The sequence below is a fragment of the Paenibacillus sp. AK002 genome, from assembly GCF_053903045.1.
In genome coordinates this window covers 2,263,874-2,321,544 of sequence record NZ_CP096377.1, presented here as the reverse complement: position 1 = coordinate 2,321,544, position 57,671 = coordinate 2,263,874, and the positions used below count along the sequence as shown (strand labels likewise).

Annotated in this window: 56 protein-coding genes (2 of these 56 running past the window's edge); 14 read left to right on the top strand and 42 right to left on the bottom strand. The window is 53.6% G+C overall.

Going from position 1 to position 57,671, the window contains the following annotated elements; translation table 11 throughout:
• The 3 genes from M1D70_RS10165 to M1D70_RS10155 all read right to left on the bottom strand — a co-directional run.
• Positions 1–322, bottom strand: partial view of an ArsR/SmtB family transcription factor gene (locus tag M1D70_RS10165; RefSeq protein ID WP_009592629.1) — the 5' portion only. The gene continues 2 nt to the left of window position 1, outside the view; 322 of the gene's 324 nt are visible here — the first part of the coding sequence; it begins with the start codon at positions 320–322; the stop codon is cut by the window's left edge — 1 of its three bases falls inside, at position 1.
• Between the two features lie 107 nt (positions 323–429).
• Complete coding sequence (locus M1D70_RS10160) at positions 430–1,833, bottom strand: NAD(P)-binding domain-containing protein (protein WP_456289791.1); 1,404 nt, start codon at positions 1,831–1,833, stop codon at positions 430–432.
• 58 nt (positions 1,834–1,891) lie between these two features.
• Positions 1,892–2,206, bottom strand: coding sequence for an ArsR/SmtB family transcription factor (locus M1D70_RS10155; protein ID WP_009592642.1), 315 nt, complete (start codon positions 2,204–2,206; stop codon positions 1,892–1,894).
• Positions 2,207–2,415: 209 nt separating this feature from the next.
• Here M1D70_RS10155 and M1D70_RS10150 point away from each other — a divergent pair, with 209 nt between their 5' ends.
• Complete coding sequence (locus tag M1D70_RS10150; protein ID WP_009592625.1) at positions 2,416–2,865, top strand: MarR family winged helix-turn-helix transcriptional regulator; 450 nt, start codon at positions 2,416–2,418, stop codon at positions 2,863–2,865.
• 69 nt (positions 2,866–2,934) lie between these two features.
• The gene (locus M1D70_RS10145; RefSeq protein WP_009592557.1) at positions 2,935–3,456 is read left to right on the top strand and encodes an arsinothricin resistance N-acetyltransferase ArsN1 family A; all 522 of its coding nucleotides are present in this window, start codon (positions 2,935–2,937) and stop codon (positions 3,454–3,456) included.
• Here M1D70_RS10145 and M1D70_RS10140 read toward each other — a convergent pair.
• Positions 3,445–5,034, bottom strand: a complete 1,590-nt coding sequence (locus tag M1D70_RS10140) for a sensor domain-containing diguanylate cyclase (RefSeq protein ID WP_456289790.1) — start codon at positions 5,032–5,034, stop codon at positions 3,445–3,447. The two genes, M1D70_RS10145 and M1D70_RS10140, sit on opposite strands and share 12 nt — an antisense overlap.
• A gap of 192 nt (positions 5,035–5,226) precedes the next feature.
• On the opposite strand from M1D70_RS10140, the gene M1D70_RS10135 reads away from it, so the two are divergent.
• From M1D70_RS10135 to M1D70_RS10115, 5 genes are read left to right on the top strand one after another with little or no spacing between them, the layout of a single operon-like run.
• Complete coding sequence (locus M1D70_RS10135) at positions 5,227–5,589, top strand: hypothetical protein (protein WP_090912899.1); 363 nt, start codon at positions 5,227–5,229, stop codon at positions 5,587–5,589.
• Between the two features lie 11 nt (positions 5,590–5,600).
• Entirely contained in the window at positions 5,601–6,866 is a 1,266-nt protein-coding gene (locus M1D70_RS10130; RefSeq protein WP_009592615.1) for a DNA polymerase IV, read from the top strand.
• A complete protein-coding gene (locus M1D70_RS10125) occupies positions 6,863–7,195 on the top strand; it encodes a YolD-like family protein (RefSeq protein ID WP_433939136.1) in 333 nt (110 codons plus the stop codon). The genes M1D70_RS10130 and M1D70_RS10125 overlap by 4 nt, the downstream gene beginning before the upstream one ends.
• Positions 7,192–7,356 carry a hypothetical protein gene (locus tag M1D70_RS10120; RefSeq protein ID WP_456289789.1) on the top strand — a complete coding sequence of 55 codons (165 nt, stop codon included), beginning with the start codon at positions 7,192–7,194 and terminating at the stop codon, positions 7,354–7,356. Before M1D70_RS10125 ends, M1D70_RS10120 begins: the two co-directional genes overlap by 4 nt.
• Entirely contained in the window at positions 7,334–7,963 is a 630-nt protein-coding gene (locus tag M1D70_RS10115) for a putative glycolipid-binding domain-containing protein (protein WP_456289788.1), read from the top strand. Before M1D70_RS10120 ends, M1D70_RS10115 begins: the two co-directional genes overlap by 23 nt.
• A gap of 178 nt (positions 7,964–8,141) precedes the next feature.
• Here M1D70_RS10115 and M1D70_RS10110 read toward each other — a convergent pair whose 3' ends face one another.
• Positions 8,142–9,443, bottom strand: coding sequence for an NCS2 family permease (locus M1D70_RS10110; RefSeq protein ID WP_009592553.1), 1,302 nt, complete (start codon positions 9,441–9,443; stop codon positions 8,142–8,144).
• Between the two features lie 183 nt (positions 9,444–9,626).
• On the opposite strand from M1D70_RS10110, the gene M1D70_RS10105 reads away from it, so the two are divergent.
• The gene (locus tag M1D70_RS10105) at positions 9,627–10,334 is read left to right on the top strand and encodes an SOS response-associated peptidase (RefSeq protein ID WP_456289787.1); all 708 of its coding nucleotides are present in this window, start codon (positions 9,627–9,629) and stop codon (positions 10,332–10,334) included.
• Between the two features lie 225 nt (positions 10,335–10,559).
• Here M1D70_RS10105 and M1D70_RS10100 read toward each other — a convergent pair whose 3' ends face one another.
• The 4 genes from M1D70_RS10100 to M1D70_RS10085 form a co-directional block, all read right to left on the bottom strand.
• Positions 10,560–10,847 (bottom strand): stage VI sporulation protein F, encoded by a 288-nt coding sequence (locus M1D70_RS10100; RefSeq protein WP_009592565.1) that lies wholly within the window; start codon positions 10,845–10,847, stop codon positions 10,560–10,562.
• 86 nt (positions 10,848–10,933) lie between these two features.
• The gene (gene recG, locus M1D70_RS10095; RefSeq protein ID WP_009592585.1) at positions 10,934–12,985 is read right to left on the bottom strand and encodes an ATP-dependent DNA helicase RecG; all 2,052 of its coding nucleotides are present in this window, start codon (positions 12,983–12,985) and stop codon (positions 10,934–10,936) included.
• 14 nt (positions 12,986–12,999) lie between these two features.
• Positions 13,000–13,857 (bottom strand): DegV family protein, encoded by an 858-nt coding sequence (locus M1D70_RS10090; protein WP_009592607.1) that lies wholly within the window; start codon positions 13,855–13,857, stop codon positions 13,000–13,002.
• A 160-nt stretch (positions 13,858–14,017) separates the two neighbouring features.
• The gene (locus tag M1D70_RS10085) at positions 14,018–15,796 is read right to left on the bottom strand and encodes a DAK2 domain-containing protein (RefSeq protein WP_036672418.1); all 1,779 of its coding nucleotides are present in this window, start codon (positions 15,794–15,796) and stop codon (positions 14,018–14,020) included.
• Between the two features lie 366 nt (positions 15,797–16,162).
• Between M1D70_RS10085 and rpmB the strand changes: the two genes are divergently transcribed.
• Positions 16,163–16,351: a 50S ribosomal protein L28 gene (gene rpmB / locus M1D70_RS10080; RefSeq protein ID WP_006209230.1), complete on the top strand. Its 189-nt coding sequence runs from the start codon at positions 16,163–16,165 to the stop codon at positions 16,349–16,351.
• Positions 16,352–16,795: 444 nt separating this feature from the next.
• On the opposite strand, the gene spoVM is transcribed toward rpmB, so the two are convergent.
• The 18 genes from spoVM to M1D70_RS09990 all read right to left on the bottom strand — a co-directional run bounded on the left by spoVM (position 16,796) and on the right by M1D70_RS09990 (position 37,411).
• Positions 16,796–16,876 carry a stage V sporulation protein SpoVM gene (gene spoVM / locus M1D70_RS10075; protein WP_034273235.1) on the bottom strand — a complete coding sequence of 27 codons (81 nt, stop codon included), beginning with the start codon at positions 16,874–16,876 and terminating at the stop codon, positions 16,796–16,798.
• A 161-nt stretch (positions 16,877–17,037) separates the two neighbouring features.
• Positions 17,038–17,697 carry a ribulose-phosphate 3-epimerase gene (gene rpe, locus M1D70_RS10070; protein ID WP_456289786.1) on the bottom strand — a complete coding sequence of 220 codons (660 nt, stop codon included), beginning with the start codon at positions 17,695–17,697 and terminating at the stop codon, positions 17,038–17,040.
• Positions 17,698–17,700: 3 nt separating this feature from the next.
• Positions 17,701–18,609: a ribosome small subunit-dependent GTPase A gene (rsgA, locus tag M1D70_RS10065; protein ID WP_009592567.1), complete on the bottom strand. Its 909-nt coding sequence runs from the start codon at positions 18,607–18,609 to the stop codon at positions 17,701–17,703.
• Between the two features lie 50 nt (positions 18,610–18,659).
• Positions 18,660–20,798: a Stk1 family PASTA domain-containing Ser/Thr kinase gene (pknB, locus tag M1D70_RS10060; protein WP_456289785.1), complete on the bottom strand. Its 2,139-nt coding sequence runs from the start codon at positions 20,796–20,798 to the stop codon at positions 18,660–18,662.
• Positions 20,795–21,571 carry a Stp1/IreP family PP2C-type Ser/Thr phosphatase gene (locus M1D70_RS10055; protein ID WP_009592617.1) on the bottom strand — a complete coding sequence of 259 codons (777 nt, stop codon included), beginning with the start codon at positions 21,569–21,571 and terminating at the stop codon, positions 20,795–20,797. The genes pknB and M1D70_RS10055 overlap by 4 nt, the downstream gene beginning before the upstream one ends.
• 6 nt (positions 21,572–21,577) lie before the next feature.
• Positions 21,578–22,618 carry a 23S rRNA (adenine(2503)-C(2))-methyltransferase RlmN gene (gene rlmN, locus M1D70_RS10050; protein ID WP_009592630.1) on the bottom strand — a complete coding sequence of 347 codons (1,041 nt, stop codon included), beginning with the start codon at positions 22,616–22,618 and terminating at the stop codon, positions 21,578–21,580.
• Positions 22,619–22,800: 182 nt separating this feature from the next.
• Positions 22,801–24,129 (bottom strand): 16S rRNA (cytosine(967)-C(5))-methyltransferase RsmB, encoded by a 1,329-nt coding sequence (rsmB, locus tag M1D70_RS10045; protein ID WP_456290411.1) that lies wholly within the window; start codon positions 24,127–24,129, stop codon positions 22,801–22,803.
• Positions 24,130–24,179: 50 nt separating this feature from the next.
• Positions 24,180–25,121, bottom strand: a complete 942-nt coding sequence (fmt, locus tag M1D70_RS10040) for a methionyl-tRNA formyltransferase (RefSeq protein ID WP_456289784.1) — start codon at positions 25,119–25,121, stop codon at positions 24,180–24,182.
• Complete coding sequence (gene def / locus M1D70_RS10035; RefSeq protein WP_009592578.1) at positions 25,118–25,612, bottom strand: peptide deformylase; 495 nt, start codon at positions 25,610–25,612, stop codon at positions 25,118–25,120. The genes fmt and def overlap by 4 nt, the downstream gene beginning before the upstream one ends.
• A gap of 43 nt (positions 25,613–25,655) precedes the next feature.
• Positions 25,656–28,184, bottom strand: coding sequence for a primosomal protein N' (priA, locus tag M1D70_RS10030; protein WP_456289783.1), 2,529 nt, complete (start codon positions 28,182–28,184; stop codon positions 25,656–25,658).
• Entirely contained in the window at positions 28,184–29,437 is a 1,254-nt protein-coding gene (gene coaBC, locus M1D70_RS10025) for a bifunctional phosphopantothenoylcysteine decarboxylase/phosphopantothenate--cysteine ligase CoaBC (protein WP_009592634.1), read from the bottom strand. The genes priA and coaBC overlap by 1 nt, the downstream gene beginning before the upstream one ends.
• 124 nt (positions 29,438–29,561) lie before the next feature.
• Positions 29,562–29,762, bottom strand: a complete 201-nt coding sequence (rpoZ, locus tag M1D70_RS10020) for a DNA-directed RNA polymerase subunit omega (RefSeq protein WP_009592612.1) — start codon at positions 29,760–29,762, stop codon at positions 29,562–29,564.
• 59 nt (positions 29,763–29,821) lie between these two features.
• Positions 29,822–30,394 carry a guanylate kinase gene (gene gmk, locus M1D70_RS10015; RefSeq protein ID WP_009592584.1) on the bottom strand — a complete coding sequence of 191 codons (573 nt, stop codon included), beginning with the start codon at positions 30,392–30,394 and terminating at the stop codon, positions 29,822–29,824.
• A 13-nt stretch (positions 30,395–30,407) separates the two neighbouring features.
• Complete coding sequence (gene remA, locus M1D70_RS10010; RefSeq protein WP_006209218.1) at positions 30,408–30,668, bottom strand: extracellular matrix/biofilm regulator RemA; 261 nt, start codon at positions 30,666–30,668, stop codon at positions 30,408–30,410.
• 53 nt (positions 30,669–30,721) lie between these two features.
• Complete coding sequence (locus M1D70_RS10005; RefSeq protein ID WP_456289782.1) at positions 30,722–31,609, bottom strand: YicC/YloC family endoribonuclease; 888 nt, start codon at positions 31,607–31,609, stop codon at positions 30,722–30,724.
• Positions 31,610–31,647: 38 nt separating this feature from the next.
• The gene (locus tag M1D70_RS10000) at positions 31,648–33,519 is read right to left on the bottom strand and encodes a bifunctional homocysteine S-methyltransferase/methylenetetrahydrofolate reductase (protein ID WP_456289781.1); all 1,872 of its coding nucleotides are present in this window, start codon (positions 33,517–33,519) and stop codon (positions 31,648–31,650) included.
• A gap of 183 nt (positions 33,520–33,702) precedes the next feature.
• Positions 33,703–34,539 carry a diaminopimelate epimerase gene (dapF, locus tag M1D70_RS09995; RefSeq protein WP_036672433.1) on the bottom strand — a complete coding sequence of 279 codons (837 nt, stop codon included), beginning with the start codon at positions 34,537–34,539 and terminating at the stop codon, positions 33,703–33,705.
• A gap of 76 nt (positions 34,540–34,615) precedes the next feature.
• Positions 34,616–37,411 carry a calcium-translocating P-type ATPase, SERCA-type gene (locus tag M1D70_RS09990; protein WP_456289780.1) on the bottom strand — a complete coding sequence of 932 codons (2,796 nt, stop codon included), beginning with the start codon at positions 37,409–37,411 and terminating at the stop codon, positions 34,616–34,618.
• A 184-nt stretch (positions 37,412–37,595) separates the two neighbouring features.
• Here M1D70_RS09990 and M1D70_RS09985 point away from each other — a divergent pair, with 184 nt between their 5' ends.
• On the top strand, positions 37,596–39,353 hold the full coding sequence (locus M1D70_RS09985) for an Rqc2 family fibronectin-binding protein (protein ID WP_456289779.1): 1,758 nt from the start codon (positions 37,596–37,598) through the stop codon (positions 39,351–39,353).
• 108 nt (positions 39,354–39,461) lie between these two features.
• Here M1D70_RS09985 and M1D70_RS09980 read toward each other — a convergent pair whose 3' ends face one another.
• From M1D70_RS09980 to M1D70_RS09940, 9 genes are all read right to left on the bottom strand, one after another.
• Entirely contained in the window at positions 39,462–40,328 is an 867-nt protein-coding gene (locus M1D70_RS09980) for a PHP domain-containing protein (protein WP_456289778.1), read from the bottom strand.
• Between the two features lie 42 nt (positions 40,329–40,370).
• Entirely contained in the window at positions 40,371–41,267 is an 897-nt protein-coding gene (locus M1D70_RS09975) for a selenium metabolism-associated LysR family transcriptional regulator (RefSeq protein ID WP_009589578.1), read from the bottom strand.
• Between the two features lie 116 nt (positions 41,268–41,383).
• Positions 41,384–41,821, bottom strand: a complete 438-nt coding sequence (locus tag M1D70_RS09970; RefSeq protein ID WP_009589660.1) for a hypothetical protein — start codon at positions 41,819–41,821, stop codon at positions 41,384–41,386.
• A 419-nt stretch (positions 41,822–42,240) separates the two neighbouring features.
• Positions 42,241–42,504 carry a YlbG family protein gene (locus tag M1D70_RS09965; protein ID WP_006209210.1) on the bottom strand — a complete coding sequence of 88 codons (264 nt, stop codon included), beginning with the start codon at positions 42,502–42,504 and terminating at the stop codon, positions 42,241–42,243.
• A gap of 47 nt (positions 42,505–42,551) precedes the next feature.
• Positions 42,552–42,989 carry a YlbF family regulator gene (locus M1D70_RS09960; protein ID WP_009589694.1) on the bottom strand — a complete coding sequence of 146 codons (438 nt, stop codon included), beginning with the start codon at positions 42,987–42,989 and terminating at the stop codon, positions 42,552–42,554.
• A 103-nt stretch (positions 42,990–43,092) separates the two neighbouring features.
• Positions 43,093–44,811, bottom strand: coding sequence for a helicase-associated domain-containing protein (locus M1D70_RS09955; RefSeq protein ID WP_456289777.1), 1,719 nt, complete (start codon positions 44,809–44,811; stop codon positions 43,093–43,095).
• Positions 44,808–46,616, bottom strand: coding sequence for a DNA repair helicase XPB (locus M1D70_RS09950; protein WP_456289776.1), 1,809 nt, complete (start codon positions 46,614–46,616; stop codon positions 44,808–44,810). Before M1D70_RS09950 ends, M1D70_RS09955 begins: the two co-directional genes overlap by 4 nt.
• A gap of 118 nt (positions 46,617–46,734) precedes the next feature.
• A complete protein-coding gene (locus M1D70_RS09945) occupies positions 46,735–47,913 on the bottom strand; it encodes a M20 family metallopeptidase (protein ID WP_036671032.1) in 1,179 nt (392 codons plus the stop codon).
• 24 nt (positions 47,914–47,937) lie between these two features.
• A complete protein-coding gene (locus tag M1D70_RS09940; RefSeq protein ID WP_456289775.1) occupies positions 47,938–48,447 on the bottom strand; it encodes an NUDIX hydrolase in 510 nt (169 codons plus the stop codon).
• A gap of 252 nt (positions 48,448–48,699) precedes the next feature.
• Here M1D70_RS09940 and M1D70_RS09935 point away from each other — a divergent pair, with 252 nt between their 5' ends.
• Both M1D70_RS09935 and ftsW read left to right on the top strand, forming a co-directional pair.
• The gene (locus M1D70_RS09935; protein ID WP_009589628.1) at positions 48,700–49,047 is read left to right on the top strand and encodes a YugN family protein; all 348 of its coding nucleotides are present in this window, start codon (positions 48,700–48,702) and stop codon (positions 49,045–49,047) included.
• 11 nt (positions 49,048–49,058) lie between these two features.
• Positions 49,059–50,276, top strand: coding sequence for a putative lipid II flippase FtsW (gene ftsW / locus M1D70_RS09930; RefSeq protein ID WP_009589615.1), 1,218 nt, complete (start codon positions 49,059–49,061; stop codon positions 50,274–50,276).
• Between the two features lie 54 nt (positions 50,277–50,330).
• On the opposite strand, the gene M1D70_RS09925 is transcribed toward ftsW, so the two are convergent.
• Positions 50,331–50,717 carry an Asp23/Gls24 family envelope stress response protein gene (locus M1D70_RS09925; RefSeq protein WP_009589611.1) on the bottom strand — a complete coding sequence of 129 codons (387 nt, stop codon included), beginning with the start codon at positions 50,715–50,717 and terminating at the stop codon, positions 50,331–50,333.
• 187 nt (positions 50,718–50,904) lie between these two features.
• On the opposite strand from M1D70_RS09925, the gene cax reads away from it, so the two are divergent.
• Positions 50,905–51,978 (top strand): calcium/proton exchanger, encoded by a 1,074-nt coding sequence (cax, locus tag M1D70_RS09920; protein ID WP_015734317.1) that lies wholly within the window; start codon positions 50,905–50,907, stop codon positions 51,976–51,978.
• Between the two features lie 114 nt (positions 51,979–52,092).
• Here the strand turns inward: cax and M1D70_RS09915 are convergent, their stop codons facing one another.
• From M1D70_RS09915 to M1D70_RS09895, 5 genes are all read right to left on the bottom strand, one after another.
• Positions 52,093–52,380 (bottom strand): YlaN family protein, encoded by a 288-nt coding sequence (locus tag M1D70_RS09915; RefSeq protein ID WP_009589686.1) that lies wholly within the window; start codon positions 52,378–52,380, stop codon positions 52,093–52,095.
• 150 nt (positions 52,381–52,530) lie between these two features.
• Positions 52,531–52,776 (bottom strand): HPr family phosphocarrier protein, encoded by a 246-nt coding sequence (locus M1D70_RS09910; protein WP_009589671.1) that lies wholly within the window; start codon positions 52,774–52,776, stop codon positions 52,531–52,533.
• A gap of 94 nt (positions 52,777–52,870) precedes the next feature.
• Positions 52,871–53,986, bottom strand: a complete 1,116-nt coding sequence (locus M1D70_RS09905; RefSeq protein WP_009589582.1) for an aminopeptidase — start codon at positions 53,984–53,986, stop codon at positions 52,871–52,873.
• Between the two features lie 123 nt (positions 53,987–54,109).
• Positions 54,110–54,904: a hypothetical protein gene (locus M1D70_RS09900; RefSeq protein ID WP_456289774.1), complete on the bottom strand. Its 795-nt coding sequence runs from the start codon at positions 54,902–54,904 to the stop codon at positions 54,110–54,112.
• A 135-nt stretch (positions 54,905–55,039) separates the two neighbouring features.
• On the bottom strand, positions 55,040–57,031 hold the full coding sequence (locus M1D70_RS09895) for a sensor domain-containing diguanylate cyclase (protein WP_456289773.1): 1,992 nt from the start codon (positions 57,029–57,031) through the stop codon (positions 55,040–55,042).
• A gap of 524 nt (positions 57,032–57,555) precedes the next feature.
• Here M1D70_RS09895 and rpsD point away from each other — a divergent pair.
• A protein-coding gene (gene rpsD / locus M1D70_RS09890) for a 30S ribosomal protein S4 (RefSeq protein ID WP_009589567.1) crosses the window boundary here: on the top strand, positions 57,556–57,671 show its beginning. Its footprint extends 487 nt past the window's final position; 116 of the gene's 603 nt are visible here — the first part of the coding sequence; its start codon is at positions 57,556–57,558; its stop codon lies beyond the right edge, outside the window.

The window sequence follows — 57,671 nt, the reverse complement described above, 5'->3', positions numbered from 1 at the left end:
AGCTGCAAGTACAGTTAACCTCCTTATTCATGGATGACAATACTTCTTGCGAACCTGGCATCTCATTTAATACGGCTTGGATATAGGGCTTGTCGTCCACGTTCAATGAATAATAAACCCACTGTCCTCGCCTGGCTTCATTAACGATTCCCTGAGACTTCAGCTTTCTCAGATGCTGGCTGATCGCGGGCTGCGACATATCGAATATATCCACGAACTCGCAAACGCACCATTCTCTTTCCTTAAGGAGCGTCAACATCGTAAGCCTTGTTTTATCCCCAAGCAATTTGAGTTTTTCGGCTATTTCGTTCATGGGCTCCATTAAGATTCATCCCTTTCTTCCGGCAAATAAAATTACGATTCCACTCCATATAAGTTAATGCTTATATATTAATAGAAAGTGTACCTGATTTCAATCGTTCAGGCGATTTATTTGCAGCCCGAAGCAGATGAGGCCGGCAAACAGCAATCGTTGGCATTTGGTCCACTGCTGATGCCGCATACGCCGGTCTCCGGCAGCTCCAGCTCAACCTTTAACGCCGCCTCCAGATCGCCGTCCAAATAGGCTGCAATGGATCTGACCTGCTCATACCCTGTAGCCATGAGGAAAGTCGGAGCCCGGCCATAACTCTTCATCCCGACAAGATAAAAGTTCTTATCCAAATGACGAAGCTCTTTCTCGCCATGAGGTCTTACGGTGCCGCAGCTGTGTACATTCGGATCAATTAGCGGAGCCAGCGCCTCGACGCTCTCCGTGGCAGGATCCATACTAAGCCTGATCTCGCTCAGAAATGAAATATCGGGTCGGCTCCCTGTATTCACGATCACTTCATCGATTCCTTGTATTTCCTTGCCCTCGCCATTGGCAGTCCCCTTGATGCCAATCTTCCCATCTTTTTGGGAAAGCCCTTCGATCATCAATGGATTAACCACTTGGATTTGGCCTGCATCAATCAACTGGTGAATGCGGCTTCCAAGCGCCCCGCGAGCCTCGAGCTGATCATTCTCTTCCCCGCCATAGGCTTCTTCCACCGACTTCTTTCTCATCACCCAAATAATTTCCGTATTCGAATCCGTTTCTTTGAGCTGGACCAGATCCAATAAAGTGTTGATCGCCGAGTGTCCGCCTCCTACCACCGCAACGCGTTTCCCTGCGTATTTCTGCCTTTGTTCTGCTGATAAATCCGGAATCCCATAATAAATATGATCCTTCAAATCACGCTCTTCCCGTGTCCATATTCCGTCGGCATGCAGCGGATTGGGATGTCCCCAGGTTCCGGACGCATCGATCACGGCCCTAGCCTCAAAACGCTGCGTGGAGTTATTTGTATCGACATAAAGCACGAATGGTGCAGCTTCGCGATAAGCCGATTTCATTTTATCTGTATTCTTTTTCGATATGGAGACTACTCTGGAATTTAACATGATATTGGGCGCAAGTTCAGGCAGTTTAGCCAAAGGCTCCAAATATTGATGCACGATCTCATGACCGAAAGGCAGTTCCGTTAATACAGGAGGCTTCCATCCTTGTTTGCGCAAAAGACGCTCGGCGGCTTTATCGATGTTGTACTGCCATGGCGAGAATAGTCGTACATGTCCCCATTGGAGAATGTTTTGTCCGATGCTGGATCCGGCTTCAAAAAGGATGAAATTTTGTCCTCTCTCCCCCAAATGCGCTGCTGCTGCCAAACCGATCGGACCGGCTCCGATTATCGCCACCGGCAGGTTATCGTTATAGGAAGCATGCTCCTTCTTGACTGTTTCCTTGGTGCTTGACGGTACTCGGGGTGTGCAGCATGAAGATGAGGTTACCTTAAACTCAATGTTTTTCATACGGAAATCCTCCTTATTTTTAATACATCAATTTTTTTTGATGCATCGATTAAAAAAATTATGCTTTGGAATTCGGATAAAACACGCAGCACAGCTTCTCGGATAGCAGTCCCTTGACTTCTTCATCGTTAAGCTCGTAATAGTTCCATTTTCCGATGCGCTCCATCAAAATAATGTTTGCATCCAGCAGCATTTTCAGATGGTAAGACAGTTTCGATTGAGGGAGATCCAGCATGTCCGTTAGGTCACATACGCATACTTTACCTCGTTGATTCAATTCATAAATGATTCTCAACCGATTCTTATCGGACAATGCTTTGAATTTCTGTTCATACAGGCTTAATACGTCTTCATGTATGGTAGAGACCTTCATGTTATCACCTCCATTTCCCATCAAATTGTTTTGATGCGATGATTGTAGCAAGTCATCACCGACACGTCAAGCATCAATTTTTTTTGATTTGTTTAATATTATTTCCAGAATCACACTCTGATATGAGAAATCCGAATGAAACTATAGGGCGTCAAATTATTTGCATTTTGCAAGTATGTGTTATAACTTTGACAAGAGGTGATTTAGATATGGAGAATGCACGCGAACTGTTTCAAATCATGACGCGAAGATTTGGTCTTCTGCATAAAAACTGCTGCAGTATCGGAGGGAACGACGTCTCCCTAGTTCAAAGCCATATCTTGTATGAGATTGATCGGCGGCACAATCCTTCGATGCAGCAGATTGCCGAAGCACTAGGAACCGATATTACGACGTTTAGCAGACAGGTCCAATCCTTAATCAAAAAGAATTTCGTAAAAAAAGCTCAGGATCCGCAGGATCGAAGAGTATATGCACTGGCTCTTACGACGGAGGGCAAGTTTATAGCGACTACCATTGATCAGCAGATGCATGACTATCTTAACGAAGTATTTTCGTATATGACCGAGTCGGAAAAAGAAACCGTGCTTCACTCCGTTAAGATTTTCAACGAGGCAATGGCTAAATCCAATAAATGCTGTGGCCCCATGTCCGAATAATACCTCGCCTGGATGCCTGCTGTCTCTCCTGCTGCCAAGCTTATATTTCCTACAGAGGAGGAACCAATAATGAAAAGCACTTCGATCAGACTAGCGGTCACTGGCGATGTGGACCGAATACTGCACATTTATAATCAAGGTATTGAAGATCGCATCGCGACGCTGGAAGCAGATCCTAAAGATATTACATATATGACTAACTGGTTTCAACAACGCCAGGATCGTTACGCCGTCATTGTAGCTGAGAACGATAATAAAGTAATTGGCTGGGCCTCGCTCAACCCTTACTCGCAGCGATGTGCTTACGACGGCGTTGCCGACCTATCCATATACATCGATCGAGCATTCAGAGGCAAAGGAATCGGGAGCATGCTGCTTCAACATCTCGAGTCGATTGCAAAGGAACATGGATTTTATAAAATCGTGTTATTTACCTTTCCGTTTAATCAAAACGGTCAGGGTCTATATCATAAACGTGGATACCGCGACGTCGGCGTTTTTAAAAACCAGGGCATCTTGGATGGCAAGTTCGTAGATGTAAAAATTATGGAGAAGCTATTGGACGGGGCGGATCTTCGATCATGCCGATAATTCCGCCGCCACCGTGCGGTTGCGTCCTTCCCCCTTCGCCCGGTACAACGCCCTATCCGCCGCTTGAAATACATCCTCCCGGTTTCCCCCATGCTCCGGATACAGCGATACGCCGATCGATACGGTGAGCGTTCCGGAATAAGGGGTCGGGGAAACCAGGATCGCCCGGCGTATCCGTTCAGCCATACGGTACGCCGTATCCAGGCTGCGTTCGCGAAGAAGAATGACAAACTCTTCCCCGCCAAAGCGGGAGCATACCGCATCCGCGGGAGCGCAATCCACCATGACGGCCGCCACGAGCTTCAGGATCTGATCGCCGGTTTGATGGCCATACGTATCGTTTATCGCTTTGAAATGGTCGATATCCAGGAGAATAACGGCATACGGCTCCCCGAGCGCATCCCAAGACTCAAGACAGCGTTCCAGCTCCCGGCGATTGGACAGCCCCGTCAATGGATCCGTGATCGCTTCCTGCTGCAGCGACTGAGTCTGCTTGGCCATCGTTTCCGCAGCGGCTCCCATGATCCGGTTCAACTGGTCGGCTTCCCGGTTCCAATGCGGCCGGAATTCCTGGGAAGACACCGTTTGGCCGGCTGCTACCGATTTCGTTAATTTATAGAGCCGGGTAAACGGGGCGGCAATTCTTGCGGCCGTATATACGGCAATGAACAGCATGAGCGCGATGGGAAGCAGCATGCTTCTCAGCTGGTCCTGCAAATTTCGATTGACATCGGCCAGGATGGAGCTTACCGACGTCTGCATGACGATCCCCCAGCCATTCATCGCCACGCTGGCATAACCCGTCAAGTAATCGTTGCCCTGCGTATTCGTCACGCGTTGCATGCCGCTCTCGCCATCCATGAGCCGTCTCACGACCACGTTAGAGCTCACGTCCTCCCCGACCCGGCTTTCCTCCAGATGATAGAGCACCTTCCCGCCGGAATCCACGATATAGGAATAGGAGTTTTCTTCATTTCCCGCACCGGATCCGAAGATCCGATGCAATATATTGTTTTCTTCCAGATAAATCGTGCCTGCTATCATGCCGCAGTACTTGCCGGATCCGTCAAAAATCGGCTCGCTCGCAAACACGATCCAGCGGCCGGTCGGACTCCTATACGGTACCGAAAGATAGGATTTTCTCTCGTTTAATGCTTGAATGGCCCCCTCCGTTATTAATCGGGCATGGTTTACCTGATTCCCCGCAGGTGAGACGACTCGAATGCTCCCCCTTTCGTCGGCCCAAAATACGGAATTGAAATAAGGGCTGCTCTGGAGCATAAGATCAAAAATGACCTGCAGCTCCTTTTCGTCGGATGCCGCTCTTGCCTCAATGGCCGGGTTGCTTGCGGCGGCGTGCAGACTTTGGCGCATCCCCGAGAAAAGCGCTTCTATGGTAACCGCCATTTTTTGCGCGGATGATAAATTCAGCGACATGGTCGTGTCGTACAGGGATCGTTTCTCGTTTTTATACTGGATGTAGACCATGATCGACATCGTCATCAGGATGGATAATGAAACCAATGCGGGCATGACCATCGCAAGACTGATTTTGAGGCGTCGTTTGGGTATGTTCATGGAGGCTGTACCCCTACTCTTATGAAAATTTTTTCCGGATGAATACACGATCTTTTCATATTACTTCACAAACGTTTTGGAGTCCATATATGGAATGCCGCATCATGCTCTGTATTTACCAGTTGCATAACGAACGTATGTTCGTTATATAATAGTGAGGAGCATATGAAGAACGATGAGGAGGCATCAGGTATGTCCGCGTCTCCGCTGCAAACCGAGGAAGAGCTGCTGTCCGTCAAGGACTGCGTCATTCTGCCGATTTTGCTGGACGTGCTGGAACGGGATATCCGCAGCATGAAGCATACCGGCATAAGCGACTATTACGTGTTCCATCTGCAGACCATTCAGAAGATTACGTTCGCGAAGCTCGCCGAGCTCAAGAGAAGCTGCCGTGCACGCGGCATCGCCATTCTGGAAACCCGGCGCCAGAAGCACTCCGTCACCATCCGCTACCGATGTCGCGGCTACCAGCATGACATGGAGCTGATGTGGGATTTTGTGAGGGCCGATATTCAAATGCGTCTGGCTGAAACATTTCACATTCGTCTCGAATAGGAGGAATCATCATGCATAAACGCAAGCAGCGCGTCGTTTTTCTGGCGGACTGCCAGTCCTTTTATGCCTCTGTTGAAAAAGCGGCGAATCCCGCATACCAAAACAGACCCTTGGTCGTCTCCGGCGACCCTTCCCGGCGAAGCGGCATCATTCTCGCGGCATGCCCGCTTGCGAAGGATCACGGGGTCACCACGGCGGAGCCCCTGTGGCAGGCCCAGCAGAAATGCCCCGATCTGGTCGTGATGAAACCGCGCATGAGTGCCTATATCCGGATATCCCTGCAGATCATGAGCATTCTCGAATCCTATTCCGATCTCGTGGAGCCGTTCAGCATTGATGAGCAATTCATCGATGTGACGGCAAGCTTGGCGCACTTTGGCTGCACGCCGAAGGAGCTTGCCCGGCATATTCAGATGCGGGTGCGGCGCGAGACCGGCGTCTATACCCGAGTCGGCATCGGGCGCAACAAGGTTCTTGCCAAGCTGGCCTGCGACAATTTTGCCAAGAAGAATGAGGACGGCATCTTTGAGCTGAACGAGGACACCATGAACGCTCTCTGGGCCTGCCCCACCCATAAAATGTTCGGCGTGGGCTCGCGGACCACGAAGCATCTGGCACGGCTCGGCATCCAGACCATCGGTGAGCTGGCCCATACGCCGCTTCCCGATCTCAAATTCAAAATGAAGCGCTACATGAAAAAAAACTGCGACATCTGGAGCGAAGTGCTGTGGCGAACCGCCAATGGTTATGATGATTCCCCGGTGACGCCCGATGCATTCGACGGGCAAAAAGGAATCGGCCGGCAGACCACGCTTCCCGTCGATTATCACGACCAGCAGGACATCGATGTCGTGCTGAACGAGCTCTCCATGCTCATCTGCCAGCGGGCGCGGGCCAAAGGCTACATGGGCAACGTGGTCCATGCCGGTGCCCAGGGCGCCGATTTCGACCGGCCGGTGGGATTCTCCCGCCAAATGAAGATTGCCGAGCCCACGCATCTGTCCCGCGAAGTGTATGCGGCTGCCAAGGAGCTGTTCCGCAAGCACTGGGACGGCGGCCCTGTCCGCAAAATCTGGGTCTCCCTCGGAGAACTGCAGAGTGACGCCGTTTACCAGCTGTCTCTCTTCGGCGACCGGGAGCGGCTCATGTATTTGGAACATACCATGGACGATATCAACAACCAATATGGTCCCTCCTCCGTTTACTTCGGCTCATCGCTAACCAAAACCAGCCAGCTGAAATTTCTGAACGCCAAGATCGGAGGACACTACAAATGAAAAAACTAACGGGAAACGGTCTATGGGAATCCAGCCGCATGATGCTGTTTGAGCATCGCGACGCCATTTTGGAGAAGCAGGGCGAGAAGCATAAGCAGACCCACCCTCTTCTGGATGAGCAGCAGATGCAGTGGATAATAGAAAAGATCAGCACGGCTTACCGGAACAAGGAACCCTTACAGCTGCAAGTATACGGGGAGTACGGAAATTACGCGGTAAACGGAAGGATCTCCCGAATCAATACCCTGAACGAGCGGTTGCTTGTCGGGGATACATGGATTAATCTGGTAGATATACTGGAGGTTGAAACGGCGGAGACGTGTGATTGACTGCCGCGCGCATCCATATCCGCGCAGTGGCCGCGCGCCGCATTGCCCAAGCCAGGCCCCTGCCTGCTGCGCTCTCGGATCATCGGAGCCAGGGGATACGGCAATTCGTTACATTTTGGATCAAGGATGGGATCACGTTTGAACAACAATATGCACGCTGAACAAGACCTGCAGTCCATCGGACAAAAAAGCGCAAGCTCCGGCCAGTCCGGCCAGCTTCTGCAATCGCTGCTGTGGAACCGGCACGATCTTCCTTCGCTGGAGCATGGCCGGCTCTATCGGCATCACGATGGATTTACGCTCACCGGAACGGTCGTAGCCAGCCTGGAAGGCCGGACCCTCCACTGCTCCTACGAGGTCGAAACCACAAGCAGCTGGGAGACCCGGAAAGTCCGGATTACTCTCTCAAGCGGCACGGAAGAACAGTCCCTTCACCTGGAACGGGATGATGAGGGCCGCTGGTGGAACGGCGATACCGAGCTCACGGCCTTTGCCGGCATGACCGACATCGATCTCGGGATCACCCCGTCCACCAACACGCTCCCGATCCGCCGCCTGCAGCTGGAGCCCGGGGAGAGCGCAACCATGATGGCCGTATGGATTCAATTCCCGAGTCTTACCGTCGCTCCCCTCCCCCAACGATACACGCGGACGGGCGAATTCGCCTATCGTTACGAGAGCAGCCACGGAGCGTATCAAGCTGATTTGGGGGTTGACGAACACGGCCTTGTCACAACGTACGCGGACGTATGGAGCCGGACTCGCTGAGCCCGCCCATCCCCGGGCAGTGTTCCCCTTGCCGCGGCGGCAGCATCAGACGGGAAACCGTTATAGCATCGCCTGATCCGCTGCTAGGGATCCACCCGCCATACGGTCGTCCGCCATGCCAAAAAATCCCCTGCCGGGTCTGCTCTAAAGACCTTGCAGGGGATTTCCGCGCTCCTTATCAATGCGGAACAAAGACGAGCTGCAGCACGAACAGCACGGCAAAAATATACATCAGCGGATGAACCGCCTTCCACTTGCCCTTCACGATTTTCATGAGCGGGTATGAAATAAAACCGAGCGCAATCCCTGTTGCGATGCTGGAGGTAAGCGGCATGGTCAAAATCACGAGAAACGCAGGGAACGCTTCATCAAAGTCGTTCCATCGGATGTGCTGAACGTTGCTCAGCATCAGACAGCCCACCACGATCAGCGACGGTGCCGTGATGGCGGACAATCCGGCAACCGCGCCGATCAGCGGGCTAAAGAAGGCCGCAACCACGAATAGCCCGGCAACGACCACCGAGGTTAAGCCTGTGCGGCCGCCTGCGCCGACACCGGCTGCGGATTCGATATACGCCGTGGTCGGGCTTGTGCCGACCATGGAGCCGGCCACGGTTGCCACCGAATCGGAGAACATGGCACGTTCCGCGCGGGGCAGCTTGTTATCCTTCATCAGCCCCGCCTGCTCTGCCACGCCAACGACCGTGCCCGTGGTATCGAACAGCGTTACAAGCAGGAACGAGAACACCACGGCATAGAGCCCGTGCCTGATCACATCCGAGGCCGCCGTAATCGGGTTCCATACCAGAATGCCTTCCGGCAGCGTGGGAACGGACATAATCCCGCCGGTAAAGGACAGCATATCGGCAAAATAAGCGATAATTCCGGTGAAAATCATGCCGATGAACAAGGCGCCCTTCACATCGCGGGACAGCAGCACGAGCGTAACCGCCAAGCCCACCAAGGCGAGCACGACCGATGGCTGGTGCAAATCGCCGAGCGCTACCAGATTATCCGGATGCGCGGTGATAATGCCGCTCATCCGCAGACCGATAAAAGCAATGAACAGGCCGATCCCGACCGTGATCGCATGCTTCAGGTTCGCCGGGATCATCTCAATCAACCTGCGCCGCAGGGAAGTCATCGATAACAGCAGAAACAGAATACCGGCGATAAAAACGGCGGAGAAGGCTTCAATATAGCCAAGTCCGGCATGCCCTTGGACAACGGAATACGTAAAATAAGCATTCAACCCCATCCCCGGCGCCACGGCAATCGGGTAGCGGGCTACGAGTCCCATGAGCAGCGTACCGATGACGGCGGCAATAATCGTAGCCGTGAAGCTTTGCTCAAACGGCACGCCCGCTTGCGACAGTATCAGCGGATTCACCACGGTCACATAAGCCATCGTAAAAAATGTCGTGGTCCCGGCAACAACTTCGGTCTTGACCGAGGTGCCGTTAGCTTTTAAATCAAACACGAAAAATCCTCCATTCATGATGCTCGGCCCGGCTGAGCGCCGGACCCTTTTGGTAAGTTGTGCAATATTTGATATACTCAAACACAAACGAGCCGTCATCCTTATATGGCCATTCCGTCGGGAATGCCAGCATAAGTCGATGTTCAATCTAAAGCGGCTCGAATGAGAGGAGGCCTTGAAACGATGTGCGGACGTTTTACGCTCACCGTTACTTGGGAAGAGCTGATGACCAGGTATCTCATTGATCCCGAATCGGTCTCTCCCTTTCACGTTCCCAGGTATAACATCGCGCCTACGCAGATGGTCACGGCCATTATCCATGACGGGAGCACCAACCGGATCGGGCAGCTGCAGTGGGGGCTTGTCCCATCCTGGGCCAAGGATTCCTCGGGCGGAGCCAAAATGATCAATGCCCGCAGTGAAACGCTGGAAGACAAGCCTGCCTATAGGATGCCCTTTTATCGGAAAAGATGCCTGATTCCTGCAGACGGTTTTTACGAATGGCAGAAAAACGGCAATGGCAAGCAGCCCTTTCGCATTGGATTGAAGAACGGCGAAATATTCAGCATGGCCGGCCTGTACGACACCTGGATCACCCCAGGGGGCGAGAAGCTGAGCACCTGTACCGTCATTACGACCGAGCCCAACAGGCTCATGGAGCCGATCCATAACCGGATGCCGGTCATTCTAAGACCCGCTGACGAAGCGCTATGGCTTGAACGGCAGCCGTCCTCCCATACCCATGGGAACCACCCTTCCCACCTGCAATCGCTCAAGGAGCTGTTGAAACCCTATCCCGCGGAGGAAATGCAGGCAGTGCCGGTAAGCACAACCGTAAACTCCGTCAAGAACGACACGGAAGATTGCATCCGCTCCATTACGGGCAGCTAGATATTCCGAAAAGGTTGGATTTCTCTTCAACTGCCGCGCTATTTCACAGCATACCGCTTCGCCAATGCCGGTTAGACCACAATAGCGAGGGACTCCTCTAAACGGGAATCCGCCTAAGATCGCCTCATCCCTGCTCAGCCATATCAAAAGCCCCTGCTCATTAGGAGAAAACACTCCCGAGAGGGGCTTCTTCTATGCTTGTCATTCCTTGATGTCATCCAGTTGTTAACGAAACATTCCCCACAGCTTGATCAAATGGAAGGTGTTGTTCGGATCGATGCGCTGTGCAAGCACGAATTGAACCATTTGCTGCTCCTGTGCGGAGCTCAGCTTTTCATTCAAGATGCCGCTGGCCGTCCGGATCAATTGATGTACTTTTGCGCTATTTTGAAGATCCGCCTTGGTCAAGCCCTGAGTCAGTCCCTTGATTCTTTCCTTGATGGCCGGGTTTTTCATTTTTAGCTTGATACGCTCCACCAGCTGCGGACTAATGCCATACTGCTGATAACCCAATGTTGAAGCACCTCCAGTCATAAATGCTGCTACCCTTTTTGAGTATATGACGAAGGTCTGTCCATTGTGCCAACCAATTCATGCCATTAATCCATGATATCGCCCTGGAAGATCTTCTCCTGCTGCAAAAAGTCGCGCAGCGGCTCATATTCCGGCGACGTCCAGAAGGAGCTGTCGCTAACGAGAGCCGCCGCGTCGCCCCGGGCCTCTTCGACTACCTTGAAATCGGCGACCATGTCGGCCAGCCGGAACTCCGGCAGCCCGCTCTGCTTCGTACCGAAAAAATCGCCCGGTCCCCGAAGCTCCAGATCCCGCCGGGATACCTCGAAGCCGTCTTCGGTTTCCGTCATGACCTGCATCCGCTCCTGACCTACTTCCGACTTCGGATCAGCCACCAGGACACAGTAGGAAGCATGCTGTCCACGGCCTACCCGGCCCCGAAGCTGGTGCAGCTGGGACAGGCCGAAGCGATCGGCATCCATAATGATCATCAGGGTTGCGTTCGGCACGTCAACGCCAACCTCAACAACCGTCGTGGATATCAGCAGCTGAACCTCATTGCTGTAGAATTGGCGCATGACCTCATCCTTCTCGGCCGGCGTCATGCGGCCGTGCAGAAGTCCGACGGAATATGCGGGGAACGCCTGCTGCATCTGAACATGCAGGTCAATCGCATTCTGGACGTCCAGCTTGTCCGATTCCTCAATCAACGGGGCGATCAGATATGCCTGGCGTCCCTGATTTACTTCCCGGGAAATAAATCCGAGCACGCGGTCCATCAGTTCATGTTTGACCCAATAGGTCGTAATGGGAATGCGCCCTTTCGGACGCTCCGACAGCGTGGACACGTCCATGTCTCCGAAGGCGGTAATGGCCAGCGTCCGCGGGATCGGCGTCGCTGTCATCGTGAGCACGTCCGGGTTATACCCTTTACGCCTTAGAACGCTTCGCTGATTCACGCCGAAGCGGTGCTGCTCGTCCGTCACGACGAGCCCCAGTTCCCGGAAGTAGACGTCATCCTGGATAAGGGCATGGGTGCCCACAACGATGTCCGTCAGTCCCATCTGCAAGGAAGCCAGCAGGTCCTTCCGCTTCTTCCCCGTTACGCTGCCTGTCAGCAATCCGACCGTAATGCCGAAGGGTTCAAACAGCTTCTGCAGGGAACGCATATGCTGCTCGGCAAGAATTTCCGTCGGCACCATCAATGCGCCTTGGAAGCCTGAGCGGACCGTCGTAAACAACGCGATGGCGGCAACAATCGTTTTACCCGAGCCGACATCCCCTTGTAGCAAACGGTTCATGCAGTAAGGGGATCGCATATCATGCAAAATCTCCAGCTCCACCTTCTTCTGCGCATCGGTAAGCTCAAACGGGAAGCTGCGGACGAACTCCCGGATGGTTGCATTGTCGGCCGTATGTACCACCCCGTCCATCCGTCCCCGGTTCAGTGCCCGGAATGCCTGCATTTTTAACTGGAACAGGAAGAGCTCCTCGTACACCATGCGGCGTCGCCCTTCCTGACCTTCCCTGGAGTCGACAGGCTGATGGATCGTCATAATCGCCGCTTTACGGGGCATCAGATCATATTTTCGGAGCAAGGATTGCGGTAAAATCTCGGGAATCATCTCCCCGTATTGCTCCAATGCCTGTCCCATCGTTTTTCGGATCCAGGATTGCGTAATCTTTCCGCCGATGGAATACACCGGCTGCAGCGTTCCGCTCCGGAAGGCTCCTTTATCCGGGAATTCGGATTCAGACACCGTAAGCTGCATTCTGCGCTGATCCCACTTGCCCGTCAGCACGATCTCCCGGCCGGCCGTAAGCTGGTCCTTCAGAAAATGCCGGTTAAACCAGGTCGCGGTGAACATCCAGTTTTCGGCCAGCATTTTGCAGGTAAGTCGGGATTTACGCCCGTAGCGCTGCAGAACCGGCACGCTGGCTATCTTGGCTTGAATGGTGATTTTGTCCCCGTCCTTGACTTCGCTTAAGGACCGAAGCCGGTAATCCTCGTACCGGAAGGGGTAATACTCCAAAAGATCCTTGACCGTAGAGACGCCAAAGGCGTGAAGCTCCCCCTCTTTCAGGGCGCTCACGCCGTTGATCTGTCTGACGGATATTTGATCGAGTTTGAGACTCATATCATCTACCTCACTTAAGCAGGCCATATATATGCTGCAATGGTTCCCGGTCCGACGTGCGTACCGATAACCGGACCGATCTCGGAGAACACGGTTTCCTCGATCGTGAACACAGCGGACAGCTGCTGCAGAAAATCCTCAACCTGAGCAGGGTCAGCTGTATGACCCACAGCCACTTTAATATTTTTCACGCCGGATAGATCCTGTTGAAACAGCTCAATAATTTTGGCTGTCGCTTTCTTCCGACCCCGGACCTTGTCTACCGGAAAGATAATCCCTTCGCCGTCAATGGACAAAATCGGCTTAATGTTAAGCAGCGTACCGAGCACGGCCGACGCCTTGCCGATTCTTCCGCCCTTCTGCAAATATTCCAGCGTGTCTACCAAGAAGTAGAGGCGGCGCTTGGAACGAAGGTCCTCGAGCGATGAAAGAATATCCGAAACAGCGGCTCCTTCTTGCGCGAGCTTCGCTGCATGAACCACGAATAACCCGAAACCGTAGGAAGCCGATTTGGAATCCCATACGGTAATATCCGCTTCTCCTTCAATAAGAGAGGTTGCAAGCAATGCGGACTGATACGTTCCGCTCAGGCCGGATGAGATGTGAATGGACACAATGGAGCAGCCAGGGTGCTGTTCCAGAATGGACTCATACACAGCCACAAAATCTGCGGGCGAAGGCTGGGAGGTCGTCGGAAGCTGAGGCGATTGCACCAGCTTTTTGTAGAACTCTCCCGGCGTGATTTCCACTCCGTCCAAAAACGTATCTTCCCCGAACATAAGTCTCAGCGGCACAATATGAATGTTGTGTTGCTTCGCCAGGTCTGCCGGAATATCCGCTGTGCTGTCTGTCACAATAACGGTCTTATTCACCGGAACCCCTCCTAAAAATGTACCATGCATAATGTCAAAGCGTTATGAGAAAAACTCTATCGACGTTCTTTCTCCAAAGATAGACCGCGTGCAGCGTAAGTTTTTCTACCGAGATAGGGGAAGGAAAGCCTCTTGAGAGGATACCTGCCTATCTCTTATATCAAGACTCCACGGAGAACAGATAGGAATAGATCGGCTGTCCGCCGTAGTGTACCTCAACCTCCGCGTTAGGGTACTGCTCGCCCAGCCACTCCGTGAGCGCGCTGGTCGATTCCTCGGTTGCGTCAGCGCCGGTAAGCAGCGTTACGATTTCATCGCCGGATTCGAGCATTTTACCCAGCAAATCCTGGGATGTCGTGATCAGATCCTCGTTCGCTGCCACGATGTTGGAATTGCGGATACCGATGAACTGGCCAGCCTTGATCTCGAGATCATCAATTGTTGTGTCCCGAACGGCATAGGTGACCTGCCCCGATTGCACGCGAGTGATGGCATCCAGCATGTTGTCGGTATTCATATCCGCATTCTCGTCTTCCTGGAAAGCAAACGCTGCCGCGATTCCCTGCGGGATCGTCTTGCTCGGGATGACCGTTACGCTGCGCTCGCCTTCGAGAAGCTCTCTAGCCTGCTGGGCAGCAAGCACGATGTTGGAGTTGTTCGGCAGAATATAAATCTGCTGGGCCGAGATCGAAGAAATCGCATTGACGAAATCCTCGGTGCTCGGGTTCATCGTCTGTCCTCCGGAGAGAACGACGTCGACGCCGAGGCTCTTGAATATATCGGAAATGCCTTCCCCTGACGAAACCGCAATGAACCCGTACGGCGCGATCTCGTCTGCAGGAGGAACAGCCGGTGCTTCCGGCGTCACGGTCTCTGCCGGAATATCCGCAAACAGCTCGGGCATCGGCGCGATATCCATTCCCGTTGTCAGCAAGTCGCGGTGCTGCTCGCGCATATTCAAAATGTGAATCTGGGTGATCTCTCCATACATGAGGGCCAAATTCAACACTTCGCCCGGCGCCTTGGAATGGACATGCACTTTGATCGTCTCGTCATCGGCAATGACAATGATGGAATCACCGTTCACTGCAAGCGCTTTCCGGAACTTATCTTCATCAAAGTCCGCACTCGTTCCCTCTCCAAGCTGCCTATTAATAAAGAATTCCATGTCGTATAAAAATTCAATGTCCTCCGTGGACAGTCGGGATTGGGCCGAAGCCGGAGCTTGAACCGCCGAGAAATCAGGAACCGCATGATAGGCTGGTGCCGCGCTGCTCTGTTCTGCTTGTCCTTCCGCGGAAGCGAAGGATCCGGACGCGCCGTCTTTTTTCAACGCTTGCAAGAAACCTTCGTAGATGTACACCAGGCCTTGCCCGCCCGAGTCCACAACGCCAACCTGCTTCAGCACGGGAAGCATATCCGGCGTCTGGGACAGCGTTTCTTTGGCTTTGGCCAGCACCTGCTCCATCAGCTCCACGATATCGTTGCTGCGGCGCGAGAAATAAACGGCATGTTTGGCCGCTTCTTTAGCTACGGTCAGGATGGTGCCTTCCACAGGCTTTACGACAGCTTTATACGCAGCTTCCACGCCTGTCTGCAGCGCTGCGGCAAATTGATGAGAATTAAGTTCTGTATAAGGTGCCGCATACCGGCTGAAACCACGGAACAACTGGGACAGAATCACTCCCGAGTTCCCTCTGGCTCCCATCAGAAGCCCCTTGGACAGCACACCGGCACTATGCCCGACGGACTCCGAGTATTTACTCTTCAGTTCTGCTACGCCTGCCGTCATCGTCAAATTCATGTTGGTCCCCGTATCGCCGTCCGGCACCGGGAACACATTCAGGGAATTGACGTGTTCTGCATGCTGCTGCAGCTGCTCCGCTCCGGCAAGGACCATAGCGGTAAATTCTGTTCCATTCAAAGAACGCTTACTCAATGAGAATTCCCCTTCCTGGCTTGATACCCATAACACTTCTTGTCGTAAATTTCATATCTATTTCATAGCTTATAGCTGACGAAATGCCCAACCAGTAAATAATAGACTTGCATGATTAAATGGATCATACCATCTTGATGGGCTGCCCTCTCGTCCTCTACGTTATTCGGCAGCTCCAAACCTCCTCGAAACATGCCGACCAGCCCACAATATACAGATCATCGGAAATATTATGGACTAATCAACATTGTACTATAATGAGAAAGAGAAATAAATGTTTTTAGGACAGTTGACGGAGCAATTTTTACTGTGATATTATATTTAAGTATTGTTTCATGCAGGGTTAGGAACAAGGAGGTGTAATGAATGGCTCGCAAATGTTATGTAACAGGCAAGAAACCAAGCAGTGGTAACCATGTTTCTCACGCTAACAACCACAACAAGCGTTCTTGGGGTGTCAACGTTCAAAAGGTTCGCATTTTGGTGGATGGCAAGCCAAAACGTGTATACGTCAGCACTCGCGCTTTGAAATCCGGTAAAGTGACTCGCGTATAATCATCTCGTTATATGAAGAAAAACTTCTAAATCTCCAGGCACCATTTGTGGGCGATCCGGGACAAGGAAGTTTTTCTTGCGTTTAGATACATATTCTTCACCTAAACAAAAAGCACCCTGATCAGATAACAGGTGCTTTTTTTATTTAGATATAAGAAAAATGAAAGAGCCGAACTTCCGCTTTCTTATATCGCAAGAAAAACTTCCGGTCGAACGCGGCCTGTCTTCGATAAGTACGTCGCTAGACACTCTTCTTATGATACAAGAAAGCGGCAGAGGCCATGCGCGCATTGGCTTTCTTATACCGCAAGAAAAACTTCCGCATACAAGATGCGGTATGTCCTCCATGCGCTCTATCGGAGTGCTCTTCTCTTGCCTCATCCCCCGTAAACCGGCTGGCGGCGTCGGTCCCAGGCGGAGGTTTTGTTACGCCGGGACAAGCTGTCAGCTCTTGTGAAACGTATTTAAGATGGCCTTCACAAAACCTCCCAAAAACTTCGGCAGCTTGAACGTATAGAATTTCATGTCTCACCCTCCCCATCATTCTCATGCCTTCCTAGATTATGTTATGCACCAAGCCCTTAGATGTGAACACAGACAAAAAAGGCTACATGAGAACCCAGCTCATGTAACCATATTTATGCGGGAATCCCCCGCCCTATGCATCCCCTGCTCACGTTCTGAGGTCAAGATGTTACGCTGTTTCGGATTTGGGCAATGGCCGCCGCCCGATCCGGCTTCCCGAAGACCGCGCTGCCCGCAACCAGGATATCCGCTCCCGCTTCCACCACGAGCGGCGCCGTCTCCGCCGTAATGCCGCCATCCACTTCGATATGGATATTCGGATTGTCGGAGTTTGAAATCCATTCACGCAGCTGCGCAATCTTGCTTACGGTCCGCTCGATAAACGCCTGTCCGCCGAAGCCGGGATTCACGGTCATCACCAGCACCAAATCCACGTCAGGAAGCACTTCCTGAAGGACATGGGCCGGCGTGGCCGGATTAATCGCGACGCCAGCCTTCACGCCATGCTCTTTAATGAGATGGATGACGCGGTGAAGATGCGGGCAGGTCTCGGCATGAACCGTGATCAAGTCTGCTCCTGCCTTGACGAAGTCGGCAATATACAACTCCGGCTGTTCGATCATCAGATGCACGTCGAGCGTCAGGCCCGTATGCGGTCTGATCGCTTGGACGATCGGCGGCCCCAGAGTAATATTCGGCACGAAATGCCCGTCCATGACGTCCACATGAATCCAGTCGGCTCCGCTCGCTTCGGCTTCCTTAATTTCCTGCCCCAGCTTTGCAAAGTCCGCCGACAATATGGATGGCGCAATTTTTATCATGATTCAGTACCTCCGCTTCTTGTCTTTCATCTCGGTATAAAACTCCACGTAATGCTCATAACGGCTTGCCAGGATGATTCCATCTTCTTTGGCTTGAATCACCCGGCAGCCAGGCTCCTGCATGTGACTGCAGCCTCTGAATTTGCATTCAGCCGCATAAGGAGCAAACTCCTTGAAGCAGGTCGACAGCTCCTCGACACCCAGCTCCAGAAAATCCAGCTGGCTAAAGCCGGGCGTATCGGCAACGTAGCCTCCGTTATCAAGCTCAATCAGCTCAACGTGACGCGTCGTATGCCGGCCGCGGCCAAGGCGCAGGCTAATTTCGCTGGTCTCCAGCGAGAGGCCCGGCATCAACGCATTAAGCAGGGACGACTTGCCGACGCCGGATTGACCGGAGAATACGCTGATTCGACCGGCCAGGCGGTCCTTCACCTCATCGGTACCGATGCCTTGCAAGGAGCTGGTTATAAGCACTTCATACCCGATTTCTTCGTACTGGCGCTTGACCTGCTCCAATACATCGTCCGAGTCGTCTGCAAGATCCTGCTTCGTCAGGCAGATCAACGCCTCAAGTCCCGAATGCTCAATATGTACCAGGAACTTGTCCAGCAGATGCAGGCTCAAGTCCGGTTCCTTGACCGAAAACAACAGCACCGCCAAGTCGACGTTCGCGACCGGCGGGCGAATTAATTGGGAAGACCGTGGAAGTATTTCATCCACGGTCCCCTCCCCATTCTCAGTCAATGAATACATCACGTGATCTCCAACGAGCGGAGAGATGCCTTTCTTTTTGAAAATGCCGCGGGCTCTGCATTGAACCGCTGGGTCCTCCCCGGATATAATGTTGCCATCCTGCAGTGGTTTGACATAGTAATATCCGCTTAGTGCCTTCACGATCAGTCCCTCTAGCATATAATAGGCCTCACCTTTCTTGTTGAAATAAGTGTTCTCATGACTTGTTTCTAATCGTTGTCTTTGCCTTTGCCCTTACCCTTGCCGTTTCCTTCGCTGCCGTTATCCCAGTGATAAGCAGCATCATCTTCCTCATTCGAACCGTCCTCGCCATTTCCCTCATCCGGGTTGGTGTCCACCGGTACATCAGGTTGCTCAGGCGGCTGCTCAAAGGTCGGCTGCGGCACGGTTCCGTTCTTGACGTCGGTGTAGCTTACGCTGTACGTATCCACCTGGCGGCCGTCACGGAATATCATGACCGTCGCGTGTTTGTCGGGAGCAAGCAGCAGCTTAACGGGTACCATTTCGGAAGTCGTAATGGTCTTGTTTACGGCCTCCTGGTTGTCTCCCAGCGCGTCGCTGAAGACCACCCGGATTTTGCTTTCTTGTCCTTCGGCGCTCGGCGACACCGGTACGCTGTAATTATACTCAAGCGCATCCGAAGGATAACCGGAGCTGACGAACAGCGTGATTTCGGAGCCTGGTGCAACTTGTTGATTGGCCTCATGCGGCCATTGCTCTATTACGATGCCCTTTTTTACTTCAAAACTAGATCTCTCTTTGATAGCTGCAATTTTAAAGCCATTCGACTCCAAAATATTGACGGCGTTCTCCTGCTCTAAGCCAACCACGCCCGGCATAGGGATAAAATTCTTGCCCTCGCTCACCGTTACGCTGATCGCATCCGTTTCTGGATCGATTTTTGTATTGGCTTCTGGGCTTTGTTTAAAGATCTTGCCCTGAGGTACTTCATCATTTTTTTCAGACGATCGCTTGATGGAGGTTTCCTTAACTCCAATCTCTTTTAATGCAGCAACTGCCTCATCAAACGTCATCCCATTAAGGTCCGGCATTTCCGGGAGCGGCTTTGCATCCCCAACCGACAACTGAACCGGTGAGCCCTTCTTCAGCATGGTCTCTGGTTCCTTGTCCTGTGCAAACACGACGCCTTCATCCACATTCGGTTTATATTCGCGAATGACTTCCTCATTCACCGTCAAACCTTGGGCCTCTAGCTCGCGGATCGCTTCCTCCTCCGTCATGCCTACCACTGGCGGCACCTTAACCTCCGGCACCTCCAGCATATTGTTCACATACATGACGACGCCTAACATAAGGCCGAGGAACAGGAGCACTGAGCCGATAATGATGGTCGGCTTGACCCACTTTTTCTTCGGTTTGCCGGTTGGCTTTTCCTCAAACTCCTCGTCATCCGAGTCGTCATCTTGGTCATGTTGATGCTGGCTGCTGCGCTGCATCGTTTTGAGCGCCGGCATGACCAGGGTAGAATCGGCATCGTCCTCGAACTCCATCTTCGGCTCATTGAGGCGCATCGGCATCAAACACGTCTCGAGGTCGTCCATCATTTCTTCCGCGGACTGGTAACGCTCCTCCGGATTTTTGCGCATGGACTTCAGGATGATGTTCTCCACGCTTTGAGGAATGAGCGGGTTCACTTCCCTAGGCTCGTCAAATTCCTCCTGCAGGTGCTTCAGTGCAACACTGATCGGGCTCTCGCCCAGAAAAGGAAGACGGGCCGTGAGCATTTGATATAACACGATACCAAGTGAGTATAAATCCGATTTCTCGCCCGTTACGACGCCCTTGGCGTGCTCCGGCGAGAAATAATGCACAGAACCCACAACGGAGCCTGTCTGCGTAATGGTTGTCGACGTGACCGCTCTGGCAATGCCAAAGTCGGTTACTTTGACCCTCCCGTTACGGCCAATCAGAATATTATGCGGTTTAATATCGCGGTGAATAATCTGGTTATGATGGGCATGCCCCAATGCATCGCAGATCTGGGTCGCAATCCGCACGGCTTCTTCAACCTGCAGTGGCGCCCGTTCTTTAATGATTTCATTCAAATTCTGACCTTCGATATATTCCATGACGATGTAATGCACATCTTCCTCTTGGCCCACATCGTAGATGCTGACCACGTTGGAATGCGACAATGAAGCCGCCGATTGTGCCTCACGCCGGAAACGGCGAATAAATTCCTCGTCGTGCACAAACTGCTGGCGCAGCACTTTGATCGCTACGTTCCGGTTCAGCAAAATATCCTGAGCCTTGTAGACCAGCGCCATGCCGCCGCCGCCGATGCGTTCAATAATCTTATAACGACCAGCCAATTCATGTCCGATCATGAATCCCACCCCTTTATACGTTGCCCGACAACCTCTTCTTGATGTTCAAACATTGCGACTGTGATGTTGTCCTCACCGCCAGCGAGAAGTGCTAGTTGAAGCAGGCGATCCGCTCTTTCTTCCAGAGGAAGGTCAAGTGAACCGGAAATTTGTCCGATCAGCTCGCGGCTGACCCGGTTGCTGAGTCCGTCACTGCATAGCAACAGCACTTCGCCTTCCCCGAGCGTAACCGGCGTAAGCTCAACCGTCACATCCACATCCGTTCCAAGTGCCCGGCTTAATACGTTTTTCCGGGGATGGGTTTCCAGTTGATCTTCCGTAATCTGACCACTCTTAAAAAGCTCATTAACCAATGTGTGATCATCCGTGAGCCGAATGACTTGTCCGGGAACGACTTTGTAAGCCCGGCTGTCCCCGATATGACCGATATAACCTTCGGAGCCTCGCAGAAGCACCGCTACGATCGTCGTGCCCATATTGTGAAGCCGCTCATCTGCCGAGGCTTCCTGATAGATAACTGCATTGGCGTGCAATATGGCATCGCCCAGCGCAGCCCGAACGCCGTCCATGGACATGTCCTGCTCCAAAGAGGACAAATCCGCGGCCACGGTATCTACCGCAAGCCTGCTGGCAGTGTCGCCCGCAAGGTGGCCTCCCATGCCGTCGGCAACCACACCCAAGGTATAGCCATGCTCCAATGTGCTAACAAATACCGAATCCTCATTAACAGGACGAACGCGCCCCACATGGCTTACATGAACCGTCTTGATCAAATCTTCTCACCTCAACTCCATATGCTTGGCCCGCAGCTGGCCGCAAGCGGCAGCGATATCATGGCCTTGTTCACGACGGATGGTCACATTGACCCCCTTGTCTGCTAACGCACGTTGAAATTTGAAAATATCGTTACGCGATGTGCGAACATATTTCCGTTCCGGCACATGGTTAACCGGAATCAGATTGACGAAGCAGTTCATATCCTTGATGACGTCCGCAAGCTCTTCGGCATGCTCCACCTGATCATTCACTCCGCCGATCAAGGCGTATTCAAACGTAATGCGGCGTCCGGTTTTAGCCTGGTAATAACGAAGCGATTCAATCACGTCGTCAAACGGGAACCGGCGGTTCACGGGCATCAGCTTGGAGCGCAGCTTATCGTTTGGCGCATGAATGGAGATGGCCAGATTAATCTGGGTATCCTCTTCGGTGAATTTATAGATGTTAGGCACAATGCCGCTCGTCGATACGGTAATGTGGCGTTGGCCGATATTCAATCCTTTTTCATGGATCATCGTGCGCAGGAATTTCATGGTCGCCTCATAGTTCTCAAACGGTTCGCCTGAACCCATGATCACGATGCTGCTGACGCGTTCTCCCGTTTTATCGAGAATCTTCTGTGCCTGAACCACCTGGGCAACGATTTCGCCGGAGGTCAGGTTTCGCTTCAAGCCACCCAGCGTGGATGCGCAGAACGTACATCCGATACGGCAGCCGACCTGCGTCGTAACGCAGATGCTGTTGCCGTAGTTATGCCGCATGATGACGGTCTCGATGGCATGGTCATCATGAAGGCCGAACAGAAACTTGACTGTTCCGTCCTTGGATTCCAGCTTGGTGATCTCCGTCAGGGTCACGAAGCTGAACTCCTGCTCCAGCTTGGCCCGAAGCTCTTTGGACAGATTCGTCATTTCCGCGAAGTCGTTCACCCGCTTCACGTACAGCCAGTCATAAATCTGGGTTCCCCGAAACGCGGGCTCCCCGTTCTCTTGAGCCCAGGCTTGAAGCTCTTCCAGTGAATAATCATATATAAAAGGTTTCATTCTCACCACACCTGTCTAGTTTTAAAGGATGTCCGGCCAGCATTCTTCCGAACGCTCCCTATTTCATTCATATGCATCTCTTTTTTCATTCTTCCTATTCTAACATAAATAAAAGAGACGGTAAAAGAGGAAAACCCGCCGGCATAGGCGGGATACGACTATAGTCATGGCGGCAAGCGCCCTTAAGAGGAACGTCTGCCGAGTCTGGCAATGTAAAAGCCGTCGCTGTGATAGTGCTGGGGCAGGATTTGAATGCCGCCGCCTCGCGAAAGCGAATTCTCGCCCAGTCGGCTTAAGGCTCCAAGGCCGTCTTCTGCAATGGCAAATTCGGAATGGCCTTCCAGAAAAGCAGATACCACGCCTTCATTCTCCATCGGTTCAATCGTGCACGTGCTGTATACCAAGATCCCTCCGGGACGGAGCAAGGTCGAGACCGACTCCAGCAGCCTGAGCTGCAGCGCCGCAATCTCATGGATGTCCTCCTGGGACTTGCCCCACTTCAGATCCGGCTTGCGCCGGATCACGCCAAGGCCCGAGCAGGGAGCATCCAGCAAAATTCGGTCGAAAGACGCAGGCTCGAAGCGGTCTGCCAAATCCAGCGCGTCCCCCGTCACGATCGAAATGCTGTCCAGTCCCAAACGGCTGGCCTGATCCGATATCAGCTTCCCTTTATGGGCATGAATATCGTTGGCGACGATGCTGCCCTCGTCCTTCATCAGCTCGCCCATATGGGCGCTCTTTCCGCCCGGGGCCGCGCAGCAATCGAGCACGCGCATGCCCGGCTCGGGCTGAACGGCCTCGGCCACGAGCATCGAGCTTTCGTCCTGGATCGAGATCATCCCGTCACGATACCAATCGGTCAAGGCCATATTGCCCGCACCCTTAACGACAATCCCGTAGGGACTAACCGACGATGGGGAAGCATCCAGGCCATGGCTGCCCATTAATTTCAGCATGTCGTCGCGGCTGATCATCGTGGTGTTCACCCTCACGCTGACAGCCGGCGGTTCGTTGTTTGCGGCACAGATCGCCTCCGCTGCCTCCGTACCGTACTGGGAGATCCAGCGCTCCACCAGCCACTGCGGATGGGAATGCAGAAGGGAAATGTGCTGGGCGTCCGTCATATCCTCCGGAATGGCCAAGGTTTCCTTCTGACGCAGAATATTCCGAAGCACCCCGTTCACCATGCCGGAGATCCCTTGATGCCCGCGGCGCTTCGCCAGATTAACGGCCTCGCTGACAACCGCATGGTCCGGGATCCGATCCAGATACACGATCTGATAAAGGCTGATGCGAAGCAGCGCCCTTACCCAAGGCTGAAGCTTCCGCACCCCTTTGTTGACAAACTTGTTCAAAAAATAATCAAGCGTGTTCAGCCGCGAGATCGTGCCGTAGATCAGCTCCGTGGCTAGTCCCGCGTCGCTCTTGGCAAGCGAGGATTTCTGCAGAGCGGAGTTGAGCAGGAGATTGCTGTACGCCCCCTCCTGCTCAACCTGAGTCAATACATTCATCGCCAGCTCCCGGGGAGAGTCCAGGCGTCCCTTCGGGCTGCGGTTTCCGCTCACGACAGCACCGTCCCGGCCGTCAGGCTCGTCCCGCGGACGAATTGCGCCGCATCCATTGCCTTCTTGCCGCTAGGCTGAACCGTAAGCAGCGTCAGCGTACCGTCGCCTGTTTTCACGACGATCCCTTTCTCCTGCAGCTCGAGCACGGTCCCGGGTTGCGCATCGCCAGATGCCTTCTGGGCGCTGTCCGGCTTAGCCGCTGCCCATACTTTAAACACTTCGCCGTTCCACAGCGTGAACCCGCCGGAATAAGGAACCAGGCCGCGAATCTGATCGTAGATTTCCCGGGAAGTGCGGCTCCAATCGATCTTCTCGTCATCCCGGGTCAGATTCGGAGCATACGTTGCCTTCGAATCATCCTGAGGCTCGGCCTCCACCTTGCCCTTCACGAGCCGCGGCAGCTCCCGCCGAAGCAGCTCCGCGCCGGCTTGGCTCAGCTTCTCGAACATGGTTCCAGCCGTATCGTCGTCTTCAATAGGGACCTCGGCGCGGGCGATCATGTCCCCGGTGTCGAGTCCCTCCGCCATATACATCAGCGTGATGCCCGTGACGGACTCTCCATTGATGATGCTCCGCTGAATCGGCGCTCCTCCCCGATAAGCGGGGAGGAGCGAGCCGTGGACGTTCAGACAGCCAAGCGCTGGCATATCCAGCACCGATTTCGGCAGGATTTGGCCGTACGCGGCCGTGACGATCAGATCGGGTTTATATTCGGCCAATTCGGCCACGGCTTCCGGATTCCGCAGTCGCTGCGGCTGCAGGACAGGGATGCCGTGACGAAGGGCGGCTTCCTTGACCGGCGTCGGGGTCAGCACTTTTTTGCGCCCCTGCGGACGGTCAGGCTGCGTAACGACGGCGGCTATCGTGTATCCTTCGGCAATCAGCATTTCCAGACTGGGTACTGCAAAGGCGGGGGTGCCCATAAATACGATATTCATCGGTTCTCCAACTCACTTCTCGGCTGTTCCGGAACATACTCATACACCCGGTCGGCGATTTCCGTAAACAGCACCCCGTTCAAATGATCGATTTCATGCTGAAATGCTCGCGCAAGCAGCCCTGTACCCGTAATGACAAGCTCATTGCCTTCGCGGTCAAGCCCCTTAACCGTTACTTTCTCCGCACGTCGAACATCCCCGTTCCAGCCTGGAATACTCAGGCAGCCTTCCGGCCCGAATTGCTCGCCCTCGCTCTCGACGATCTCCGGGTTAATCATCTTGATCAAGCCGTGCTCATCGCCCGCATCGATAACAATCAGGCGCTTCAGTATGCCGACCTGCGGCGCGGCCAGCCCGACGCCTTCCGCATCGTACATGGTATCGGCCATATCGTCCAGGAGCTTTTGAACGTTCGGCGTAATTTTGGTAACTTCCTTTGCCTTTTTATGAAGAACCTCATCCGGTTCTTTAACGATAATACGAATCGCCATGTCTACGACACCATCCTTGTGCTTTTCATCATTATATGCGCTATTACATTAACATTTGCGGATCAACGTCAATACTGATTTGGAGCTTGCCGTCCCGCGCCGAATCCTGAAGCTTCTCGGCAACCGAACGCACCAGCGAGACGGCATCCATCGTTCCCCGCCATTTTATCATACATTGAAATCTGTATCTATTTTTTAACCGCGGAATGGGGGAAGCCACCGGACCCAGGATATCGAGCGCGCTTGCGTCGAACCGGTCCAGGCTTCCGAACCATCCCCGGCGGTCGGATTCGCTTTTGATGGAGGCGGCAAAATTCTCTGCCAGTCGTACGAGCAGCGGCAGCTGTTCATGCGACAGCGTCACCAGGATCAGCCTGCAGTACGGCGGATAATGGAGCGCTTTGCGGTGCTTCAGCTCATCCTTGACGAAGGATAAATAATCATGGCTGCTTGCATGAATAATCGAATAATGCTCGGGCGTGTAGGATTGGATGACCACTTCACCCGGCAGCTGATGGCGTCCTGCTCTTCCGGCCACCTGAGTCAGCAGCTGAAACGTCTTCTCCGCCGCCCGGAAGTCGGGCAGATTCAGCGCCGAATCGGCCGTAATGACGCCGACCAGAGTGACATCCGGGAAATCCAGGCCTTTGGCGACCATTTGAGTTCCAAGCAGCACGTCGCCCTTTTTATCCCGAAACTGCTTCAGCAGCTTCTCGTGGGAGCCCTTCTCGGTCGTCGTGTCCACGTCCATCCGAATGACGCGAATCCCGGGGAACAGCTTGGCCAATTCTTCCTCGACACGCTGCGTGCCCGTTCCGAAATAGCGTATATGCTCGCTCCCGCAATCCGGGCAAACCTCCGGCGCCTGTGCGGCGTAACCGCAATAATGGCAGCGCAGATTGTTCGATTTCTGATGGTAGGTCAGCGAAATGTCGCATTCCGGACAGCCTGCCACATATCCGCAGCTCCGGCACATCACGAAAGTGGAGTACCCCCGCCGATTCAGCAGCAGCACCGTCTGTTCTCCGCGTTCCAGCCGCGCCGAAATCGCGGCATGCAGGGAGCGGCTGAACATGGAGCGATTTCCTTCCCGGAGCTCCTCCCGCATATCCACGACCTGAACAGCCGGCAGCTGGTTGCCCAGCGCACGGCTCGGCATCTCCAGCAGATGCGGCGCAAAATCATCCTGAGCCTGCGATCTCGCCGCATGGTAGCTTTCAAGCGAAGGCGTTGCCGAGCCCAGAATGACGGCTGCACCTGTCAGCGAGGCACGGTGAATCGCCACGTCCCTGGCATGGTACTTCGGCGTTTCTTCCTGCTTATATGAACTTTCATGCTCTTCATCCATAATAATAAGGCCAAGTCGGTCAAACGGCGCAAACACCGCCGATCGTGCTCCCACGACAACCGAGGCCCGGCCTTCCCTAATTTTGCGCCACTCATCGTAGCGCTCACCATCCGAAAGCCGGCTGTGCATGACGGCCACGCGGTCGCCGAAGCGGGCTTTGAACCGCTCCACCATTTGGGGCGTGAGCGATATTTCGGGCACCAGGACAATCGCCTGACGCTCCTGATCCATACAGCGCTGAATGGTCTGCAGGTAGATTTCGGTCTTGCCGCTGCCCGTTACCCCGTGCAGGAGAAACGCGCCATGCTTGCGTTCATCCAGCTTGCGCACAATGCTCCGATACACAGCCTGCTGCTCCGGCGTGAGCGCAAGCGGGGCGCTGGGCGTAAAGTGCCGTCCCCGGTACGGGTCGCGAAACACTTCGACATCCTCAAGGGTAATCAGTCCCTTGTCGGCCAGCGCCTTCACGGTGCCTGCGGTGACGCCGAGCGTCTGCAGCAGATCCTTCTGCGATATCGGCAGGAAGTCCTCCATCTCTACGATATATTGGAGCACTTCCTTCTGCCGCTGAGCCTTAGCCGGAAACGAAGCCAGCGCCACATGCGCTTCCTCGCTCGAAACGGCAAGCTCTACCGCTTTCATCGTTTTTTTCTGCAGTTTGTCCTTGATTTGCTGGAATTCGCTTAACCGCCCCCGGCCGATCAGCGCTTTTACGGTGGCTGCCGCATCCGGGAACGCTCGCGTTAACTGCTGGAGCGACACCTCGCCTCGCTGACCGACAAACCGGATGATCTCCTGCTCCAATTCGCTTTCCGGCAGGAGCCCGAATAATCCGCCGCTTTCATCCGACAAGCCCGCATCCGGCTCGCCAAGGGAAATATACCGCTCGGCTTTTCCCTTCAGCGCCGTTGGCAGCATCGATTGAAGAGCGGTTATATAACGGCATGCATACCGCTCTTTCATCCATTCTCCAAGCTCAATCAGCTCAGGCGAGAGCGGCGGCATCACATCAAGGACTTCCTGAATCGGCTTCATTTTGGCCGTATCCATCTCGGGCCGGGGATGCAGCGAAACCACGAATCCCTGAAGCGTACGGTGACCGAACGGCACGCCGACCCGGCTGCCTACCTCGACCCATGGCCGGAGCTCCTCCGGTATCAGATAATCAAATGGACGGTCCGTATCCTTGGACGGCACGTCCACAATCACACGGGCCATTTCCATCAGGATAACCTCCCGGTCAACCGTTCGGCCGCCAGCGTTAACAGCCTCAGGGCCACTTCCTCCTTGGACATCACGGGCAGCTGCAGGACGAGCCCTTCTGCATCGAATATATGAACGCTGTTCGTGTCCGTGCCAAAGCCGGCGCCTTCCTGCGTAACATCATTGGCAACGATCAGGTCGCAATTTTTGCGTTTCAGCTTTTCCCTGGCGAACTGCTCTACCGTATCCGTCTCGGCGGCAAATCCGATCAAGAACTGGGAGGTCTTTTGGCGTCCCAGGCTTTCCAGGATATCCGTGGTCTTGACAAGATCCAGCGTCATCGTTTCCCCGCGCTTCTTGATCTTTGACGTCGCTGCCTCCGCAGGACGATAATCGGCGACCGCTGCCGCCTTAACCACGATATCGCTCGTTTCGAACACGCGCTGCACCGCTTCGTACATGTCCTGGGCCGACTCCACTCTCTCCGCAGGAATTCCCTCTGGCGGGGCTTCATCGGTATGAGCCGCAATGAGGTGGACGTCCGCTCCCAGCTGCTTGGCGGCTTTAGCAATCGCAAACCCCATTTTTCCGGAGGAATCATTCGTGATATAACGGACCGGATCAATGCGCTCGATCGTACCGCCGGCCGTGACAACCACTTTTTTGCCGTGCAATATGCCTGTCGAGACGCTTTCCACGTCCTGATTCGACGCCGCGGACTCGACTGCGCGCCCTTGGAAAAACCGTTCAACCACATCCACGATCGTATCAGGCTCCTCCATCCGTCCCTTTCCGACGTATCCGCATGCCAGAAGTCCCTCTCCGGGTTCAATCATGGACACCCCGCGTGAAACCAGCGTCTCCATATTGGCCATGACGGCCGGATGCGTGTACATATGCACGTTCATCGCCGGCGAGATCATGACAGGAGCCGTGGTCGCAAGCAGCGTCGTGGTCAGCATGTCATCCGCCAGGCCATGTGCCATCTTGCCGATGATATTGGCCGTCGCCGGAGCAATCAGCACCAGATCGGCCAGGTCGGCCAAGTGAATATGCGAGACGACCGAGGGGTCCCTTTCGTCAAAAGTATCGCTATATACCGGGTTTTTGGTCAGCGTCTGCAGCGTTAATTCCGGAATGAACTGCTTGGCGGATTCCGTCATGATGACATGCACATCCGCTCCCCTCTGGACAAGCCTGCTGCATAAAGTCGCTGCTTTATACGCGGCAATGCCACCTGTAACGCCAAGTACGACGACTTTTCCGTTCAACATGACAATCCCCCGCTTTCCATTTGTATGAAGGCTGTACTTTCATATCTTCTCAAAAAAATAACAACCTTTCGGTTGTCACATTTTCGCGCGCTAACGCATGGTATTCGAATGTTGAAAAAAAGCCCTAGTCCTCTCCACGCTCAATCTTCACGTAATCGCCATAGATTTCTTCCAGAGCGACACCGACGAACTTATGGGATTTCGGATGTTTCAACTCGCTGACTTCTCCTTCACGCAGTTGGCGTGCACGGCGCGAAGCCGCAACCACAAGAGAATATTTACTGTCCACTTTATTCATCATTTCATCAATGGATGGATATAACACAGTCGAAGCACCTCTTCTTTATTTACTTGAAAGTTTTACGCCGTCTATGAAAAAACAGCTTACTTTCTCACCTTACAATGTTCGGCTATAATGATAGATTGTATTCTCTCGCAAGCAAGATTGATTTCATCGTTCACTACGGCATAATCATAATGCTGCAGCAGATTGATTTCGTCAACAGCTACGGACATGCGGTGGTCGATCGTGGCCTGACTTTCTGTCCCCCGGCCCTGGATCCGATCTTTCAGTTCGTCCAGCGACGGCGGCATCAGAAACACAAAGATACCGTCCGGAAACTTCTCCTTGACCTTCAGCGCGCCCTGCACTTCGATCTCCAGTATAATATCCTTGCCGGTGGCTAATGTTTCTTCCACAAAATCACGCGGGGTTCCATAATAGTTCCCGACGTATTCCGCATATTCGAGAAGCTGGTCGTTCTCAATCATATCCATGAATTGTTCCCGACTTTTGAAAAAATAGTTTACGCCGTTTACCTCACCGAGCCGCGGCGAACGCGTCGTAGCCGACACCGAATACACCAGTTCCGGAACCCGGCTGCGAAGTGCCGTACAGACGGTTCCCTTTCCAACCCCGGAAGGACCGGACAATACAATCAATAATCCTTTAGACATAGTACTCCTCATCTTATTCGTCGTTGTCGTCATCTTTGCTGGACAGACGGTGAGCCACCGTTTCCGGCTGTACGGCCGATAAAATCACGTGGTCGCTATCGGTAATGATAACAGCCCGCGTCCTTCGGCCATATGTAGCATCAATCAGCATATGACGGTCCCGTGCTTCTTGAATGATCCTCTTGATTGGAGCCGATTCAGGACTCACGATTGAGATGATCCGATTGGCCGATACGATGTTTCCGAAGCCAATATTAATAAGTTTGATTGCCATAGTGCGGTTGCTCCCCCTATACATTTGACTCTTACTTGCCGATGAAACTGCGGTTATTCCACATTGGCGGCTTGTTCACGAATCTTCTCCAGTTCCGCTTTCATTTCGACAACACGGTTTACCAGAGTCAGATGATTGGCTTTCGATCCAATCGTATTGACTTCTCTGTTCATTTCCTGAATCAGAAAATCCAGTTTACGGCCTACAGGGCTTTTCTGAAGAAGCAGCTCCCTGCATTGTTCCAAATGGCTGTGAAGTCGAATCAACTCCTCGTCCACATTGGAACGTTCAGCAAACAGAGCGACTTCCATTCCGAATATATGTTCATCAACAGCAAGCGATCCGTCATCAAGAGATTCAATGCGCTGCCGCAGGCGCTTCCGGTATTCGGCCGGAACCTCCGGAGCAAGCTCGGTCATCTCCCGGTGCAGCACCTGCAAGCGGTCAAGCCTCTGCCCGATATCCTTCGCGAGAAAAGCGCCTTCCCTGCTGCGCATCTGGACCAGACCCTCAAGCGCTTGTTCCAGACCTTGAAGAAGCGCATCATTCCATAACTTCTGCTGCGCTTCATCCATGGAAAGTCCGCTCGGAGTAACAAGAACATCTGGCAGCGTCAAAATATCCCGCACCGCCAGATCTCCCGCGATTCCGTATGACTTCAAATCCTCGGCTGCCTGTAAATACGCTTGAACCATGGCATGGTTCAGCACGGCACCCTGAGTCTCGCCGTTGTTTTCCTTGTTAATATAAACATCAATCCGTCCGCGTCCGATCCGGCTCTGTACCGCCCGTCGAAGCGAATCCTCGAAGAGCGCCCATTCACGGGGCATGCGAAAGACGATCTCGCAGTACCGGTGATTGACTGACTTCACTTCGAAAGAGATACTGTAGCCTTGAAAATCGACAACGGATTGCCCATATCCGGTCATGCTCAATGACATCGGAATCACATCCATTACACTATTGTAATTGATAATTATTAATGAAACAAGGGGGTCAATCGGCGGCCCGATTTCTCCCAGACGTACTCCATTAATTGTACGCTCATTTCATAGAACATAAACGGCGTCATCAAATAGATGCCGTTAAAATGCTCTGTCGCAACATCCAGCAGCTCCTTGCCGATCTTGACGCCCATCGCCCGGCCCGCTTCGCCTTCAAGTCCCGCCATGCGGCTGCGGACTTCGTCCGACAGCTGAATGCCCGGCACCTCATTGTGCAAATACTCGGCATTGCGCCCGCTTGCCAGCGGCATGATGCCGATGAAGATCGGAATATCCAGATGCGCCGTCGCTTCCCGAAGCCTAACCATTAACTCGGGATCGTAAACGGGCTGCGTCATGACGTAATCGGCGCCCGAAGCAATCTTCTTCTCCAAGCGGGCAACCGCTTTGTCCAGATGCCTTACATTCGGATTGAACGCTGCCCCGACAACGAATTTCGCCTTTTGCTTCAGCGGCTTTCCGGAGAAAGCAATGCCGTCGTTCAGCTGCTTGATCATCCGAATGATTTCAAACGAGGTCATGTCGTAAACCGAGCTGGAATCCGGCAAATCCCCAAAACGGGCCGGATCTCCCGTCACCGCAAGCACATGGTCGATGCCGAGCGCGTCGAAGCCCATCATGTGCGACTGCGTGCCGATCAGGTTCCGGTCGCGGCAAGCAATGTGAATCAGCGGCCGCAGTCCCGTGCGTGCTTGTACCAGATGGCCGAGAGCCATATTGCTCATGCGGGTTACGGCCAGCGAGTTATCCGCAAGGGTCAGCGCATCGGCTCCCGCTTTTTTCAAAGCTTCGGCGCCTTTCATGAACTTGGTGATATCCAAATCCCTCGGAGGGTCCAGCTCCACGATAACCGTATGCCGCTCCTTTACGATATCGACGATCGTCGGCTCCCCGCTGCGCTCGTAGAATTGCTCCTGGGCCGTTTCGTGAATCACGATCCGGTTGATCTCCGCCTCTTCGACGGCAGGGAGCGGCGAAGGAACGTAGCCGGATAGCGCCGAGGAAATTTCCGCGATATGCTCCGGCGTCGTCCCGCAGCAGCCGCCGATAATGCGGGCGCCGCGATCCGCAAACTCCAGAGCCGTTTTCCCGAAATACTCGGGACTCGCGCCATACCGGTATTCTCCGTCCACATAATCGGCGATTCCCGCATTCGGGTAGACCGAAGCCGGAAGATTCATGATGCCGTTCAGGGTTTCCAGCGCGCGCATGATGCCGTTCGGCCCCGTCCGGCAGTTGAACCCGATCACGTCCGCGCCTTCTTGGCTCAATATGCGGTATGCATCCGGCATCGTGAAGCCGTCCAGCGTGCGGGCAATATCCTCCACCGCGAACTGGCAGATCACCGGCAGGTCGCTCAGCATCCGTGCCTGCGCCAAAGCCAATTGCATTTCATCCACGTCGTAGAACGTTTCGAGCAGGATGCCGTCAACGCCTTCGGCGATCAGTACGGACAGCTGCTCTTCGAAGTAACGCTTGAGCTCGCTCGTGGAAATATTGCTTCTTTTGCCTGCCCGAATGGAGCCGACCGCTCCCACCACATATCCGTGATCGCCGGCGGCTTCACGCGCAATTCTCACGCCTGCGCGGTTAATCTCTCCTGCCCTCGCCTCCAAGCCGTATTTGGACAGCTTGTCATAATTGGCAGAGAACGTGTTGGTCTCGATGACCTCGGCACCAGCCTCAACATACTGGCGATGAACGTTCCCGATGACCTCCGGAGAGGTTAAATTCAGTTCTTCATATGAAATGCCTACAGGAAATCCTTTTTGATATAAATAAGTACCCATCGCGCCGTCACCGACCAGTACCTGATTCTCCCATGCCTGCCGAAGATTCGGTTTCATCGCGTTTTCTCCTCCACCCGACGTTTATTTTCAACTAATGTATCATAAAACCTCTGCAAAGATAAAGAGACAAAAGGGAGGCCGTTCGAAGGCCTCCCTACCGTGTCCGTCCCTGCAGGACAAACTTATGAACATACTGTTTTTTTCATCTGCCGGAGGAAGAGAAGCGGCCAGCGGATGCGCCTAAATTGCCAACTTCCCTTTATATACAACCTCGGCCGGTCCCGTCATGTACACATGGTTGTCAAGCTCATCCCACTCGATGAACAGATCCCCGCCCTTAAGCGAGATCGTCGCGCTGCGGTCTGTGGCACCGTTCAGCACGGAGGATACCAGCGTCGCGCAGGCGCCGGTGCCGCAGGCCAGGGTCGGCCCCGCGCCGCGCTCCCATACCCGCATGTCCACTTGACCGCGTGAATTCACCGTCGCAAACTCCACGTTGATCTTTCTCGGGAAGAGCGGGTGCACCTCAAGCTTAGGACCCCATACGCCGAGATCAAAGTTCACCGCATCGTCCACATAAATGACGCAGTGCGGATTGCCCATGGAAACGGCAGTGAATCGGAATTCCCTGCCTTCCACTTCAACGGGATGATTCACCACCGGATTGAGATCGACCAAGGTCGGCACGCTAAGTCCGTTCAGGACCGGTTCGCCCATATCGACCCTTACACTGCTTACTTGACCGTCCTGCACCGTAAGACGCACCTGCTGCACGCCGGCACCGATGGTTTCTATGGTAATCTCCTCGCGGTCGATATGGCCGTGATCGTACACATACTTCGCGACGCAGCGGATGGCGTTGCCGCACTGCTCCGCTTCGGAACCGTCCGAATTCATAATCCGCATCATGAAATCAGCCTTCGCGGAAGGCAAAATATATACAAGTCCGTCAGCACCGATGCCGAAGAAGCGATTGCACAGCTTCACGGCCAATTCGGATGCATCGGATGGAAGTTCCCGTTCGCCGTATACGACAACGAAGTCGTTGCCCAACCCATGCATTTTCGTAAATTCCATCATCAAAACCCATCTCCTCTGCAATTGCTACGCTCGTGCTTAGCATATCGCAGAGGTGATGGGCTATCCATTCATTTTACGCCGAAATATTTGCACTCTTCGTCATCATGCCGCGGCGGTTCCGGTTGCGGTTCCGTCTACCGCCCCACACGCTTCCGGCCCCCATCAGGAAGGTAGGAATGCCGGCGGCGACGAGTGTCAATGCCCACTCTTTCAGGCCAAGCGGAACCGTCTTGAAGATCGGCTGGAACGCCTCGATGTACATGACGCCGAGCATCAGCAATACCGAGGACAGCACGGCCAGAACCAATGCTTTGTTCTGAAGCGGGTTCCGATGGAAAATCGAGCGCGAGCTGCGGCAGTCGAACACATGGATCAGCTGGGCCATGACAAGGGTAGCAAAGGCAACGGACTGCGCCTTGGCCAGCTGCGCCGGATCATTCGGCGCGATGCGCAGCGTGACCCAAAATGCGCCGAGCGTGCACAGGCCGATCAAGATGCCGCGGCTGATGATTTTCCAGCCAAGGCGTCTGGCAAAAATATTTTCCTTGGCCCCCCGCGGCTTGTGCTCCATCAGATCCTTCTCCGGCTGGTCCACCCCGAGCGCCATGGCCGGGAGCCCGTCGGTGACCAGGTTTACCCACAGAATCTGGATCGGAACGAGCGGAAGCGGCAGTCCCATCATCATCGCAAAAAACATCGTCAGAATCTCGCCGACATTGGAGGCCAGCAAATAGCGGATGAATTTGCGGATATTTTCATAAATGCTCCGCCCCTCCTCAATCGCCGAAACAATCGTGGAGAAATTATCGTCACTGAGCACCAGCGATGACGCTTCCTTCGTTACGTCCGTGCCGGTAATGCCCATGGCAATCCCGATATCCGAGGCTTTGATGGCAGGTGCATCGTTCACGCCGTCCCCCGTCATGGCAACCACATGCCCCTTCCGCTGGAGCGATTTCACGATGCGAAGCTTGTGCTCGGGAGAGACGCGGGCATAAACGAAGGTTTGATCCACCCTCGCATCCAGCTCCTTGTCGTCCATTCGGGATAACTCCTGTCCCGATAGCGACAGACCATTCCTTGGCAGGATCCCGAGCTGGGCCGCGATCGCTTCCGCCGTTGTCCGATGGTCGCCCGTGATCATGACGGTCTTGATTCCGGCGCGTCGGCACGTCGCAATCGCGTCGCGCACTTCACGGCGCGGCGGATCGATCATTCCGGCCAGTCCCACAAAGATAAGCTGGCTCTCGGCCTCTTTCTCCGTTTCCGGCTTATCATAGGAACGCAAATCCCGATATGCCAAACCAAGCACGCGCAGCGCGTTGGAAGCCATGCCTTCATTGGCGGCCAGCACCTTCTGGCGGAGCGTGGAGGTCAGCGGCACGACGTTCCCGTCCCACATGATATAAGCACAGGCGTCCAGCAGGACGTCCGGTGCGCCCTTCGTGCAGAGCAAGCGTCCACCCTGATGGCTGACGATGACGGACATCAGCTTCCGCTCCGAATCGAAAGGAAACTCTTTGTCTCTTTGGTAGATAGAGTTCAGACTGCCCTTCGTCAAACCCATTTTGGACGACAGCGTCAGCAGCGCTCCTTCTGTCGGGTCCCCTTTTAATTCCCAGGCAGCTGCTGCCGGCTCCTCCTTGCCCTTGCGCTTGCTCCGGGCTTCCTCTTGCACATTCTCATAGATCTCCGCATTGTTGCACAGCCCGCTGATTTGCAGCAGCCTGCGGAGCCCCTGATCGGATCTTAGCTCGACAGGCTTGCCTCTGTGGAGGATCTGACCCGTCGGGTCATACCCGTGCCCGGTCACTTCCAGCGTACGTCCTCCCAGCCAAACCTGGGTTACGGTCATTTTATTCTGCGTGAGCGTCCCCGTTTTATCCGAACAGATCACGGATGCGCAGCCCAGCGTCTCCACGGATGGCAGCTTGCGCACGATCGCTTTGCGCTTGATCATGCGCTGCACGCCGAGGGATAGCGCAATCGTGACGATGGCCGGCAGACCTTCAGGTATGGCCGCTACGGCAAGGCTGACCCCTGCGAAGAACATCCCTGCTGCAGGCTGTCCATGCAGAATGCCTGCGACTACGACCAAGACCGTCAGCCCCAACGAAACGGCGATCAGAATTTTGCCCAGCTGCTCCAGGCGATGCTGCAGCGGCGTCTCCTGGGACTCCGTGTTTTGGATCATATCGGCGATTTTGCCCATCTCCGTATCCATTCCGGTCCGGATGACTACGCCTTTGCCCGTGCCGCGGGCCACCATCGTTCCCATGAAACCGATGTTCTTCCGGTCGCCCAGCGGAACTTCCGCATCGCGGATCGGCTCGGCATGCTTATTAACCGGCAGGGACTCGCCGGTCAAGGCGGACTCCTCGACGCTGCAGCTGTTGATCTCGAGCCAGCGAACGTCGGCCGGGATACGGTCTCCGCTCTCGACGAGAATGACATCGCCAGGTACGAGTTCTCTGGCCGTTAGCTGCACCACCTTGCCGTCCCGGATGACCTTGGAGGTCGGCGCGGACAGCTGCTTCAAGGCCCGAAGCGACCGCTCCGCCTTGAATTCCTGGATGAAACCAAGGATCCCGTTGATCAGGATGATGGCCACGATCGTGACGGCATCCAGATACTCGCCCAACAGGCCGGATACCAGGGTGGCTCCAAGAAGCACCAGCATCATGAAATCCTTAAATTGATTCAAGAACAGAACAAATGGAGAAATTTTAACGCCCTCGGAGAGCTCGTTGTAGCCACTTTTTTTTCGTCTCTCCCCGGCTTCCTCTTCCGTGAGGCCGTGCTGCGGATGCATCTGCAGTACTTGCTGCAATTCATCCGTGTCCATCTGGTGCCATTGCTTTTGTTCCATGCTTCCTTTCCCTCCCGGTTGGTTTTGCAAGTTCCGGCGGATGACAGCTTTTCCACCCTTTCTACGTAAATGTATTCGGACAGGTCCTGAATTATCACAGAAGGGGCCTTAAGTTTTTAAGGGAAATATGGCATCATAGAGAAGTACGATTAGGAAGGGTAACAGACAGATAGGAGAATGAAGGATGGCACTAGACGGCATTGTCACGCGCGCGATCGTGCATGAGCTTCAAGCCTGCCGGGGCGCACGAATCAATAAAATATATCAACCGAACGATCGGGACATCGTGTTTCATATACGCACCCAGCAAGGAAACGCCAAGCTGCTGCTCTCCGCAAACCCGACGTATCCCAGGGTGCATCTGACGCAGGAAACGTTTCTCAATCCGGCCGAGGCGCCGATGTTTTGCATGATTCTGCGCAAGCATTGCGAAAGCGGCATCATCGAGGACATCCAGCAGGTGGGCATGGAACGGATTATCCATATGACGATTCGTCAGCGCGACGAGCTCGGGGATGTTTCCTCCAAGAAAATCATCGTGGAGCTGATGGGCAGACACAGCAACATCATTCTGCTTGATCCCGCGAGCGATACCATACTGGACGGCATCAATCATGTGACGCCCGCCATCAGCAGCTACCGCGTGGTCATGCCGGGATTTTCCTACACGAATCCGCCGGAGCAGCATAAGCGGAACCCGCTCGAAACCGGGCAGGAAGCTTTCCGGGAGTCCTGTCTGGTGAACGAGGAGTCGACTGTCTCATGGCTGGTCGGCGAATTCAGCGGTCTAAGCCCGCTGGCAGCGCAGGAAATAGCCCACCGTGCAGGAGAAGGCCATCCGGGGGGAAACGAAGGGGAAAAAGATTGCGGCAGCCTGTGGCGTGCATTCGATGAGGTGATGGGACAAGTCCGCAGCCATCAGTATACGCCTGTTACAGGCGTCAATGCCAAGGGCAAATCGGTGTTCTCCGTCATACCGCTGACATTGCTTGCGGACGAGACCAGAACCTACGAATCGGTCAGCCAATGCATGGAGGATTATTACGGGGATAAGGCGCAGCGGGACACGGTTAAACAGAAGGTCAGCGATCTCCTCCGATTCCTGCAGAATGAAAGGACCAAAAACATCAAGAAGCTGGATAATCTGAACAAAGATTTGGAGGAAGCCGGCGATGCCGATCGGTACCGGATCTTTGGCGAGCTTCTCTTCGCCTCGCTCCATCAGATTCAGAAGGGGGACCGCGAAGTCCAGCTGATCAACTTCTACGATGAAGAGCAGGCGACCGTTACCATACCGCTGGATCCGCTCCTGACCCCATCGGATAATGCCCAGCGATATTTCAAAAAGTACAACAAGTATAAGAACAGCCTCGCGGTCATCAACGAACAGTTAATCAAAACCCGCGAAGAGATCAACTATATCGAGAATCTTCTGCAGCAGCTGTCGCATGCTTCCCTGAACGACATCGATGAAATCAGGGACGAGCTGGTCCAGCAGGGGTATTTAAGAGACCGCAGCCGCAAAACGAAGAAAAAGAAGAAAAACGACAAGCCGACGCTGCATGTCTATACTTCATCCGAAGGCGTCGAGCTCTATGTGGGCAAAAACAACCTTCAAAACGAATACGTGACCAACCGTCTCGCTTCCTCGAACGACACATGGCTGCACACCAAGGATATCCCGGGTTCCCATGTGGTCATCCGCAGCAGCGAGTACGGGGACGCGACGCTCCAGGAAGCGGCGCAGCTGGCGGCTTATTACAGCCAGGCCAAAGAATCCAGCAGCGTGCCCGTCGACTATACGCTCATTCGCCACGTCCGCAAGCCGAATGGAGCCAAGCCCGGCTTCGTCATCTACGACAATCAGAAAACGCTGTTCGTGACGCCGGACGAGCAGCTGATCAAGGCCATGCCCAATTCGGTGAAAAACAATCGCAATTAAGATGAACGGAAGACGCGGATAGATTTTCATTCAGCCAAAAAAAACGGGTACCCCGCAAGGTCAAAATGACCATCCGGGATACCCGTTTTTCTTACCGTTCCGTCCGCCTTAGATCCTTGCCCGCGCCTGTTGAAGCTGGTCCAGCACCTGGGTGGATACCTGGCGGCTGCCGATATCCCCATGGAATACCTTGCCCTGCCTCTGTCCATGGTAATCCGATCCGGCGGTCACGATGAAGCCGTACTCCTCGGCCATCGCCAAGTAACGTTCCTCCTCCGATACCCCATGGTCCGAATGATAGACTTCGATCCCCTTGAACCCTGACTCTTCAATGACCGTTCTGACCAACGTATCATCGCCGTAGAGTCCGGGGTGCGCAAGCACCGGCACGCCGCCGGCTTCACGGATCCATTCGCAGGCTTCCTTGGGATGGATCCGCGGCTGCGGTACATAGGCAGCCGCGCCCTGGGCGAGATACCGGTCGAAGGCATCCCTCAGATCCAGGGCATGTCCTTTATGGACCAGCGCATCCGCAATATGCGGGCGTCCGATGCTCTCATCGGGCTCCAGCGGCCGCCCCAATACCGCAATGACTTCCTCCATCGTAAGCTCGATGCCAAGCTCGCGAAGCTTAGCCAAGATCTTCTCATTGCGCTTATCCCTCGTGCGGCGGAGCGCTGCCAGCCGCTCGAGAAACACGGGGTCCCGGTGATCGACGTAATAGCCCAGGACGTGAATATCCGTCCCGCCTGCCATGGTGCTGATTTCAACGCCGGGGACCACGATGATGTTCAAGCGTTCTCCCGCTTGCAGCGCTTCCTCGATCCCGGCTACGGTATCATGATCCGTAATGGCCAAAGCCCCCAGCCCCCGCTCATAGGCAAGCTGCACGTTCTCCGAAGGCGTATTCATTCCATCCGAAGCCTGGGTGTGGGAATGGAGGTCACAGCCCTTTCGATCCGCGAGTTTATCCATGGCGTTCAATCTCCTTTCGTTGTATGTTCGGGTATGCTTGCATTAACGCCGTCGCTCTCTTAAGTAGGCCAAAAACGTCATCGCCGACATCGGCAAGAGCGCCGACCGCAAATGAATGGAATAGAAATTCCGTTTAAATGACGCATCCGCGATATCGATCATTTTGACTAACCCGAGCGCTGTCTCGTGCTTGACCGTAGAGGTTGACAGCATCGTTATGCCGAGTCCTTCCTCTACCGCCGATTTGACCGCTCCCGTGCTCCCCAGCTCCATCACCGTCTGGATGCTCTCAGGGTCGTGCCCCCGCTCCAGCAGCACGTCCTCCATGACCTTCCGGGTGCCGGAACCTTTCTCGCGCAGCACAAACGGATACGTCAGCACATCCTTCAAATATATCGCATCTTCCCTTTGCGCTAAAGGATGGCTGGAAGGAACGATCAGTTTCAGCTCATCCTCCATGACCGCATCCAGCACCATGTCCGGATGTTCCACAGGAGCCTCGATCAGTCCGAAGTTCAGTTGGTGGCTTGCGATTTCCTCGAGAATCTGCGTAGTGTTCATCACTTTGAGCATTATCGATATGTCCGGATACTCCCGGCCGAAGGGCCCCAGCAGTCGCGGCAGCACGTACTCCCCGATCGTCAGGCTTGCCCCGAGCTGCAGCCTTCCCTGAAGTTTGTTCGAGAAAGCCGCCATGGCCGCATCCGTTTCCTGCGACAGCTCCAGGCTCCTGCGGGCAAAGGGGAGCAGCGTCCTCCCGGCCTCGGATAACTCCATGCGCTTGGTGGAGCGGATGAGCAGCTTTGTCCCAAAGTACTCCTCCAGCGCCTGCACCTGCATCGTCACGGCCGGCTGGCTCATATGAAGCGCTTGGGCAGCAGCGGAAAAACTCCCCCGCTCGGCCACCGTGTAAAAGATATGTAGCTGGTGAAAATTCATCGTTTCCGTTCCCCTCTCGCTGCCGCTCTTGTTTTATATTGTAACGGATCGCGGCAGCGCATACAAAAAAAGACATCCGCGCTTACGCTCGCATGCCATTTCATGACTTTATTTCTTTATTTACGCTTGCGGCTGTTCTTGATCAGCGTCATGCGGCGCGAATGACGAAGCCATGAGTAATAAGACTTCAGGTCCCGAAGCTCAATGGTTTCGGACATACGCCCCAAAAATGTTACAATGATCATCCGATGCAGTGGGTTGCCGATCAGATCGCGTTCATGCTCCAGCTCCGAGAACTCCGCCACAACCACCAGATCGTCGTCGATCAGATAGACATCCTGTTCGTTGCGGTAATACGGCACGATCCGGTCCTGCTTCAAGCACTCCCACATCCAAGTCCCGATTTCCTCGTGGGAGGTGTCATGGCCTTCCACCCGGTCCGTATAACGGCTCTTTGCATGATTGGTAATCACGATATCGGCTACCTTTTTATCATTTAACGTAATATAAAACGGCTCATAGGTGCTCCACCGCTCAGTCCCTTTGTCGCGCATGGAATATCACTCTCCACCAAATGGGTCTTTGTATCTATGTATATATACCCAACATATTACATCATTCCACTGTCATTCACAAGATTGAAACCTCGCTTCTTGTGAACAATCACCGAAAATTTAGAAATAGCTCTAATTGCCTCCTGGTGCGGAAGGTGCAAAGCCGGATGGAATGATGGGTCCCATTAAAATGTAAATTGTACCTTACTTATACTATTTTATCAAATCGCCTTCCGGTTTATGCCAATCTATCGCCGCAAATCGAAATAATCTTTGGAAGTTCATGCGCGACATGCGAGGCTAATACTTTCCAAGGCCTTAAAAAAAGCGGCCCCAGAGGGACCGCTTTACGCTTTTCTCGCATTCTTACAAGATACGCGATATGCGATTTGCACAGATTCACGAGCAGGCACATCCTGCTAGGGACCGTAAAACTTGGCTTTATCCGGCCCCTTGCTGCTGTACTCTGTCTTAATCTCGTTCCGGTAGGAGCGCTCGATCTTACGAACGTAGGACAATCTCCGGATGTTCTTCATTGTCTCTTCGGCACGGTCAGCGTTGACGTACATGACAACGTAATGCATGCGGCGCGATATATAATGGACGCTGCCGTATTTCTCCAAATTCCTTGCTGCCTTCACATCGCTGACCCATATAATAAAACCGGTCCGTTCAGCCAACATCCTAAGCTCCTCGCCTCACTTTCGTCTCTATCTCTAATGTATGCCTGTTATCCGCACGAGCAGGCTCCGCCGCTGCCGCACCCCTTCTTCGGAAGAGGGTCATTGCCGGGAACCTTGATGCTCTCCGAAACCGAAAAAGCAATCCTCTCCGACATGGAATGCAGCAGATCGTCCAGATTCTTCTCGGCCTGCTTGAACCGGGCTACGGGCTCAAAAGCTTCCAGTTCCGCTTCCACCGCGGCTACTTCATCCTTGGCCGAATGATAATTGGGGTGAAAGTGGCCGAACCGCTGCGTCTCTTCGAACAACTCCTTCTTCGATTCAAGCTTTCTGACCAAAGCCTGAATCATGGGGTCATTCTCAACTGCCTGCTTCCAATATAGATAATCCGCCACTTCGACGGAAGCATTAATCATGTCGCCTATCTCGTAGGCATAGGTGAGCACCTCGGCCATATCGACCGTGTTTATTTCCGATACGCTCATGAACTCATCCCGCTTTTCTATTAAATTTGGCCCGCGTGTTGATCGTGGACTCTTTCATCATAGCATAACGCTCGTATCTTAAGAAGGGGGAATTCGAACGCTTTTACGGAATCACGAGCCGCATTTCCCTCCATTCCCCTTCGCCTAACTCCACGATGGCTCCCGTCTTATCCGAATCCGGATCATACAACGCACCCGAAATTTTCCACGGCTGACGCAGGATTTGAAATGGAATGAATTCCATGCGGCTGCCATCGACGGCAATCTCCAATTTGGCCGACAGCTCCAGCGCCTGCTCCATCATTTGTTTGGCCGTCGAGCCGTGGTAAGAGCGCCAATCCCGTGTCCACATGACAGGAATCCGGTTCAAATCGGGAATGATCGACGATGGATCCGGCAGCGTGTCATCAGGTTCAAGTGCAAGCTCGCTTCGTGCCGGGCGGATCAATCCGCAGGAGGGACGGCTGCGATTCCCCCACTGCATAGGGTAACGGTCATCTCCATCAGGGCCCGCAAGCTCCGCATCCTCTTCTGGAGGAGCCTCAGCAGAGCGCAGCGACTCGTTCTGGCCCGCCCTGTCCACCTCCTTGCCCCATTGGCATAAGGCAGCTTGCACGTTCTCCGGCATTCCCACGGCTGCATGTTTCGTGAAAAAGGCCACGATTCCCTCGGGGTCCATTCCGGCTTTTGCCGCCTGCATCACCGAATCCCTTGTCAGGCGATAGACCGTCATCACATCATCCAAAATCCGATCCGTGCAGCAAGCAGCTTGAAACTTAACGGAATTCGGCACATCGGGCGGTATCAATATGTCAAAATCCGGCTGAATAAACAGACCCGATGATCCGGTATCAGCGCCTTCGCTTCCATTCAGCAAGGAGGAGGGAGCCACGCGCCAGCGGAATAGGAATTGACCATCGTCATCGATGCCCAAATCGGTGTAACCGCAGCCGGTTAATAACCGGAGCCATGAAGCGGCTTCCTCCGGCAATAATTCTTTTCCGGTGGATGCCCCTCCTTCCAAAGGCTCTGAGACTGCAGCGGGCATCTGCCGGGCGCGGTACCACACCCCGCCGGACAGCGACGAGTGACATATCCGCCAAGTCCAATGCTGAAACCCGGCCGAGTTCGGAATGTAGCGTTCCATCATGTGAAGAAGGACGAACCTGTCCATCGCTTCCCGGGAGAGCATAAGCCAACGCCGCAATGCGGTACGGTTCAGCTTGAGCTCCCCCTGATCGGCAGCGACCAGCTCAAACGTAAACAGCAGATCCAAAACCATCGCCACATGTGGAGGGTACGCATCCGCATGATCATAGTGAAGGGAAAGCCCTTCGACATCGTATGGCGTTAAGGCGATCTCGCCCCCCAGTTTCTGAATATATTTCTTATGCAAAATCCCTTTTGTGGTCAACGATACGCGGTTTTTGGCCATATATGCGAGAACATTGAACATATCGATCGCTACGCCGCTTCTTGCTTCCTGCTGAAGCCTCACGGATGCAGGAGGGATGGAGCTTGTTTCAAGTGACTCCACAGGACCGCAGCCTTCTTGGAGGATCTGCAGCTTGTCAAAAGGAATGAAATACAGCCGCTCGCCCCACCCCCGCTTGACCGCTCGCACCCATCCCTGTTGTCTCAAGGAGATGAAGGCAAGCTGCACCTCCACGCCGCTCAATCGAGGAAATCGCAATGAGCGCAGCTTGTCGTCATCGAAACCCTGCCCGGCAAAGCGGGACCAGATATGATGGAGGACCGTTCGCTCCTTCGGAAGAAGCCGTTCCAGGCTCATCGTGTCCGCCATGTCCTGCTGTCTCGTCATCTCCACGAGACCTCCTTCCCGTCGGGATGCTGATAAGAGCGGGTATTTCGCCTCGCGATCAGATCCAGGGAAGCCGCCGGCTGCTTTGCATGTATCGCGTGATATTCATACCCCTGCTCAATCAGAAACAGCTGTCGCCGGATCGCAAAGATCTCCTCCCGGCTGTCCTCCGTTACCAATGCATAAAAATAAGCCCGATTCTCCCCTGTCTTGGGCCGCAGCAAACGTCCAAGCCGCTGCGCTTCCTCCTGCCGCGAGCCGTAGCTGCCCGAAACCTCAATCGCTACGGAAGCATCGGGCAGATCGACCGCGAAGTTTGCCACTTTCGATACGACAAGCACGCGTACGTTTCCTTCCCGGAAGGCGTTATACCATTCGTTACGCTGATCCTGGGTCATTTGTCCCGTGATGAGCGGGGCCTGCAGCTCCCTGGAAATGGCATGGAGCTGATCCAGGTATTGTCCAATGATGAGCGTCTGGGCATCCTTGTGGACATCCACGAGCTGCCGAATCACATCAAGCTTGGAGGGATTCTCGGCAGCAAGCCGATATTGCTCCCTTTTGCCTGCCGTTTCGCAGGCTTCTCTGATCTCGTCCGGCAGCGGCACCTTAATCTCCGTGCAGGTCACCGAAGCAATCCACCCTTGTGCCTCAAGCCTTTTCCACGGCATTTCATATCGCTTGGGACCGATCAGGGAGAACACGTCGCTCTCCCTTCCATCCTCGCGAACCAAAGTGGCGGTCAGGCCAAGCCTGCGGGTCGCCTGGATGTCGGCCGTCGCGCGGAATACCGGAGCGGGTAGAAGATGGACCTCGTCATAAATGATCAAGCCCCAGCGCCGTTCATTAAACAGCTTCATATGCTGCTGCTCCTCCCCCTTGCCCTGCCGGTGGGTCAAGATGTGGTAGGTAGCGACTGTCACCGGCCTGACCTGTTTGCGCTGACCGGAGTATTCGCCGATTTCATCCACGGACAGCGTCGTTTTCTGCATCAGCTCGGCGATCCACTGCCTTACCGACGTGGTATTGGAAGTGAGGATCAGCGTCTCGCACTGCAGCTCGCGCATGGCTGCGATGCCAATGACCGTTTTCCCTGCGCCGCATGGCAGGACCAGCACTCCATTGCCGCCTTCGCCGCCAATATCCCTGAAGGAGTCGACAGCCTTCTGTTGATAGTCGCGAAGCACGAAGCGCAGATCGTTGGATCCGCCGTTCGAATCTTCAAGGCGCCCGCTGCCCGATTTCTCTCCCCGCCAAAGAATGTTCAGGTATTGCCCGTCCATATATCCCGCGAGGTCCAGCACAGGATAGCCGAGCCGGGTCATCTCCTGCTTTAACACGCCGCGGCGGTCCGAAGGCACCTCCGCTTCCTTCGGCGAAATCAACCGGACGCCGATTTCCCTCAGGGAGCGATGGGACGTCAGCTCCTGCATCAGGGCTTCCTCATTGCCGGATAACAGCAATGCACGATCAAGCGTTGGATGCGGGAGCAGCGACAGCTGCCCGTAACGCCCAACGAGCTGGCGAATCTCTTCCAGCAGGGAGGCCGGCACGTCCCAACGCGACAACGACTGGAGGCTCGAGCAAATCGCTTCAGCCGTCATGCCTCCAGAAGCGGCGTTCCATAAAGATAAAGGGGTCAGGCGATATGTATGAAATGATGCGGGACTTTTGATCAAATCCGCATATTGGGCAAGCTGCTCGCGCGCAGCCTCCGCATCCGCATGGGCGGTTTCAAGAAGTATGGTCCGATCGCGCTGGACGATGCAAGGCTTGTTGTGCACCCTTATTCCTCCTCGTGACATTCGGTCATCTTAAAAAAAAGAAGTCCACATCCATGTCCTGGATCTGAACTTCCCCTATGATCAATAGGATTTCCAAATAACGAGCGTTCATGCGCGAAGATTGCGATTTTGTGAAAGTCTATTCCCCGTTCTGGTAACTCGACACCATCTCGACCAGCAGCTTCGCCCCGTAGCGCATCGCATCTTCATCAAAGTCGAACATCGGATGATGATGCGGATAAATCGCCCCTTTGTCGGGGTTGCCGGCTCCAACGAAAATGAAGCAGCCCGGAATTTCCTTCAAGTAATAAGCGAAATCCTCTGCCGGCATCAGTTTGGGCGAAACGGTGACCTGATCCGCATCGAACACTTTGGGTGCCGTACGGAAAAATCGTGCGGTTTCGGCTTCATCGTTCACCACGGGAGGGTAGCCGACGAGATATCGAATCGCCGCCTTTGTGCCGTAGGTTTCGGAAACCGTCCGGGTCATATGCTCGATCCGCTCCCGGATCAATGTCCGGGTAGGTTCGTCAAATGTGCGCACCGTCCCCGTGATCCGGCAGGAGGAGGCTATGACGTTTTGCGCCGTTCCGGCTTGCATCGTCCCTACCGTAACGACGGCAGGCTGCAGCGGATCCACGGTGCGGCTTACGATGGTTTGAAGCTGCATGACAAGCGCAGCCCCCGCAACCAGGGCATCGGCCGTCACATGCGGCATGCCGCCATGCCCCCCGCGCCCCGTAATGTCAATGAAAAACTCATCCGCCGCCGCCATCAGCGGACCCGGCGCGCTCGCTGCGGTCCCGACAGGTAACGGCGTCCACAGGTGCAGACCGTAGACAACGTCGGCCCCATCGAGCGCCCCGTCCTTGATCATCTCCACCGCACCGCCGGGGCATACTTCTTCCGCCGGCTGGAACATAAAACGAATCTCCCCCTGAATTTCTTCTGGGAACGTGCTGTAATATGCGGCGGCTCCAAGCAGCATGGAGGCATGCCCGTCATGCCCGCAAGCGTGCATCACTCCCTGCACCCTCGATTTGTATTCGCAGCTCTTGCCGTCCTCGATCGGCAGTGCATCCATGTCGGACCGCAGCACAACCGTCCTGCCGGGTTTATCCCCTTTTAACGTCCCTATAACTCCATGCCCGCCAACACCGGTCTTGACCACAAGGCCGAGCTCCTGCAGCCGGGCTGCTATAAATCCCGAAGTTTCCTTCTCCTGGAACGAAAGCTCCGGGTGCATATGTAAATGACGCCGCCACTCCACCATCCGTGGATACCATTGATCCCAAAATGTTTCCTTCATCAAGTTCATCATCCTTCCCCCGCTATTGGCGGCTCAATCGATCGCAAGAAAGCCGTGGAGTTTGCTCAGCAGCAGTCCGTGCCCAACCATGGCATCCATCCGGCCGCCCTCCTTGATCCTGCGATATACATCCCTGAGCGGGACCCACACCGCTCTAACGTCTTCGTCTTCCTCTTGATTCGACTCCCGGCTCCCGGACACCTTCAAATCGTCGGTGAAATAAAAATAAACGTTCCGGTTGGCCAGAGAAGCCATCGGATAAGCACTGCCCATGTAGGACAGGTCCTTGCACTGCACGCCAGCCTCTTCCTCAAGCTCCCGCTTAACGGCAAGCGTGCGTTCCTCGCCGGGCTTCACCGTTCCGCCGGGAAGCTCCCAGGTGATCTCATTCACCGCTTCCCGATGCTGGCATACCAGAAGCAGGCACCCTTGATGGACGGCCACAACCGCTGCCGAATCCGGAATCCGGTCGATCACGACGATTTCCTTCTGTCCGTTTTCTTCCACTGCATAATACTCCGTGCGGTAAACGACGCGGTTCATAGGCCGTATCCACCCTTCGCTTGAATTGAAGTCCTATGAATATATAACCACCAGGATGGAAAGCGTACATTTCACAGCGTTTTCACTTGCATTTATTTTATCAGAAAAGAAGAATGCTTGCCGTTATCAAAATCTTATCTGGATAAATGGTCTCAATTGAAGCGTGACGGGCGGTACAGGCTTGCACAAGTTCTTGAAACATACTATCATATTAAAGAACTTTGCAAGGACTATTAAGGGGGTTACGACCACATGATTTTCGAAAATACAGGCTTGGACGGATTGCACAGCGATTTAGCTTACCTCGATGAATGTGCCGAGAAAGTAGGCTTCATTCGTTGGCAGTGGGAATATTACCGCGCTACATACGACTTGAAAATCGAAGATAAAAAAAATCAGGCTGAATACTTCCTGCGCATTAACACCCGCGCTGTTGAAGGCAAGCTGGAGAAACCGGACACCATCCTCAAAATCGAAGCGGTATACCTGGGCAAAGCCACGTTCCCGCACGGTCTCGAGTATGAATCCATGGCTCCGCAGCCCGTCATGAATGTGGCCACCAAGAAGCTTCAAGAGCTCAAAGCTCTTCTGGAAGCGTAAGGTCGAACACGATGAATACGACCAAACCTCAGCCGAAGAGAGGGACGCCTGATTTTCAACTGCTGATCCTTACCTTGCTGTTGGTGGGATTCGGACTGATCATGGTGTTCAGTTCCAGCTCCAGCTTGGCCGTTTTCAATGAAAAATTCAATAACGATCCGCTGCACTTCACGAAGCGGCAAGCCGCGTTTGCGGTTCTGGGCACGTTTGTCATGTTTGTGGCCATGAACATCAACTATAAGAAATACAAGAAGCTATTCATACCGGTGTTTTTTCTAACCTTGATGCTGCTGATTCTTGTGGTGATTATCGGTTCCGCAACCAACGGCGCCACGAGCTGGTTTAATTTGGGGAAATTCGGCATCCAGCCGACCGAACTGGCCAAAATCGCGACGATCGTCTATCTGGCAGCGCTGATCACCAAAAAAGGGGAACGAATCCGTCAATGGAAGGGCGGTTTCTTCCCCGTACTCATTATTGTAGGGATCGTAGCGGGCCTGATCATGCTTCAGCCGGACCTGGGCTCCTGCTTTATCCTCGTGGCTACCAGCGGGCTGTTGATCTATGCGGGGGGCGCCAGCCTTAAGCATATTCTCGGCTGTATCTCGCTTGTTGCGCTTGGCCTGGTGCTCACGCTCGGCGTCGGATCGCTCTTTAACTCCGGCGGAGATCAGGAGCAGGCCTCCAAGAACTACAAGATGGGACGAATCGAGGCATTCATGGACCCGTTCCATGACGAATCGGACACGGGCTACAATCTGGTCCAATCGCTGATTGCCATCGGCCAGGGCGGCGTCACCGGAGCGGGTTACGGGGAGAGCGTGCAGAAGCTGCATTATCTGCCGAATCCGTACAACGATTTCATCTTCTCGGTCATCGGCGAAGAATTCGGTTTTATCGGAACCGCGATATTCCTGCTGCTCTATTTATACTTCATCCTGCGGGGGATCATCGTGTCGCTTCGCTGCTCGGATCCGTTCGGAACCTTGACCGGCGTCGGCATCATGGGACTTATCGCCATTCAGGCCTTCATCAACATCGGCGGGGTGACCAATACCATTCCGATAACGGGCGTTACCCTCCCGTTCATCAGTTACGGCGGATCCTCGCTGCTGGTCATGATGCTGAGCATGGGCATCGTGCTTAGCATATCCAGGGACAGCAACCGTCCGATGAAAGAGGAGCAGGTTAAATCCGTAATTAAAAAAGACTACCGGGCAACCGTGTAGTCTTTTTTGTCCATTTTTTTCATCATTAGCGGGGCTGATCCCCCAAGGTTCGTCTTATTTGGCTCGAAGCTGAATATCGTCGATTTCGTCGTCTTTGAAAGCTACACCTTCGACCTTCACGTTGACCTCAACCACACGAAGCCCTGTCATGCTCTCGACAGCTTCGCGGACGTTCTGTTGAAGCATGCGGCACACTTCATGTATAGGCGTCTCGTAAAGCACGATAATCCGCAGGTCGATCGCTGCCTCCAGCTGCCCTACTTCTACCGTAACACCCTTCTGCACATTTTTGCCGCTCAGCCGCTTCGCCCAGCCCTCGGACAATCCACCGGACATGGCTGCAATACCTGGGGTTTCCAAGGCAGCCAATCCAGCAATTTTCGAGACGACATCATCCGATATTCGAATCAAACCGTTATCCAGTTGAAGTTGTTCCGTCATGCCATTTCCTCCTTCACCTCATTATCCGTTATTGTAAATGGTAACGGGCCTAAAAAGCAAATGCTCGCTTCTGAAAAGAACGATAATTTTTCGAAAAATTTGGGTATATTGTAAAAAGCGATACGAGAATCGTCGTTTTCGCTCGCAAGTACTCATCAGTACATAAACCATAAGGTAGGTGTCGGTTATGAAGAAATGGCTCAATCCCGCGCTTCTGATCTTTACCTTTTTGCTTAGTGCGCTGGGACATTTTGCGAATTGGAACTTCACGCTCCAGTTCATTCTGTCTGCCATCGCGGTTATTTTTGTCGCCGGTTTTCTCGGCAAAGCAACGGAAAGCGTCGCGCATTACGCCGGCCAACGGCTCGGGGGATTCCTGAACGCTACCTTCGGCAACGCGGCAGAGCTGATCATCGCCATCCTGCTGATTAAGGAAGGTTTGTACGATATGGTGAAAGCCAGCATCACCGGCTCCATTATCGGCAACCTGCTGCTCGTTCTCGGGCTCAGCCTGTTTGCCGGGGGCCTCAAGTTTAAAATCCAGAAATACAATGTGACGCTGGCAGGTCTGAACGGCTCCCTGATGACGCTGGCCATTATCGCCCTGTTCATCCCTGCGGTCTTTCTGAATACCCACTCCATTACGGAGGGTGAAACCAAGACGCTCAGCCTCATTGTGGCGGGAATTCTGATCGTGGCCTACATCGCATGGCTTGGATTCTCGATGATCACCCATAAAAATTATTTGGCGGATGTCAGCGACGATCACGACCAGGATGCGCTTCCGCACGAGCACGGTCCCACTTGGTCCAAGAAGCGCTCGATTCTGTACCTTGTCATCGCCACCGTGATGGTTGCGTTTGTCAGCGAATGGCTTGTCGGGGTGCTTGAGCCCATCAGTCACGAATATGGCCTCAGCGAGCTGTTTATCGGGGCCTTCCTGGTAGCGATTATCGGCAACGCCGCAGAGCATAGTGCAGCCATCATGCTTGCGATGAAGAACAAAATCGGCGCGGCCGTTGAAATTGCCGTCGGCAGCAGCCTGCAGATCGCCCTGTTCGTTGCTCCCGTGCTTGTGTTCATCAGCTTTTTCCTTGGGGATACGATGGATCTCGTGTTCACCACGCTGGAGCTGGTCGCCATCGGCGTCGCCGTATTCATTGCCAGGTCCATTACGCAGGACGGCGCCTCCAACTGGTATGAAGGCCTGCTGCTGCTCGCCGTATACGTCATACTGGGCGTCTCCTTCTTCCTCGTCTAAGCCTTGTACACGGTGCTTGCCTCGGATCGAAATCTAATCGTGCAGCAAGAAAAAAACGCATGTCGCGGGAGCGCGACATGCGTTTCTCTATGTATGCGCCTGTACGAGTACAGGCTATTTGGATTGATTCATGGCTTCGTACAGGACCGCCAGATTGCGTTCAAGCTTGCTGATCAGCTGCTTTCCCGTACTTTCCGGAAGAAGCCCGGCCCGCACCGCGAAATCAACCTCTTTTGAAAAACCGTACATTTGGGTATCCAGCACTTCCTCATAGAGAGGGCAATAACGGGTCGCCAGATTCTCCATCTGTACTTCAATAAGCTTTAGGATTTTATCTGCATCTTCATGAAGAAGACTGATCGCTTTGAGATTCAGCTGTTCCTGTAAATCAGATGAAGTCATGATCTTCCCCCCTATGTCAAAAATCACAGCACAGTTACTATCTTTAATATTAGTCGAAATCGTTTCTCAATACAAGGACCTGAACAAAATAGACCCCTTCTCTACGAAAAAACACCCTTCCATTGATTGAAAGGGTGTTTTTGGCGAATGTTATTCAGCCACGACGGATACGTTCAAGCCATGCTTGGTGAATACGTCGATCATTGCTTTTTTAGCTTCATCGGCATCAGGACCATGTACATGCAGTTCATAGCTTTGGCTGTTGACAAGCGTTGTGAACAGACCCAGGATGCTCTTAACATCAATGTACTTGTTCTCCGCCTGCAAAACGATGGAGGATGTGAACTGGCTGGCTGTTTGCGAAATTTCTACGATAGATTGATTGTTATTGGACATACGAATCCCTCCGTAACTTTAGGATCTGAAAAAGCTCATCACTGCACCTTCATGATACATTGAATCCGTTTTCTTATGCAACATTTTTTCCAATCTATTTAAGATTTTCCGGATTTAATGCTTCCAGTTCTGGAATAACGAATATGCCATCCTTGCGGATCAGGCGATCATCAAAGTAGATTTCCCCGCCGCCGTATTCCGGCCGCTGGATCAAAACAAGATCCCAGTGAATGGAGGATCGATTGCCGTTGTCTGTTACATCATATGCTTGGCCTGGCGTAAAATGCAGGCTTCCTGCAATTTTCTCATCGAAAAGAATATCCTTCATCGGCGTCAAAATGTACGGGTTGAAGCCGATGGCAAATTCGCCGATGTACCGCGCACCCTCATCCGAATCCAGGATCTCGTTCAGCCGCTTCGTGTCGCTCCCTGTTGCTTCGACGATTTTCCCGTTTTCAAAGCGGAATTTAATATTTTCGAAGGTGACTCCATTGTAAAGAGTCGGTGTGTTGTAAGCGATCGTCCCGTTAACCGAGTTGCGAACGGGCGCGGTGTACACCTCGCCATCCGGAATGTTCTTCTGGCCGGAGCACTTTTCCGCGCCGATGTTTTTGATCGAGAAGCTGAGGTCCGTTCCCGGTCCCACGATGCGAACCTTGTCGGTATTCCTCATCAGCTCGGCCAAAGGATCCTGGGCGCGGTCCATTTTGGAGTAATCCAGATTGCACACATCGAAGTAGAAATCCTCAAAGGCCTCCGTACTGGTGTTGGCAAGCTGCGCCATGCTGGCGTTCGGGTAACGGAGAACCACCCATTTGGTGCGCTTCACGCGCTCTTCGCTATGTACGGGATGCGAGTAAAGGGCATTGTACAGCTTCATGTTCTCTTCGGGCACGTCAGCCATATCGTTGACGTTCTCGCCTGCGCGAATGCCGATGTAACAATCCATTTTTTTCATGCGTTCAAGATCCAGCTCTGCCCACAGCTCAAGCTGCTCTTTATTTGCGTTCTTCAACATCGCGCGCTGCACCGTACGATCCGTCAATTGCACGAACGGACGGCCGCCTCCCTTCGAGACCTCCTCGATAATGGCATTCAGCAGATCGCGCTCCGATCCGATCATTTCGATGAGCACATTTTCCCCTGGCTGCATATCCACGGAGTAGTTCACGAGATTCTGAGCCAACTTTTGAATTCTGGGATCACGCATATGTTTTATCCTCCTTATGATGACTGTTCCCTATTGTATAAATTGAACAGCGGTAAATTTATTTTATTGTAGCACGCCGGGCAGCCTCGCGTCAGCGCTCATCGTGAAAAAATTTTTAATGGCTCAATAACCGGTAAACGTAACATCCGACAGCAGTGTTTCGGTACGTGTTTTGCCTTGTTCGTCCACAAAGGATACCCTGCGCTCCATGGTCATCTTGGTAGGCAGCTGGCTTTTTCTGTTAATGGTTACATGACAGACCGAAACGGCATCCGCCTCATTCAGCATGTTTTTCATTTCATGGTAGTCCCTTTCCCAGATTTCCTTCAGCCGCTTGCGAACCTTCGGATCGTCGCTGTATAACGGGTCGTCTTTGCGTTCAATCCGCTCAGCCAACGCCTTCATCTGCTCATCCAGCGACTCCTGCACCATATGGGCAGCCGCCTCGGGCGAAAGCTCGACACGCAGCACCTTCGTTCCTCTTGCGGCCCCCAGTTCCTGGGTAACGGTCTTCTCCGACTTGCCCATGTACTCCAGCAATTCCAGCGGATTTAACCGGCTCATCCACATTCCCCCGGCATGCTCCGACGAAAGCGTGCTCCACTTGCCATCCTTACGCTTGAGCGTCACGGTAAGTTCATTCGATTTATATGCCGATTCGGCAGACATCTTGTCATTCCGTATGACGGTGCTTCTCTCTTTAGAAGATAAGGTCAGGTCGGAATGATGCCGCAGATTCCCTTCAAACGCCAAGCTTTCCTCAAACGGTCCTGTTTCTCCGCTCCGAATCGCCGTTTCTCCTCGAAAAGAGAAATTATCGATGCCGGACAGCCCCGATAAAGCACGGTTAAACGCTTCTTCGGCAGTCAGCTGATCCTGCCAGGCGCATCCGGTTAATCCAAAAATGAATACCATCATTGCGATAACGCTTCGTAACCTTCTGTTTCGCATAATCATCAGCCTCTCGTTGATCTTGCTATTAGGCTATCCGCGGCCCCTTACATTATGCAGATGACAGAAAAAACCCTGCAGCCTCTCTTAGCTGCAGGGTATCTAATCCATTCCGATCTCGGCTTCGGCCCTCTCCACGACGATCCGGTTGCGACCGCCATTCTTGGCTTCGTAGAGCGCCATATCCGCCCGATAGAAGAGCGACTCCACGCTGATCTTGTCGTTGGTCCAGTTCCACTCGGAAATCCCGCACGACACCGTTACGCGCGGATCGGTCTCTTCGGCCACCCGTAAGCGAATCCGTTCGGCCACCTGCACCGCCTGCTGAATGCCGAGTCCCGGCAGATACACCGCAAGCTCCTCACCGCCCCAACGGGCCGGAATATCGCTGTGACGAATGGTTGTTTTTACGATGCTGCTGACCTGCTTCAGAATCTTGTCACCACGCTGGTGCCCGAACGTGTCGTTGACCTGCTTGAATTCGTCGATATCCACCACGATGAGCGAGCCGCAAAAATCACGGTTCTGGCATTCATGGATTATTTCATCCAGATAATGTCTGGCATACAGTTCGGTCAGCATATCCCGGTTAGCCATTCTTCTCACTTCCGCATGCAGAAAGGCATTCCCGATCGCCAAGCCGATATGGCTTGTCAAGGCTTGAAGCAGCCGATAGCTGTCGTACGAGAAATAATGCCGCTTCGCATGGGTGAGCAGGACGACGCCCCTCACCTCGCCGTTAACCATTAGCGGAGTAGCAATCATCGAGCTGGACCGCGTGCTCTCCATCAGCCTGGATTCTGCCGGACGCTCTTCCTGATAGTCTGACAGAATGAGCGGCTCCTTCGAATGATAGACGAGGCCCCCCAGGCCGTAGTCCTTCTCGAAGACCTCCTTGGCCAGCCACTCGGCGTTGCAGGATACCACCTCTAGACCGCCAAGCTCCTCGTTATGGATCAGAATGCAGCAGTAATCCGCTTCAAGGATCTTGAGGAGTTCATGATTGGCGAATTGAAATATCTCCGCCAAATGCAAGCTTTTGTTCAGCCGCTGGGTCAGCTCATTAATCATGCGGAGCTCATGAATCATCAGGTTGGATTGCTCGTACAGTTTGGCGTTCTCGAAGGCGGTGCCTGCGGCATCGGCCATCATCCCCAGCAGCTCCAGATCCATATCGGGCAGTTCCAACTTGTCCACTTCAACGTGAAGCACCCCATAGACGCCCTGCTTGCCTCCCATGGGAATCCCGATCTCCACCAGCGTGTCGGGTTCTTCATGCTCATGAATCGTCAGGGAACCTTCCATAAAGGTGCGCACATAAACCTCTTCCTGCCAATGATGGAGCAGCAGCGGACGCACGAGCGGATGAACGCTTTCATGGTCCTGTGACATAAACAATTCGACTTTCGCCTTGGGATACAGGGCCAGGACGCTATCAATGGCCTCCACCAGCACGCTGTCCACATTGATCTGCACATGCATCCGCTTCACGTACTGAAACAAGATGGAACGCCTCTGCACTTCACGTTCGGCTTGGCGGTGGACCTTCTCCAGGTCATCCGCAAAGATGTACTCCATCTGGCGATAGAAGCAGGAACGGAAGAGCAATGCGTAAGTTTCCGTCAGCATGAGCGACTGCTCCGGCTCCATCCTCCCCGAGGCAACGCTGACCATCACCGCAAAAAAATCGCCATGGACACGCGTGAACAGCGGGACAGCGCACAGCACCATTCCCTCAAGCGAACCCTTGCCCATGCCATGGGCGGCTTCTTTCGAACGGAGCGTATGCGTCAGCGTCTCATCCTCGCTTGCATGAACGTATTCCGTTATTTCGGGTGCCCCTGTCAGCCAAGCTCCCTCATGAGAAAGAAGGGCCCAGCTGAATTTCCGCATCGCCTGCGTGCCAGCGCTTTCTCTTAGCCACTCCAGATAGCTGTCTGATATGAGAGGCTGAATATAAGGGAAATCATGAGGTGTAATATCCAAGCCCTGAAGCCATAGACGAGGCTCGTTTCCAGGAATTGGCCCGGCATCATTGAACATGACCGCAGAACCGGGAGAGCTTTCATACACTTTCCGTTGTTCTTCTGACATATTGGGCGCTCCTTTGCACCATTATAAAAGGCCTATCCAAGACTGGCGTTCCGATTCATAATGTAAGGATCCATTCGGCTGCCGCATGGCGGAAACCCGGCTGTTCAACATGTTGGGGAATGATAATCACCAAAAACACTACAATATGTAACTAGATAATTGCTACTACTTATTCCAATATCATATTACTCTTTTCTACCCATTTTTGCATCAGAATTTATGCGTTTTTCACAATAATTTTAGGTCCATGGTCCTATCGACAAAATTAGACAAAAACCAAGTTATAGTAAGTTGCAGGTTGAACTTGACTTTATATCATTACTTCATATAATATTTATTGTTGAGTAAGAATGCAATGCATTCGATGAATTTGGGCGGGTTGTGTCACCCTCACGTTATTTGTTACTGACAGGACAGCGGCTGAACTTTCCTGGCAGATCTTCCGGAAGATGACGGATAGAGCAAACAAATACGGCGCAAATAGAGCCCTAATGAAACTTTAATTAAAAAGGAGTCTATATAACATGGCACGTTACACCGGTCCTAAATTTAAATTAAGCCGTCGTCTGGGAATCTCCCTGAGCGGTACAGGTAAAGAATTGGCAAAGCGCCCTTTCCCTCCAGGTCAGCATGGTCCTAA

What these genes read in the sequence shown, in the direction of transcription:
- M1D70_RS09950 (WP_456289776.1), bottom strand. Translation starts at nt 46,616, where the DNA reads ATGTCACGAGGAGGAATAAGGGTGCACAACAAGCCTTGCATCGTCCAG.
- gmk (WP_009592584.1), bottom strand. Translation starts at nt 30,394, where the DNA reads ATGTCTAAAGGATTATTGATTGTATTGTCCGGTCCTTCCGGGGTTGGA.
- M1D70_RS09955 (WP_456289777.1), bottom strand. Translation starts at nt 44,811, where the DNA reads ATGACGAGACAGCAGGACATGGCGGACACGATGAGCCTGGAACGGCTT.
- M1D70_RS09980 (WP_456289778.1), bottom strand. Translation starts at nt 40,328, where the DNA reads ATGGATAAACTCGCGGATCGAAAGGGCTGTGACCTCCATTCCCACACC.
- M1D70_RS10145 (WP_009592557.1), top strand. Translation starts at nt 2,935, where the DNA reads ATGAAAAGCACTTCGATCAGACTAGCGGTCACTGGCGATGTGGACCGA.
- M1D70_RS09905 (WP_009589582.1), bottom strand. Translation starts at nt 53,986, where the DNA reads ATGCGTGATCCCAGAATTCAAAAGTTGGCTCAGAATCTCGTGAACTAC.
- rpmB (WP_006209230.1), top strand. Translation starts at nt 16,163, where the DNA reads ATGGCTCGCAAATGTTATGTAACAGGCAAGAAACCAAGCAGTGGTAAC.
- M1D70_RS10105 (WP_456289787.1), top strand. Translation starts at nt 9,627, where the DNA reads ATGTGCGGACGTTTTACGCTCACCGTTACTTGGGAAGAGCTGATGACC.
- M1D70_RS09895 (WP_456289773.1), bottom strand. Translation starts at nt 57,031, where the DNA reads ATGTCAGAAGAACAACGGAAAGTGTATGAAAGCTCTCCCGGTTCTGCG.
- remA (WP_006209218.1), bottom strand. Translation starts at nt 30,668, where the DNA reads ATGGCAATCAAACTTATTAATATTGGCTTCGGAAACATCGTATCGGCC.
- coaBC (WP_009592634.1), bottom strand. Translation starts at nt 29,437, where the DNA reads ATGTTGAACGGAAAAGTCGTCGTACTTGGCGTTACAGGTGGCATTGCC.
- M1D70_RS09910 (WP_009589671.1), bottom strand. Translation starts at nt 52,776, where the DNA reads ATGTCCAATAACAATCAATCTATCGTAGAAATTTCGCAAACAGCCAGC.
- dapF (WP_036672433.1), bottom strand. Translation starts at nt 34,539, where the DNA reads ATGGAATTTACGAAAATGCATGGGTTGGGCAACGACTTCGTTGTCGTA.
- rlmN (WP_009592630.1), bottom strand. Translation starts at nt 22,618, where the DNA reads ATGAAACCTTTTATATATGATTATTCACTGGAAGAGCTTCAAGCCTGG.
- M1D70_RS10135 (WP_090912899.1), top strand. Translation starts at nt 5,227, where the DNA reads ATGTCCGCGTCTCCGCTGCAAACCGAGGAAGAGCTGCTGTCCGTCAAG.
- def (WP_009592578.1), bottom strand. Translation starts at nt 25,612, where the DNA reads ATGGCGATTCGTATTATCGTTAAAGAACCGGATGAGGTTCTTCATAAA.
- M1D70_RS10130 (WP_009592615.1), top strand. Translation starts at nt 5,601, where the DNA reads ATGCATAAACGCAAGCAGCGCGTCGTTTTTCTGGCGGACTGCCAGTCC.
- M1D70_RS09940 (WP_456289775.1), bottom strand. Translation starts at nt 48,447, where the DNA reads ATGAACCGCGTCGTTTACCGCACGGAGTATTATGCAGTGGAAGAAAAC.
- M1D70_RS09990 (WP_456289780.1), bottom strand. Translation starts at nt 37,411, where the DNA reads ATGGAACAAAAGCAATGGCACCAGATGGACACGGATGAATTGCAGCAA.
- M1D70_RS10140 (WP_456289790.1), bottom strand. Translation starts at nt 5,034, where the DNA reads ATGAACATACCCAAACGACGCCTCAAAATCAGTCTTGCGATGGTCATG.
- M1D70_RS10155 (WP_009592642.1), bottom strand. Translation starts at nt 2,206, where the DNA reads ATGAAGGTCTCTACCATACATGAAGACGTATTAAGCCTGTATGAACAG.
- M1D70_RS09925 (WP_009589611.1), bottom strand. Translation starts at nt 50,717, where the DNA reads ATGACGGAACAACTTCAACTGGATAACGGTTTGATTCGAATATCGGAT.
- M1D70_RS09935 (WP_009589628.1), top strand. Translation starts at nt 48,700, where the DNA reads ATGATTTTCGAAAATACAGGCTTGGACGGATTGCACAGCGATTTAGCT.
- priA (WP_456289783.1), bottom strand. Translation starts at nt 28,184, where the DNA reads ATGGAAATGGCCCGTGTGATTGTGGACGTGCCGTCCAAGGATACGGAC.
- spoVM (WP_034273235.1), bottom strand. Translation starts at nt 16,876, where the DNA reads ATGAAATTCTATACGTTCAAGCTGCCGAAGTTTTTGGGAGGTTTTGTG.
- recG (WP_009592585.1), bottom strand. Translation starts at nt 12,985, where the DNA reads ATGAGTCTCAAACTCGATCAAATATCCGTCAGACAGATCAACGGCGTG.
- M1D70_RS09960 (WP_009589694.1), bottom strand. Translation starts at nt 42,989, where the DNA reads ATGAGCGTATCGGAAATAAACACGGTCGATATGGCCGAGGTGCTCACC.
- cax (WP_015734317.1), top strand. Translation starts at nt 50,905, where the DNA reads ATGAAGAAATGGCTCAATCCCGCGCTTCTGATCTTTACCTTTTTGCTT.
- rsgA (WP_009592567.1), bottom strand. Translation starts at nt 18,609, where the DNA reads ATGCTAGAGGGACTGATCGTGAAGGCACTAAGCGGATATTACTATGTC.
- fmt (WP_456289784.1), bottom strand. Translation starts at nt 25,121, where the DNA reads ATGAATATCGTATTTATGGGCACCCCCGCCTTTGCAGTACCCAGTCTG.
- M1D70_RS10125 (WP_433939136.1), top strand. Translation starts at nt 6,863, where the DNA reads ATGAAAAAACTAACGGGAAACGGTCTATGGGAATCCAGCCGCATGATG.
- M1D70_RS09985 (WP_456289779.1), top strand. Translation starts at nt 37,596, where the DNA reads ATGGCACTAGACGGCATTGTCACGCGCGCGATCGTGCATGAGCTTCAA.
- M1D70_RS09900 (WP_456289774.1), bottom strand. Translation starts at nt 54,904, where the DNA reads ATGATGGTATTCATTTTTGGATTAACCGGATGCGCCTGGCAGGATCAG.
- ftsW (WP_009589615.1), top strand. Translation starts at nt 49,059, where the DNA reads ATGAATACGACCAAACCTCAGCCGAAGAGAGGGACGCCTGATTTTCAA.
- pknB (WP_456289785.1), bottom strand. Translation starts at nt 20,798, where the DNA reads ATGATCGGACATGAATTGGCTGGTCGTTATAAGATTATTGAACGCATC.
- M1D70_RS09945 (WP_036671032.1), bottom strand. Translation starts at nt 47,913, where the DNA reads ATGAACTTGATGAAGGAAACATTTTGGGATCAATGGTATCCACGGATG.
- M1D70_RS09975 (WP_009589578.1), bottom strand. Translation starts at nt 41,267, where the DNA reads ATGAATTTTCACCAGCTACATATCTTTTACACGGTGGCCGAGCGGGGG.
- M1D70_RS10160 (WP_456289791.1), bottom strand. Translation starts at nt 1,833, where the DNA reads ATGAAAAACATTGAGTTTAAGGTAACCTCATCTTCATGCTGCACACCC.
- M1D70_RS10150 (WP_009592625.1), top strand. Translation starts at nt 2,416, where the DNA reads ATGGAGAATGCACGCGAACTGTTTCAAATCATGACGCGAAGATTTGGT.
- M1D70_RS09970 (WP_009589660.1), bottom strand. Translation starts at nt 41,821, where the DNA reads ATGCGCGACAAAGGGACTGAGCGGTGGAGCACCTATGAGCCGTTTTAT.
- rsmB (WP_456290411.1), bottom strand. Translation starts at nt 24,129, where the DNA reads ATGAATGTATTGACTCAGGTTGAGCAGGAGGGGGCGTACAGCAATCTC.
- rpe (WP_456289786.1), bottom strand. Translation starts at nt 17,697, where the DNA reads ATGATAAAAATTGCGCCATCCATATTGTCGGCGGACTTTGCAAAGCTG.
- M1D70_RS10005 (WP_456289782.1), bottom strand. Translation starts at nt 31,609, where the DNA reads ATGTCATTGAGCATGACCGGATATGGGCAATCCGTTGTCGATTTTCAA.
- M1D70_RS09965 (WP_006209210.1), bottom strand. Translation starts at nt 42,504, where the DNA reads ATGTTGGCTGAACGGACCGGTTTTATTATATGGGTCAGCGATGTGAAG.
- M1D70_RS09915 (WP_009589686.1), bottom strand. Translation starts at nt 52,380, where the DNA reads ATGACTTCATCTGATTTACAGGAACAGCTGAATCTCAAAGCGATCAGT.
- M1D70_RS10000 (WP_456289781.1), bottom strand. Translation starts at nt 33,519, where the DNA reads ATGAAACCGAATCTTCGGCAGGCATGGGAGAATCAGGTACTGGTCGGT.